The 57671-nt window shown below is 46.4% G+C and carries 39 protein-coding genes (2 of these 39 cut by a window edge); 26 read left to right on the top strand and 13 right to left on the bottom strand.

Annotation, left to right across the window (positions count from 1 at the left end):
• The 7 genes from KUA46_RS08375 to KUA46_RS08345 form a co-directional block, all read left to right on the top strand.
• Positions 1–137, top strand: partial view of a dihydroorotase gene (locus KUA46_RS08375; protein WP_218486846.1) — the end only. It extends 1198 nt beyond the left edge of the window; only the last 137 of its 1335 coding nucleotides appear in the window; the start codon falls outside the window, past its left edge; its stop codon occupies positions 135–137.
• 44 nt (positions 138–181) lie between these two features.
• Positions 182–1003, top strand: a complete 822-nt coding sequence (locus tag KUA46_RS08370; RefSeq protein ID WP_218486845.1) for a vitamin B12 dependent-methionine synthase activation domain-containing protein — start codon at positions 182–184, stop codon at positions 1001–1003.
• Positions 1000–2217 (top strand): metallophosphoesterase, encoded by a 1218-nt coding sequence (locus KUA46_RS08365; protein ID WP_218486844.1) that lies wholly within the window; start codon positions 1000–1002, stop codon positions 2215–2217. Before KUA46_RS08370 ends, KUA46_RS08365 begins: the two co-directional genes overlap by 4 nt.
• A gap of 60 nt (positions 2218–2277) precedes the next feature.
• Positions 2278–3036 carry a lysophospholipid acyltransferase family protein gene (locus KUA46_RS08360; RefSeq protein ID WP_022120840.1) on the top strand — a complete coding sequence of 253 codons (759 nt, stop codon included), beginning with the start codon at positions 2278–2280 and terminating at the stop codon, positions 3034–3036.
• Between the two features lie 94 nt (positions 3037–3130).
• On the top strand, positions 3131–3871 hold the full coding sequence (locus tag KUA46_RS08355; protein WP_006847253.1) for a polyprenol monophosphomannose synthase: 741 nt from the start codon (positions 3131–3133) through the stop codon (positions 3869–3871).
• A gap of 35 nt (positions 3872–3906) precedes the next feature.
• Positions 3907–7320, top strand: coding sequence for a transcription-repair coupling factor (gene mfd / locus KUA46_RS08350; protein WP_218486843.1), 3414 nt, complete (start codon positions 3907–3909; stop codon positions 7318–7320).
• Between the two features lie 507 nt (positions 7321–7827).
• On the top strand, positions 7828–9189 hold the full coding sequence (locus tag KUA46_RS08345) for a TrpB-like pyridoxal phosphate-dependent enzyme (RefSeq protein WP_006847255.1): 1362 nt from the start codon (positions 7828–7830) through the stop codon (positions 9187–9189).
• A 166-nt stretch (positions 9190–9355) separates the two neighbouring features.
• Here the strand turns inward: KUA46_RS08345 and KUA46_RS08340 are convergent, their stop codons facing one another.
• The 3 genes from KUA46_RS08340 to KUA46_RS08330 all read right to left on the bottom strand — a co-directional run bounded on the left by KUA46_RS08340 (position 9356) and on the right by KUA46_RS08330 (position 16304).
• Positions 9356–9910: a glutathione peroxidase gene (locus KUA46_RS08340; protein WP_119227886.1), complete on the bottom strand. Its 555-nt coding sequence runs from the start codon at positions 9908–9910 to the stop codon at positions 9356–9358.
• 962 nt (positions 9911–10872) lie between these two features.
• Positions 10873–14874, bottom strand: coding sequence for a hybrid sensor histidine kinase/response regulator transcription factor (locus KUA46_RS08335; protein WP_218486842.1), 4002 nt, complete (start codon positions 14872–14874; stop codon positions 10873–10875).
• A gap of 221 nt (positions 14875–15095) precedes the next feature.
• A complete protein-coding gene (locus KUA46_RS08330; protein ID WP_218486877.1) occupies positions 15096–16304 on the bottom strand; it encodes a hypothetical protein in 1209 nt (402 codons plus the stop codon).
• 385 nt (positions 16305–16689) lie between these two features.
• Between KUA46_RS08330 and KUA46_RS08325 the strand changes: the two genes are divergently transcribed.
• Positions 16690–17403 (top strand): hypothetical protein, encoded by a 714-nt coding sequence (locus tag KUA46_RS08325; RefSeq protein WP_218486841.1) that lies wholly within the window; start codon positions 16690–16692, stop codon positions 17401–17403.
• Positions 17404–17472: 69 nt separating this feature from the next.
• Here the strand turns inward: KUA46_RS08325 and KUA46_RS08320 are convergent, their stop codons facing one another.
• The 5 genes from KUA46_RS08320 to KUA46_RS08300 all read right to left on the bottom strand — a co-directional run bounded on the left by KUA46_RS08320 (position 17473) and on the right by KUA46_RS08300 (position 24661).
• A complete protein-coding gene (locus tag KUA46_RS08320; protein WP_218486840.1) occupies positions 17473–18540 on the bottom strand; it encodes a DNA/RNA non-specific endonuclease in 1068 nt (355 codons plus the stop codon).
• 186 nt (positions 18541–18726) lie between these two features.
• Positions 18727–18978, bottom strand: coding sequence for a type B 50S ribosomal protein L31 (locus KUA46_RS08315; protein ID WP_006847266.1), 252 nt, complete (start codon positions 18976–18978; stop codon positions 18727–18729).
• A 353-nt stretch (positions 18979–19331) separates the two neighbouring features.
• A complete protein-coding gene (locus tag KUA46_RS08310) occupies positions 19332–20759 on the bottom strand; it encodes a hypothetical protein (RefSeq protein ID WP_218486839.1) in 1428 nt (475 codons plus the stop codon).
• Between the two features lie 44 nt (positions 20760–20803).
• Entirely contained in the window at positions 20804–22024 is a 1221-nt protein-coding gene (locus KUA46_RS08305) for a DUF5689 domain-containing protein (protein ID WP_218486838.1), read from the bottom strand.
• Positions 22025–22060: 36 nt separating this feature from the next.
• Positions 22061–24661 carry a TonB-dependent receptor gene (locus KUA46_RS08300; RefSeq protein WP_218486837.1) on the bottom strand — a complete coding sequence of 867 codons (2601 nt, stop codon included), beginning with the start codon at positions 24659–24661 and terminating at the stop codon, positions 22061–22063.
• 335 nt (positions 24662–24996) lie between these two features.
• On the opposite strand from KUA46_RS08300, the gene KUA46_RS08295 reads away from it, so the two are divergent.
• Genes KUA46_RS08295 through udk form a run of 3 tightly spaced genes read left to right on the top strand, consistent with a single transcriptional unit; the run spans position 24997 to position 27278 of the window.
• Positions 24997–26067, top strand: coding sequence for an endonuclease/exonuclease/phosphatase family protein (locus KUA46_RS08295; RefSeq protein ID WP_218486873.1), 1071 nt, complete (start codon positions 24997–24999; stop codon positions 26065–26067).
• A 3-nt stretch (positions 26068–26070) separates the two neighbouring features.
• Positions 26071–26640, top strand: a complete 570-nt coding sequence (locus tag KUA46_RS08290) for a uracil-DNA glycosylase family protein (RefSeq protein ID WP_218486836.1) — start codon at positions 26071–26073, stop codon at positions 26638–26640.
• 14 nt (positions 26641–26654) lie between these two features.
• On the top strand, positions 26655–27278 hold the full coding sequence (udk, locus tag KUA46_RS08285; RefSeq protein ID WP_117691549.1) for a uridine kinase: 624 nt from the start codon (positions 26655–26657) through the stop codon (positions 27276–27278).
• Between the two features lie 699 nt (positions 27279–27977).
• On the opposite strand, the gene KUA46_RS08280 is transcribed toward udk, so the two are convergent.
• Positions 27978–29252, bottom strand: a complete 1275-nt coding sequence (locus KUA46_RS08280) for a hypothetical protein (protein ID WP_218486835.1) — start codon at positions 29250–29252, stop codon at positions 27978–27980.
• A gap of 224 nt (positions 29253–29476) precedes the next feature.
• On the opposite strand from KUA46_RS08280, the gene KUA46_RS08275 reads away from it, so the two are divergent.
• The 5 genes from KUA46_RS08275 to ltrA (KUA46_RS08255) all read left to right on the top strand — a co-directional run bounded on the left by KUA46_RS08275 (position 29477) and on the right by ltrA (KUA46_RS08255) (position 37683).
• Positions 29477–30325: a hypothetical protein gene (locus KUA46_RS08275; RefSeq protein ID WP_256625010.1), complete on the top strand. Its 849-nt coding sequence runs from the start codon at positions 29477–29479 to the stop codon at positions 30323–30325.
• Between the two features lie 116 nt (positions 30326–30441).
• Positions 30442–32217: a biotin/lipoyl-binding protein gene (locus tag KUA46_RS08270; RefSeq protein ID WP_218486833.1), complete on the top strand. Its 1776-nt coding sequence runs from the start codon at positions 30442–30444 to the stop codon at positions 32215–32217.
• Positions 32218–32338: 121 nt separating this feature from the next.
• Positions 32339–32875, top strand: coding sequence for an HDIG domain-containing metalloprotein (locus KUA46_RS08265; RefSeq protein ID WP_006847274.1), 537 nt, complete (start codon positions 32339–32341; stop codon positions 32873–32875).
• 16 nt (positions 32876–32891) lie between these two features.
• Positions 32892–35756, top strand: a complete 2865-nt coding sequence (locus KUA46_RS08260; protein WP_217745825.1) for a putative LPS assembly protein LptD — start codon at positions 32892–32894, stop codon at positions 35754–35756.
• A gap of 520 nt (positions 35757–36276) precedes the next feature.
• Complete coding sequence (gene ltrA, locus KUA46_RS08255; protein WP_153136868.1) at positions 36277–37683, top strand: group II intron reverse transcriptase/maturase; 1407 nt, start codon at positions 36277–36279, stop codon at positions 37681–37683.
• A gap of 102 nt (positions 37684–37785) precedes the next feature.
• On the opposite strand, the gene KUA46_RS08250 is transcribed toward ltrA (KUA46_RS08255), so the two are convergent.
• The 3 genes from KUA46_RS08250 to KUA46_RS08240 form a co-directional block, all read right to left on the bottom strand.
• On the bottom strand, positions 37786–39522 hold the full coding sequence (locus tag KUA46_RS08250) for an AAA family ATPase (RefSeq protein ID WP_153086355.1): 1737 nt from the start codon (positions 39520–39522) through the stop codon (positions 37786–37788).
• 274 nt (positions 39523–39796) lie between these two features.
• Positions 39797–42346, bottom strand: coding sequence for a transglycosylase domain-containing protein (locus tag KUA46_RS08245; protein WP_218486832.1), 2550 nt, complete (start codon positions 42344–42346; stop codon positions 39797–39799).
• Between the two features lie 27 nt (positions 42347–42373).
• A complete protein-coding gene (locus KUA46_RS08240; RefSeq protein ID WP_117727552.1) occupies positions 42374–43024 on the bottom strand; it encodes a DUF308 domain-containing protein in 651 nt (216 codons plus the stop codon).
• Positions 43025–43306: 282 nt separating this feature from the next.
• On the opposite strand from KUA46_RS08240, the gene KUA46_RS08235 reads away from it, so the two are divergent.
• Together KUA46_RS08235 and KUA46_RS08230 are read left to right on the top strand one after the other, a co-directional pair.
• Complete coding sequence (locus KUA46_RS08235) at positions 43307–43813, top strand: histidine phosphatase family protein (RefSeq protein ID WP_118064606.1); 507 nt, start codon at positions 43307–43309, stop codon at positions 43811–43813.
• Positions 43814–43899: 86 nt separating this feature from the next.
• Complete coding sequence (locus KUA46_RS08230) at positions 43900–44655, top strand: SDR family oxidoreductase (RefSeq protein WP_217745828.1); 756 nt, start codon at positions 43900–43902, stop codon at positions 44653–44655.
• A gap of 98 nt (positions 44656–44753) precedes the next feature.
• Here the strand turns inward: KUA46_RS08230 and KUA46_RS08225 are convergent, their stop codons facing one another.
• A complete protein-coding gene (locus KUA46_RS08225; protein WP_217745829.1) occupies positions 44754–46400 on the bottom strand; it encodes a DUF6377 domain-containing protein in 1647 nt (548 codons plus the stop codon).
• Between the two features lie 926 nt (positions 46401–47326).
• Here KUA46_RS08225 and ltrA (KUA46_RS08220) point away from each other — a divergent pair.
• From ltrA (KUA46_RS08220) to KUA46_RS08185, 8 genes are all read left to right on the top strand, one after another.
• Positions 47327–48733 carry a group II intron reverse transcriptase/maturase gene (gene ltrA / locus KUA46_RS08220; protein ID WP_153136868.1) on the top strand — a complete coding sequence of 469 codons (1407 nt, stop codon included), beginning with the start codon at positions 47327–47329 and terminating at the stop codon, positions 48731–48733.
• Between the two features lie 305 nt (positions 48734–49038).
• Complete coding sequence (gene rfbD / locus KUA46_RS08215; RefSeq protein WP_022121966.1) at positions 49039–49911, top strand: dTDP-4-dehydrorhamnose reductase; 873 nt, start codon at positions 49039–49041, stop codon at positions 49909–49911.
• 26 nt (positions 49912–49937) lie between these two features.
• Positions 49938–51071 (top strand): dTDP-glucose 4,6-dehydratase, encoded by a 1134-nt coding sequence (locus tag KUA46_RS08210; RefSeq protein ID WP_218486831.1) that lies wholly within the window; start codon positions 49938–49940, stop codon positions 51069–51071.
• 278 nt (positions 51072–51349) lie between these two features.
• Positions 51350–52303 (top strand): PCMD domain-containing protein, encoded by a 954-nt coding sequence (locus KUA46_RS08205; protein WP_420377685.1) that lies wholly within the window; start codon positions 51350–51352, stop codon positions 52301–52303.
• Between the two features lie 18 nt (positions 52304–52321).
• Positions 52322–53497, top strand: coding sequence for a BamA/TamA family outer membrane protein (locus KUA46_RS08200; protein ID WP_218486830.1), 1176 nt, complete (start codon positions 52322–52324; stop codon positions 53495–53497).
• 58 nt (positions 53498–53555) lie between these two features.
• On the top strand, positions 53556–55298 hold the full coding sequence (locus KUA46_RS08195) for a phosphoethanolamine transferase (RefSeq protein WP_218486829.1): 1743 nt from the start codon (positions 53556–53558) through the stop codon (positions 55296–55298).
• A gap of 150 nt (positions 55299–55448) precedes the next feature.
• The gene (locus KUA46_RS08190; protein ID WP_118155096.1) at positions 55449–56978 is read left to right on the top strand and encodes a carbon-nitrogen hydrolase family protein; all 1530 of its coding nucleotides are present in this window, start codon (positions 55449–55451) and stop codon (positions 56976–56978) included.
• Positions 56979–57051: 73 nt separating this feature from the next.
• Positions 57052–57671: the 5' portion of an o-succinylbenzoate synthase gene (locus KUA46_RS08185; protein WP_218486828.1), read on the top strand. The gene runs 508 nt beyond the window's last position; 620 of the gene's 1128 nt are visible here — the first part of the coding sequence; its start codon is at positions 57052–57054; its stop codon lies beyond the right edge, outside the window.

Raw genomic sequence — 57671 nt, 5'->3', positions numbered from 1 at the left:
AATGGAGCCCTGTAGAGGGTGACGAGTTTGCATGGAAAGTGGAACAGACTTTCTGTAACGGTCGTCTTATCTACGACAAAGGCGTGTTTGATGCCGCCAGCAGAGGAGAGGAACTGGAGTTCAGAAACAATTCCTGAAAATGGAAATCTTACGGGGATTATAAAATAAAATATCGTATCGGATGCGAAGAATAGTATACAGTATAAGCGAAATTGAGCCATATATCAACTGGCTATACTTTTATCATGCCTGGGGATTGAGCGGCAAACCTCGTGGGGAAAAGGAAAAAATGAAGGCTGAGGCGCTCGATATGCTCCATTCATGGGAAGGCGAATATCATACCTATGCCGTCTTCGGACTCTTCGAGGCGAACAGCGAGGGGGATGATATCTGGCTGGAAGGGCAGAAAGTCCGCTTCCCGATGCTCCGTCAGCAGCATCCGGCGGCTCAGGGAGAACCCAATCTCTGTCTGGCTGATTTCATCCGTCCTCTGGGCAGTGGAATAACAGACCGGCTGGGTATCTTCTGTACGACGGTAGATGGCAGTCTGGAAAAGAAATATCGCTCGGACGACTACCTCAACATGATGGCACAGACACTCTGCGACCGGTTGGCTGAAGCCACGGCAGAGAAGTTGCACGAAGAGGTGAGACGCAGCATCTGGGGCTATGCTCCCGACGAGCAGCTGAGCATCGAAGACCAGCATCAGGAGCGCTATCAGGGCATCCGTCCGGCTATAGGATATCCTTCGCTGCCCGATACCAGTGCCAACTTCATCATCGACCAGCTCATCGATATGAGTCAGGTGGGCATCCGGCTTACCACAAGCGGAATGATGACGCCTCATGCCAGTGTTTCGGGGCTGATGTTTGCACATCCCAAGTCGCGGTATTTCGAACTGGGACGGATAGGAGACGACCAGCTTCGCGACTATGCACAGCGCAGAGGAGTGCCCGTGCAGGCAATGAAAACGTATCTTCAATCAAGTTTGATCAAGAAATGATAGCAAGAATATTGATACCCGTAGTGGTATTCACCCTGTTGCCGTATCTGTGGATATATAAAAGGTATGGCAAGTTACGGCTGAAGAGTCTCTGGCAGCGGGTGCTCTTCTGGTTGCCGGCTTTCGTGGTTATCGCCTACAGCGCATATATCACGATACTGCCCAACTTCCTGCCACGCAATCCGGTGCTCATCGACATCTGGTTTGTGATGATGGCAGTATGTGCGGTTCCGCAGTTTGTCTTCAGCCTGTTCAGTGTCTTCGGTTGGTGCTGTATGAGGCTTCTCCACGGCCATCGCAACTGGGGCAAGCTCCTCGGACTGGTAGTGGGAGCGGTGGCGTTCTTCTGCTTCATCTACGGATTTACCGAAGGCTTTCCTAAGATGCAAGTCAAGCGAATCACCATCTATGTACCCAATCTGCCGAAGTCTTTCGAGGGCTATCGCATCGTTCAGTTCAGCGATATCCATCTCGGGTCATACTATGGCTGGCGTGGTCATCTGCCTCAGCGCGATATCGACAGCATTAATGCCGAGAAGCCTGATCTGATTTGCTTTACGGGTGATTTACAGAATGTTACGCCCGATGAATTGCCTGAGTATCAGGCGCTGCTCAGCAGTCTGAAAGCCAGAGATGGCGTGATGAGTGTGCTGGGCAATCACGATTACACCTATTATATGGATGTAGATGAAGAGCAGGAGATAGCTGCGCTCGAGAAGCGGATGCAGGACTTCCAGCGGAGTTGCGGATGGCGCCTGCTGATGAATGAACATGTGGCGGTGCATAGAGGCGCTGACAGTATCTATGTAGCTGGTACAGAGAACTATGACAAGCCAAAGCGCACCAACGTAAGGAAGGCGCTGTATGGCATCAGACCGGGCTCTTTCGTGCTGATGCTGCAGCATATGCCGAAGCAGTGGCGCGAGACCTGGCCTTCTACTATTAATAAGGAGAAGGATGAGGATGGCGATGTGATAGGACCTGACAGGAAGGATTCGCTGGTCGTAGCACCGCAGCTTACATTGAGCGGGCATACGCATGCGGGGCAGATCAGTATTCTGGGCCTGCGTCCGTCGATGTTTACTCCTTATGATTACGGCCTCTTCGAGGAGGAGGGTTGCCAGCTCTATACCACATCGGGTCTGGGCGGTACCGTTCCAATCCGCATAGGGGCTACGGCAGAAATCGTGGTCATCACACTCAAAAGAAAATGAGGAGTGTTGAGTGTTGAATGTTAAATGTTGAGTGTTAAATTATTCATTCTTAAATAAAAAATGAAGTACTTATATCGTCTGTATCAACTTGTAATATGCTTGCCTATCCTGTTGGTAGCTAGCGTTTTAACCAGTTTAACTACTGTTTTGGGATGTATGCTGGGCAATGGCCATTTCTGGGGTTATTATCCCGGCAAGTATTGGTCCTGGCTTTGGGTCCGCATCCTCCTCCTGCCTGTAAAGGTAGAGGGACGTGAGCATCTCAAGAAGAACCAGAGTTATGTTTTCGTGGCCAATCATCAGGGCGCTTTCGATATCTTCCTGATATACGGTTTTCTGGGCAGAAACTTCAAGTGGATGATGAAGAAGGGCTTGCGCAAAGTGCCTCTCATCGGTATCGCCTGTGAGTATGCGCACCACATCTTTGTAGACAAGAGCGGACCTTCTAAGATCCGTGCTTCTTATGACCGTGCTCGCGAGGTGCTTAAAGAGGGCATGTCGCTGGTGGTATTCCCTGAGGGTGCCCGTTCGTTTACGGGGCACATGGGCGTGTTCCGCCGCGGTGCTTTCATGCTTGCCGATGAACTGCAGTTGCCGGTATGTCCGCTTACCATCAATGGCAGTTTTGATGTGAAGCCTCGCATGAAGGACATCTACTGGGCTTTCTGGCATCCTCTGAAGCTCACCATTCATGAGCCTATCGAGCCGATAGGCAAGGGAGCTGACAATATCAAGAACCAGATGAACAAGAGCTATGAGGCAATCATGAGCGGGCTTGACAAGAAATATCAGGGTTTTGTAGAGAATCCGGACCAATAATTTCGGGTTTTTGCTTGTTATTTCAAAAATAAGTTGTAATTTTGCATCTGTATTACATTATATAGAATCAGAATCATTAAAATTAGAAGAAGTTATGAGTGATAGCATAGTAATCATTCCTACATATAATGAGAAGGAAAACATCGAGAAAATCATCCGTGCTGTCTTCGGTCTCGAAAAGCAGTTTGATATCCTCGTTATCGATGACGGAAGTCCTGACGGTACTGCTGCCATTGTTAAAGGCTTGATGGCTAATGAGTTTGCCGGTCGTCTGCATATCCTGGAGCGTTCGGGTAAGCTCGGTTTGGGTACAGCCTATATCATGGGCTTCAAATGGTCATTGAAGCAGGGCTATGACTTCATCTTCGAGATGGATGCCGACTTCAGTCATGATCCTAATGATTTGCCTCGTCTCTATGCGGCAACTCACGATGAGGGGTATGATGTGGCTGTAGGCTCAAGATATATTTCGGGTGTGAACGTGGTCAACTGGCCTATCGGACGCGTATTGATGAGCTATTTCGCTTCTAAATACGTACGTATCGTAACCGGATTTAAAGTGAATGATACCACAGCTGGATTCGTCTGCTACCGACGTAAGGTATTGGAAACCATAGATTTGGATGCTATCCGCTTCAAGGGCTATGCTTTCCAGATAGAGATGAAATATACGGCTCATCGAATAGGTTTCAAGATCAAGGAGGTACCTGTCATCTTTGTTAACCGTCGTGAAGGTGTGAGCAAGATGAGTGGTGGCATCTTTGGTGAGGCTTTCTTTGGTGTGATGCGACTGCGCCTGGATGGCTGGTTCAAGAAATATCCGAAGAAGGATTAATACTCAGTAATCAGTAATCACTAATCAGTACTTGGATGGAAATCCAAAAGATAGAAAAAACATACGGGCGTTCGCCACAGGCGGATGCCCTCTTTGATTTGATGGGGAAGAAGTCGGTTCATTCCATTTTTCTCCAGGGTTTGCTGTGCTCTTCGGCTCCGATGTTCTTTGCTTCTCTGCAAGGGAAGATGAGGCGTTCGGTACTCTTCGTACTGGATGATGCCGATGAAGCAGGCTATTTTTTTCACGATCTCACTCAGATGATGGGGCAGGAGAAGGTCTTCTTCTTTCCTTCCAGCTATCGGCGTGCCGTGAAATACGGGCAGCGTGATGCTGCGAACGAAATCCTACGTACGGAGGTGCTGGCGCGCCTCTCTTCGGGAGGACATTTCCTGGTAGTCACTTATCCCGATGCACTGGCAGAACTCGTTGTGGCTAAGCAGAATCTTGATGAACGGATTCTGAAACTGACTGTAGGCCAGCAGATTGCTCAGACCGATGTGGTTCATACCCTGCGCGATTTCGAACTCAAAGAAACCGATTATGTTTATGAACCGGGCCAGTTTGCCGTGCGTGGAAGCATCCTTGATGTCTATTCCTACAGCTGCGAATATCCGTTCCGTATCGACTTCTTCGGCGATGAGATTGACACCATCCGTACCTTTGATGTTGAGACCCAGCTCTCGCAGGCGAAGCGCACAGAGATAGAAATCGTGCCCGAACTCGCCCATATCGAGAGCAACAAGCAGTGTTTCCTCAATTTCCTCTCCGAAAGTACGCCAGTCGTTGCGAAAGACCTTTCTTTCGTTTGCGACCGCATCGGTCAAATCTATACCGAAGGCTTCTCATCGCAAAGCCTTACCGAGCAGCTGGAGGGAGCTACTGAGGTAGAGGCTGAGCGCATCAGACATGACATGAAGACCGAGCTCAACCTCGTTTCTCCGCTCGATTTCAAGAAGGCAGTAGCGGCTCATCTCCGTATCGAATTCGGCAAGGTCGCTCCGTCAGAGAGTTCGGCTGTGATACCTTTTAATATCGCTCCACAGCCTCTTTTCCATAAGAATTTCAATTTGCTTTGTCAGACTCTGGAGGATTTCCTGCTCCAGGGTTACACCTTATATATATTGGCAGATAGCCAGAAGCAGCAACAGCGCCTGAAGGATATCTTTGAAAGCGAAGAGCTGAAGCGCTACGCCATCCGTTTTACACCGGTAGACAAGACGCTTCATGAAGGCTTTACTGACCATGACAAGAAGTGCTGTTTCTTTACCGATCATCAGATTTTTGACCGTTTTCATAAATATAACCTGCGCTCAGATAAAGCGAGAGCCGGCAAGATGGCACTCACCATGAAGGAACTGCAGGAGATGGAAGTGGGAGATTTTATCGTGCATGTAGACTTCGGTATCGGCAAGTTCGGCGGTCTGGTTAGGGTTCCTGCGGGCAACAGCTATCAGGAAATGATCCGCATCGTCTATACGAACAATGACAAGGTGGATGTTTCTATCCACTCGCTTTATAAAATCAGCAAATATCGCCGCAGCGATACCGGTACTCCGCCTCGCCTGTCTACACTGGGTACAGGTGCCTGGGATAAACTCAAGGACAAAGCTAAGAAGCGAATCAAGGACATTGCGCGCGACCTGATCAAACTCTATGCCCAGCGCCGACGGGAGAAGGGATTCGCCTTCAGTGCCGACAATTATCTGCAGCATACGCTGGAGGCTTCCTTCCTGTATGAAGATACGCCAGACCAGAATAAGGCTACTCAGGAGGTGAAGAAGGATATGGAGAGCGGCAGACCGATGGACCGTCTGGTTTGTGGCGATGTGGGCTTCGGCAAGACTGAGGTTGCCATCCGTGCAGCCTTCAAGGCAGCGTGCGACAGCAAGCAGGTCGCGGTGCTGGTGCCTACTACCGTTCTGGCTTTCCAGCACTATCAGACTTTCAAAAAGCGTCTGGAAGGCATGCCTGTAAGGGTAGACTATCTCAGTAGAGCCCGTACAACGAAGGAAACCAGAGAGGTGCTTGACGCCCTGAAAGAGGGTAAGATTGATATCCTCATAGGTACGCATAAGCTGATATCAAAGACCGTGAAATGGCATGACCTGGGACTGCTCGTCATCGATGAAGAGCAGAAGTTCGGTGTGTCTACCAAAGAGAAACTCCGTCAGCTTAAGGTAAATGTCGATACACTCACGATGAGTGCCACTCCGATTCCGCGAACCCTCCAGTTCTCTCTGATGGGCGCCCGGGATATGAGTATCATGCGCACTCCGCCACCTAACCGTTATCCGATTCATACCGAACTGGTAACGTTTAGTAGTGAAGTTATCTGCGATGCCATCAATTTCGAGATGAGCCGAAACGGACAGATTTATTTCGTATGCGATAGAATATCCAAGCTTCCGGAGCTCAAGATGCTCATCGAGAAGCATATCCCAGACTGTAGGGTAGCAATCGGTCACGGACAGATGAAGCCTGAGGATTTGGAGAAAATCATCATGGGCTTTATCAATTACGATTATGACGTACTGCTTTCTACCACTATTGTAGAGAACGGTATCGACATTTCCAATGCCAATACGATTATCGTGAGCGATGCTCATCACTTCGGATTGAGTGACCTGCATCAGATGCGTGGACGCGTAGGAAGAAGCAACAAGAAGGCTTTCTGCTATCTGATGGCGCCACCTAAGAGTGCACTTACTCCTGAGGCGCGTCGCCGTCTGGAGGCTCTGGAGACGTTCAGCGAACTGGGTAGCGGCTTCAATCTCGCCATGCAGGACCTGGATATCCGCGGTGCGGGTAATCTGCTGGGCTCTGAGCAGAGCGGTTTTATGGAAGATCTGGGTTATGAAACCTACCAGAAGATTCTCTCTCAGGCTGTCACAGAGTTGAAGAACGAGGAGTTCTGTGATCTTTATCAGGAGAAGATGGATGAAGGTGCCCAGCTTACGGGTGATGATTTCGTTGACGATTGTGGCATAGAGAGTGATCTGGAGATGTATTTTCCTCAGACCTATGTGCCGGGTGACAGTGAGCGCATGCTCCTTTATCGTGAACTGGACCGTCTGGAGAGCGATGAGGAAGTAGAAGCTTACCGCAAGCGTATGATAGACCGTTTTGGTCCTGTGCCTCATGAAGCAGACGAACTGATGCATGTGGTAGGTCTGCGTAGGGTAGGCAAGAAGCTAGGTTGCGAGAAGATTATTCTCAAGCAGGGCTATATGCAGATGCAGTTTGTGAGCAATGTAAACAGTCCGTTCTACAGAAGTCAGATGTTTAATCGCATACTAGCTTACGTTACCAGCCATATTCAAGATTGTGTTCTGAAGGAAAAATTCAACAAGCGAATGCTTCGCATCAATGATGTGAAGACTGTAGGGCAGGCTGTAAATCTGTTGAATCAGATATCGCAGATAGATTTAGGTAATGAAAAGAAATAATCTGTGTCTACAGTCTATGGGTAAAATCCTGTATCAATTGTGGAAGTAGACAATAAAACAGACTGTTGATTTATACTGAAAGGTTAGAAATCTGACAACGTTACATGATGATATGTCAACTTTACATGATGATATGTTTCAGTTTAGTGAATAAAAAAAACATTGGAATCTCAATATCCCTATTGAACTCCAATGTTTTATTTTTTTGTATAAGTAAAAGATGATGATAAGCGTTTCACAACGCATTTTGAATTTTTCTGTTGCAAAGATACTACTTTTCATTATAATATAGGGGGTAATATTTGGTATTTTATGGGGTAATATTTGATTTAATTTATAAAAATGACACTGAAAATACACTTATATAACAAATAATACCTGTAGAATGAACTATTTTATTGGATAAAAATAAAAAAATAGTGGAAAAACACATGAAAAAGTTCTTTATTTCATTTTTTATTTGTACCTTTGTTCAGGCATACAACAATTTTAAATATATATATAAACATGAGACAGAAAAAGTACATCTTAAGCGAGCAGGAACTTCCTACTCAGTGGTACAACATTCAGGCAGATATGCCTAACAAGCCATTGCCACCGTTGAACCCTCAGACACACCAGCCAATGAATGCTGATGATTTGTCACACGTATTTAATAAGGAGTGCTCAAAGCAGGAACTTGATACAGAGCACGCCTGGATTGATATTCCGGAAGATGTGCTGGAGAAGTACACCTTCTACCGTTCAACCCCTCTTGTACGTGCTTACGCCCTTGAGGAGGCACTCGGTACTCCGGCGCATATCTATTTCAAGAATGAGAGTATCAATCCGTTAGGCTCTCATAAAATCAATTCTGCCATTCCTCAGTGCTACTACTGTAAGCAGGAGGGTGATACCAATGTCACTACAGAGACTGGTGCAGGCCAGTGGGGTGCAGCCCTCTCTTATGCAGCAAAACTCTACGGCCTGGAGGCAGCAGTTTATCAGGTAAAGATTACCATGCAGCAGAAACCATACCGTTCCAGCATCATGCGTACGTTTGGAGCCACTGTAGAGGGTTCTCCTTCCATGAGTACACGCGCAGGTAAGAACATTATCACACGTGATCCTCATCATCCTGGTTCGCTCGGTACTGCCATCAGTGAGGCTGTTGAGCTGGCTACAACCACACCGGGCTGTAAGTATACGCTGGGTTCTGTGCTCAATCATGTGGCACTTCACCAGACCATCATCGGTCTAGAGGCAGAGAAGCAGATGGCGATGGCAGGTGAGTATCCTGATCAGGTGATTGCTTGTTTCGGTGGTGGTAGTAACTTTGGTGGTATTGCCTTCCCATTCCTCCGTCACAACTTCACAGGCGAGCGCCATACAGAGTTTATAGCTGCAGAGCCGGAGAGCTGTCCTAAGCTGACTCGCGGTAAGTTCGAGTATGATTTCGGTGATGAGGCAGGTTACACTCCATTGCTGCCAATGTTTACTCTGGGTCATGATTTCAAGCCTGCCAACATTCATGCAGGTGGTCTCCGTTATCATGGTGCTGGTATGATTATCTCCCAACTTCTGAAGGATGGTTATCTGCATGGTGTAGATATCCCTCAGCTGGAGTCATTCAAGTCAGGTATGCTCTTCGCTCAGACCGAGGGTATCATTCCTGCTCCAGAGAGCTGTCATGCGATTGCAGCCACTATACGTGAGGCTCTGAAGGCTAAGGAAGAGGGCAAGGAGAAGGTTATCCTGTTCTGTCTCTCAGGTCATGGTCTTATCGATATGCCGTCTTACGATAGCTTTATCAATGGCGATTTGCACGATTATTCTGTGAGTGATGAAGAAATCCAGCAGTTCCTCAAGGATGTGCCAAAGGTTGACTAATTTTCAGTTAACAGTTAATAGTTTATAGTTTATAGCAAACAGTTGACAATTATTCTTTGAGATATATTGAAATAACAATATCACATTATAAAAGAAGCCAGGCTGCGAAAAGCAACCTGGCTTTTTATTTAGAGATTCTATTCTCAGTTCGAGACTTCTATCTTCATTAGAAGTTCAACCACTCTTCGATAGCCTTAGCGATGACATCGAAGCTTGTGGTAGGCTCGAAGCGGGCTACAACCTGACCCTTCTTGTTAACGAGGAACTTGGTGAAGTTCCACTTGATATCGGCACTCTCCTTGTAGTTAGGATCAGCCTCGCTCAACATCTTGTCGAGAACAGGGTAGAGAGGATGGTTCTCGTCCCAACCAGCAAAGCCCTTACATTCTTTCAGAAATTTGAAGAGAGGGGCAGCATCGTCTCCGTTTACCTTGATCTTCTTGTAGCGCTGGAACTCTGTGCCGTATGTAAGCTTGCAGAACTGATGAATGCTTTCATCTGTACCAGGGGCTTGCTGACCAAACTGGTTGCAAGGAAAATCAAGTATTTCGAAACCTTGAGAATGATAGGTCTCATAAAGTTTCTCCAGTTCCTCATACTGAGGGGTGAAACCACACTTTGTGGCGGTGTTAACGATGAGCAGCACTTCGTTGGCATACTCCTTGAGGGAAACATCCTTTCCCTTTCTGTCTTTAACAGAAAATTCGTAAACAGTTCTCATTTTTTTTATCTTTATGTATGTGTTATCTATATTTCCGATCTCAACTTATGTGATCTAGAGTGCAAAGATACTACTTTTCTCTTAGAATACTTCAAGAGTTTTTTTAAAAATTCTAAAAATCGAACAAAATCATAGATGAAGGAATAAGCATAACTGAACTTTCGCAAGTTTTGTCCCATACGCCCTGAAAGGGCAGAAGCCCCTAGCCCAGGGCATCGCCCTGGGTAATTGGACTCAAACCTGTCGCCCTGTAAGGGCAAAAGCTTTAAAACTCCAGATAAAACATAAAGCTTTTGCCCTTACAGGGCGTCTTGCTGATTGCCATCATACCCAGGGCGTTACCCTGGGCTAGGAGCTTTTGGGCCTTCAGCCCGTACTTGAACCACATGCGAAAGTTCTGTGCGTAATATATATAATGTAGATAGTATCGCAGTTAAGAGTATATAGATTCCGTTGATAATTGGGTTTGTGAATAGAAAGGTGTGTAGCTTATAAGACTACATAACGGCCTGCATGAAAGTTATAAAAATAAAAAATGCAGGATTTTCACAAACCCTGCATTTCTTTTTCTTTACCTCTTTTTCCTCAAAAAAACAAAGAAAAAGAGGTTTACGATTAATCTATCATTTAACTTTTCTAAGAACTTGTTGCAAAGATACTACATTTTCTTGTAACACCAAACTTTTTCTCAGTTTTTTTTCAGTAAAAAGGGAAAATTAATCAAATACCCCCCCATTTTTATACTTTTTTGCAATATTCGGTCAAAAAACAAAGCAAAATGGCTCAATTTTATGACTATTCTGCTTTTTTCCTTGCTTGAACGTTTTGCTGTGTACGATAACAAAGAAGGCTGTGCCCGACAACAACTGAAGATATGTCCTGTAATATGTATTACTTTTTTGTCAATACAGATAAAAGCAGCCATCAGTAATGATGACTGCTTTCATCTGTAATGATGCGGGCTATCCCTGCGTTCTGTTTCGGTATTCAGTAGGCACGATACCCGTTTCTTTCTTGAATACCTTCGAGAAATACTTAGGGTCGGTGAAACCTACTGCAAAGGCGATGCTGCTCAGTGTATCGTCTGTCTTGCGCAACATCTCGCATGCCTTCTTGATACGTATATGGCGAACGAAGTCTACCGGTGTCATTCCGGTCGTTGCTTTCACCTTATTATATAGTACGCTTCGGCTCATACCGATTTCGTTCGAGATATCATCTATCTTGAGTTCCGGGTTGCCTGCATTTTCAACAATAAACCTGAAGGCACGCATCATGGTTCTGTCCTGCATCTGTGCCGCCATAAATGCCAGCTCGCTGTTTGGGTCAACCGCTTCGTTTTCGGCATTTGTTTCTTCCTGGTTAAGAGCAGGCTGAGGAACAACTGTAGGCAGTATTCGCAAGGCTGCTATGGCATCTTTATCGCCAGCTTCCTTCAGCTTTCTGATGATATCCACCTGAATGTTGCGGCGCTGGGTGAGGATAGCCTCTATTCGGCCGAGCAGATAAGGGGTAGAGAATGGCTTGGTGATATAGGCATCAACACCTTCATCAAAGCCTCGCTGCTGATCTTCTACGCTTGCCTTGGCTGAGAGAATCATCACAGGGATGTTGTTGAGGGTGGTATCCTGCTTGATCTCGTGAATCATCGACAAACCATCCATCACAGGCATGGTAACGTCCGTGAGGATAAAGTCTGGTATCTCCTTGCGGGCCATCACCAAACCTGCCTTTCCATTCTCTGAGAGCAGCACGTTATAGGTAGGCGAGAGAATACTGTAGAGGAACTTGCGCAGGTCGGCATTGTCTTCAACTACCAGTACAGTCTGGTCTTTGAGTTTCGTTTCTTCCTGTGCTTCTTTCTGTTCCTTGCCCATTCCTTCCAGTCGTTCAGCCTCTTCATCCTTATCTTCTTTCTGTTTATTTACTTCTTCCAGATAGTCGGATGCATTGCGGTCGTCAATCTGTCCGTTCTCTTTCTCCCTTTCTGTCAGGTCGTAATCTTCCTCGGTCAGACCGCTGTTCGTATAGAAGTCTGCCTTGTTGCCGTATCTCTGAGCCTTGTCCAGCATTACCAGCATTTCGTTGGCATTGTTTATTACCATTCTCAGCAGTTCCTTGCCCTTTCGGGTGATACCCGGTTCGGTATCCAAAACGGTTTTTACCGGGGCTCCGATGAGCGTTAGAGGGGTTCTCAGACGGTTGGCTGCATCGTTGTAGAACTCATTCTTCATCACGCTCATCTCGTGGGTTACGTTCTCGCGCTGGCGCTGGTTGTAGGTATAGAAGATTGCGCCTACGATACCGAAGAGCAGGAGCAGCATGAGAAGCTTGCCCCAGATGCTTTCCCAGAAGGTAGGGCGCACTTCGATAGGCAATTCTGCCACATACTTGCTCCATACACCGTGAGAGTTGGTGGCTCTCACCTTGAGTACGTAATCGCCATGACTGATACGGTTAAAGCCGATGCTATGGCTGCTTCCGTTTGATATCCACACGCCTGGAGCTGTATAACCATCTATGCGATAGAGATATTTGGTCTGATACTTACGCTGATAGTCGAGCGATGCGAAGTTGATGGTCAGATTTCGCTTGTTGGCAGGAATCACCACTTTATCCTTGTGCAGGATAGGTTCCGACTCCTTCTCTCCGCTATAATGGAGGGAACTGAAGATGACTTTAGGCTGGTAGTTGCTCTTCTTCAGCGTAGCCGGATTGAAGGTAATCAGTCCCATCGGGGTACCTACCGAGATGTTGTTGCTTGCCGGATCGTGGTAAGGACGGCTTTGCGAGAACGACATGTTGAAGTCGAAGTCGTTAGGTCCGAACACATTGCACTGGCCCGTTTTCGGGTTTACGCAGTCGATACTCGATTCTCTGATTACCCAGATTCTTCCCTGGTTGTCTTCTACCATGCCCTGTACGATGCCTTCGTTAATATCGATGGCATGGAAGTATTTCATCTTCAGGTTGTCTTGCAGGAGCGATTTGCTCACAATCTCTTCCATCAAACCGCCCTGTTGCGAGATATACATCTTGCCGCTGGTGTGCTCCATGATATTGTTCATATCGTTTGCAGCCAGACTAGTTGTATCGTTCGGTATGTAGTAGGTCTTGTGGTAATTGATCTTTCTTGCGTTTGTAAAGGCATCACTGAAGGTGAAGAGACCATCTGTAGTTCCTACGAGAATGGTTCCCGTAGTGGTGCAGCAGATGCGGCGTATGCGGTCGTAGTGCTGTTTCTCCCAAGGCAGTCCGTTTCGTTTACTGATGAAGCTGATACTGCCGTCTGCTGCCTCGTTAACAAGTGCCAGCCCACCTCCGTAGGTACCTATCCAGATGCGTCCGGTACGGTCGGCTACAATGTCTTGTATCTTGTCGAACGGCAGCGATGACGGGTTGTTGGCATCATAAACAAAGTGTCTTACCTGCATTTTATCTATCAGATAGACACCATTTCCGTTGGTTCCTATCCATGCTCTTCCCTTGATATCGAAGTGGATAGACATGATGCCCTTCTCGTCGAAGTTTACTTGCTGTGGCACAATCTGTCCGCTTGGCGACAGGTATCCGATGCTTTGGTAGGATGCGTTGAGCACCTGGATTACTCCGTTGTGATAACCAGCCCAGATATGTCCGTCTGGCGATGCATTCACCGAGAACACTTCGTCTTCGCCCACATCCAGCTTGTTGATAATGTAAGGGTGATATTTGAAGACTACCTGTGTCAGGTCGTGAGAGCCTGTCAGCCAGAGGATTCCCTGGTCTGAGAGTACATATTTCGTAATCTTCGGTATGCGGTAGTTGCCCGATGAATTGCTTCTCAGCAGATAAGGCACCAGTTTTCCTGCCTTGCGGTCAAAATAACTGAAGGTTCCTCCTCTTGGCACTACCCAGAGGGTCTTGTGTTCATCTTGTGTGATAAAATTGCTTTCGCAGGTTGTGCGGTCCATCGGGTCGTCCTGGTCGGCAAAGAGCCACTGTTTCTGTCCGGTCTTCGGATTGACGAGGGTTACTCCCATGCCGTCAGTGAATGCCCATACCATACCGAAAGCATCGGTATAAATCTTCTTTACCTCTGCCAGAGGCTGACTCGGGCTCTGTACGTTGATGATATCAAACTTGAAGGTGCGCGGGTTGTAGATGACCACACCCAGATTGGTTGCCAGCAGGAGCTGGTAACCTGTATTTTTCAGTTCGTTGATACGGGTTACGCCTTCTGGCATTGGTATCATGGTGAGTCGGTTCTGCAGGTCATATTTTGCCAGTTTACCGTCTTCAGTTGCCAGGAACTCATCTTCTCCCACCCCTCTGAGCCATTTGAAAGGCAGTTTGCTTGGAAATTTCGAGTTGTATATGCATGCGCCTTTGTCGGTAAGCACCCATTCTCTTCCGTGTATATCATGATGGATGTACCATACATTTCCGCTTCTGAGTCCCTTTTTTCCTACTTTGATGAGTTCTATGTTCCGCTCATCAAAGGTTTTTCCTACCGATCGGATGATGTATTTTCCGTCTTCTGAAGTAAACCATGTAGCTCCGTTTTTCATTGGGTATACCTGGCTCACGCGCAGGTCGATGTTGAACTCTTCGTTGAATTTCTGTCCTACAGCAAAGAACCGGCAGAAGTGGGTATCGTATACGTAGAGCTTGCGGTCGTATGTGATACACCACACGTTGTTGCTATAGGATGGTTCTATTTTCAGTATACGGTTGGTTGACAGTACGTCAATATCATCGGGGTTGTCTCTGAAAGTATGAAACTTATAGCCGTCATAGAACGACAGTCCGTTCCATGTACTGAACCACATGAGGTTGTCTTTACCTTGTTTGAGGTCTGAGATGGTATTGGCAGCGAGTCCGTCTGTGATAGAGAATTTTCTCACATCGCAGTAGGGTACAGCTGCTGTCATGATGGTAGAGAGCAGTCCTAATAAGGTGATATATAATTTTCTTTTCATCATTTTTTATTCGTATACGTTTATTAATCGCAACAAAGGTAGTGAAAATAAATGAGATATCGTAGTTTCAGGTGTATTTTTTTTGTTATTGCATTAAATTATTCCACTTTTCATGTTATAGGGGTAATATTTGGTTGATTTGCTGTATGTTATGCCTAACAAAAAAAACTCCCCCGATAAATGAATATCGGGGGAGCAGTAGGGATATGTTGTTTTGAATTTGATTACTTCTGAATCATCTTCTTTCCGTTCTTGATGACTACACCCTTGTAAGCCTTGGTTACCTTCTGGCCTGCGAGGTTGTAAACAGGAGCGTTCTTTGCAGCTTCATCTGTTGTAATGTTAGTGATGCCGGTAGATTCAAACTTTTCTACAGCCTTGATAGGGAGAACTTCAGGGATGTTTTTGAATATTACACCGAAAATACCGGTTAAGGTATATTTCTCTCCTTCTGTTAATTTTGAAACACCACCAATACCGCTAAACTTATCGTAAATCATAATCTTGTTTTCACCATCATTAGCATAGTAGTTGAATTTACCTGCAGTATACTCTTCTTTGCTGAATGTGAACTCCTTAATCTTGATAAGGTCGTTGGTGTATTTGCCATCAAGGATGTCCTTTACAGTTGCAATAACAGGTTCAGCAGCTTCGTTGCTCTCTGTGATTTTGAGATTTTCGCCGTTTGTTTCCTTGCTTGCTGACAGATAAGGAATTCCTGCGTCATAAGCCAAATTTACCTTAACAGTACCGCTAATGATGCTGTTTACAGGCATATCGATTCCTAAAGTTCTCATTTCGATAGCAGTATCACCTTCACGTACGTAAGTATTTACGGTTCCCTTGTAGCTGTTTACGTATAATACCTTTGCGTTTGTGAGTTTGAGGTTGATGTAATCCTTAGCTTCTTTATTGTTAGCCAAGAGTTCCTTTACACTTGCTGCATCGGTGTACTCTATCTTGGTACCAGCGAGCGTAACTTTGATAGACTTGATTTGGGTGTTGCCAGCAATTGTATATACAACTTTGTTTGCATCACCAGTCCAAGAACCTTTATTATTAGTACCTACGTCAGCATTGTTATTATCATTCCATCTTTTATTTATAATGTCGATAGAAGCAATCTTCTTGTCAGCAGGTGCTTGAATCGTAAGCGTTCCACTGTACATTCTGAGACGTGGTGAACTACTCCAGATTCGGTTATCATTCGAACCAGAAGTTTTTGCAGAAACTGTTACAGAAATACCATTAGTTGTACATGTCATGGCTTTGGTGATATCTCCATCTTTAGAATCTGAAGAAGATGTACCTGTCAGTTCTGGGAAGAGTGTTTTGTAATCATTGTCAAAGTCAAAAGTTACTTCCTGTGCAAACGTAACGCTAGCTACGAATGCCAGAACCAATGTTAATGAATAGCGTAAAAATTTGTTCATAACTTAATAATTTTAAAGGTTAAACGATTAATTAACAGTTGAAACTCATTTGTTGAGTTGATTCTTAGAAATTACTTTGTCCTAAAAGTATGATCTTAGAATTATTACTGATGCAAAGATACACAAAATATCGAAACAATGTGTTAAGATTGTGTTAAATATTTGATACAGAGAAAGATACACCATTAAAATAGAAATTAATACCATTAAAAAATAGCTTTTTTCTAAAGAATAGGGATTTCCCCCTCAGTTTGTATCCTTTTCCCCTTTGTGGTAGCCGCAAAAACTACTACCTTTGCATCGAGTTCAAGAAAGAATGCTGTTCTTCAAGAGCTCAAAAGTATAGAAGATATAAGAATATAAATAACTTAACTGATAAATTGATATGAAAAAGTTTAAGCAGATATGGATGTGGATGGCGATAGCTGTTGCATCTTTCTCATTCACCTCGTGTGATGATGACGATTACTGGTATGATGATTATTATTGGTATGATGACTATAATCATGGTGGCTGGGGATGGAACCAGGACTACTGGAATAATGGTTCTAACAGCTCTCAGAACAATTACCTGCTGTCGGAGGCTCAGACCCTTATTGGCGACTGGAGAGGCTCTGTGCTGCTCTCTGAACTTGCTGAGGACGGCCAGTCTCGCAATAACTACAGTTTCATTGCCGAGATGACGTTCTATCAGGCGGGTGATAAGGTAAACTCGCTCAGTGGTAATGGTGTAGAAGTGGATTATGCCGATGATGGAAGCTATGAATCCCAAACTCTGAAGTTTACCTGGTACATCGATAAGAATGGTGATATTTATATCCGTTATAATTCTGGTGCTACCTATGTGATGGATGCAGGTGCTAAGCAGTATGGTTTCTATCTGGGTGATGAAAAGGGCCAGGATGTGTTCTATGGTTATATGATAGGAACAGGTAAGGCTAAGGGTGATGTGATGCAAATCGATCTGGAGCGTTACGATCCGAGTGGAGCCCGTAAGAAGACCCGTTCTGCTGCAACCGATTCCGTAGCTCCTAGCTTCGGTAAGGCTACCGGTAGGGCATTCATGCCACATGCAATCAAGAAGTTGCCGAGAAGATGATGATATAAACCAAGAAATCCGCTCTCTCATTGATTTGAGAGAGCGGATTCTTTGTTTGTATATAGCCTTTTATTTAAAGCCCCAAAGTTTCTTGAGAGCTTCTGCATCTACGTTTTCCACTTCCTTCTCGGTTTTATCAGGGAGATTACAGAAGAAGTCGATGCCGGTTTTATCTTCCAGCGTCTTGATGTTTACGACATAGTTGCCGAGCTGGTCGCCTTTTTCAAATGCCTTGTTCTCGTGAGGGAACCAATAGCCGAAAGCGCTGTATGTATACTGGTTGGTGCTCTTGTTTAGCTCCTTTTTCAGTACAGCTACAAAGAAATACTTTGGTATTGGGATATAGCCTGGCTTCTGGGTTTCGCTAGAAGCACCCTTCTTCTTCCAGCCCAGGAGATTACTCTCGCTGCCTACCGGGTCGATAGTACCGCCCTTCACGATAAACAGGGTATCAGAATCAATCTTTGGAGCCTTGGTACGAAGATCTTCCTCCATTTTATACCATGTTCCACGCTCGTTGAAATTGGCATATTGAGGCTGCATGTTGGTCATGAAGAAAGTCTGCTTCTGCTGGGTAAGGTTCAGCTTGCGGTCAGCAGAAGGGCAGATATGACCATGGTCAAAGCCTTGATCTGTAGGAGTAGGGTCTTCTGTAAAATCTGTAATTCCCCATTGTTCTTTCAGATCTGTATCCCATGGATACTTGCGCTCGCCTTGACCAGGTTTCCATCTGTCAACGTTAGAAGCCGTGTTTCCTGTATGGAAAGTATAGCAGCTCCATCTCTGGCTCTTCATGTTGTCATCCCATTCTGTAGAATAGTTCAACATACCTGTTGTATTATCCATGTGCACGATGGCATAGCTGGTACCATTATTCTTGAGCTTTGGGAACTCCAGACCGCCGATAGCGTTTCTTACCACTTGTGGCATGTTGGCAGTAGCCACATTCTTGTTTGTATTGTTTTTATCGGTTGATTCACCACCGGTATTGCCGCCTGTGCTTCCACCACCCGTATTACCGCCACCGGTTGTACCGCCGTTTTCAGGAAAATAGAACTGCAGGGTATCGTCAGTGCCGCAGGCAGAGAACGTCATCGCAGCAACGAGTGCGAAGATAAAAAACTTAGTATGCTTCATAATTCTCGATAATGTTTATTAAGTTAAAGATTTTGTGCTTTCTATATATAGAAATATGTAGAAAATCGATTGTATGAGGAATTGTAGTGAGAGAAAAAAAGTGCATTCCTACGTATATGCAACTACGCTGGAATGCACTCAGTATCTTTGCGATAATAAATATATCCTTATAAAAAAGGTATATTATTACTTCTTCAATTTGCCGTAACGGTTCATGAAGCGGTCTACGCGACCCGCTGTATCAACGAGCTTGCTCTTACCTGTGTAGAATGGGTGAGAAGTGCTAGAGATTTCAATCTTAACAACTGGATAAGTCTCGCCTTCGAACTCAACAGTGTCGTTAGTCTTGCATGTAGACTGAGAGAGGAACATATCGCCGTTAGACATATCCTTGAATACTACAGGACGATAATTCTCTGGATGAATACCTTTTTTCATTTTTCTTTTTTATTTTTATTGGGTTATTAAAATTAGACGTCATGGGGATGCTTGTTGCATCATTTCGTGTCCCTTATCGGGGCATGCCCATTATAGCCTGTTATCAATTTCAGGCTGCAAAGTTACGCTTTTTTCCTGAAACCACCAAATATTTCCTCTTCTTTTTAAGAAATATTTTGGAAATGAGCATAATACGTAGGTTCTCAAGTTATGACAGGCGATGTGTTCTGTTAGGCGTTTCTCCTGCCAACTATGTTTTCGATGGATAAGAAAAAAAATCCCCATCGCCTCTGTTTGTGTAGAGGACGATGGGGATCAGTATTTTTTCTAATACATAATATCTACTAGGGGAATTACTTCAGTGTGATGATGATCTTCTCGATGTAGAGAGCACCTGCCTTATTGTTGAAGAGAGTAAAATACTTGACGTTCTGTGCGCTCAAGTCGAATGTCTCTGTATAAGTCTTGTAATCACCTGAAACCTCATTGGTAGATTTACCTTCGATAGCTGTATCCTTACCATTTGCAGCCTTTGCTGCATAGAGGGTGTAGCTTGGGGCATAGGTAGAAGTTGCTTTTGTTGAGAACAGGATTGTTACGGTCTTGATGTCCTTTGCAAAGGCTGTAGAATTAAACAGGAAGCCTTGTTTGCTAGCATCAGATGCATTACCTTGCATTTGGATACCCTTACCATTTGTTCCGTCAGAAATGCAAATTTTAGCACCTTTAAAGGTGGTGTCGCCAATCTTCCAAGTGTACCAGGTTGATTCGTTTGTAACATTCTGACTATTATAATACTTATCTACAAGTTCTACATCACCGCTCTTGCCACTCAAGATAGATGCGTCTGTCATTTCGATGTTGCCGCTGGCTGGTGTATCAGGTGTTGGGTCTGGCTTAACCTCACCGCCGCCTGTACCTTCACCTTCAATCTTAACGATAGAGCTGGTCTTGTCAACCTCCATGATATCATTTCCGTTCTTGTCGGTGAACTTCATGATCTTACCCAGGATAGTAACCTTCTGACCCACCTTCAAATCTTCCTTAGAAGCGAAGTCTGCACCTTTCAGTCCCTTACCAGAGTAAACCTGCATGTCCTTGCTCTTGCCATCGTCTGAGATGTAATAGGTGATGCTCTTGTATTGGTCATTATAGAAAGCAACATCTGAGATGATACCTGTCAGGTAAACCTGTGTAGTAGGCGCTGTGCCAGCCTTGATGGCTGCGATAGCTTCTGCCACTTTGTATGGGTCACTGAGAGAACCCTTACCAGTTGCTGGAGTATCAGGAGTTGTAGTTCCTGTGTTCTCGATAGAGATGATGGTGCTGTTCTTGTCGATTTCATTGACAATAGTGCCATCATTCTTCGTGAATGCCTTGACGATTCCTTTTACTACTACGGTCTGACCAACTTTCAAGTCATCCTTGGAAGAGAAGTTTGCACCATCCTTGCCTTTGCCAGAGTATACTTCGATAACATCTGAAGAGCCCTCGTCTGCGATGTTATATGACAAACTGCTATAGGTTTCGTTGAAGAAAGTTACGGCTGTAATCTTACCCTTTACGCATACAGCTGTAGAAGGTGCTGTACCTGCCTTGATGAGGGCGATAGCTTCTGCTACAGTATATGGATTGCTTTCAGAACCCTTTTGGTTAGGATCTGTGTTTCCTGGACCAGCAGGCTGAGTAGGCTGTGTATAAGGCTCAGGAACATCCTCGCAGCTGCTGAATGTGAAGGCAGCCATTGCCGCCATCAAAACTGAAAATATATACTTTTTCATATTATTGTCTTTTTAAATATTGTTACTATTTTGATAATCAGTAATTACTTGATAGAGATGAGATTGCCACCCTTAATCTCTTTGGTGCCGTTATAATCAAGCAGGGTGCCTGATACAACCACCTTCTTGCCTGGTACAAGGATACCCTTGGTTTCCTCTGTCCACTTTGCACCATCGATGTTGAAGCAACGGAATACCTCGAGCGTCTTGCCTTCTGTATCCTTACCGTCGTCAGAGATAACGAATGTACCGTTACCATACTGGCCTGTATCTACATCTTTCACCTTTACGATGATACCGGTAGCATAAACCTTAGCATCGCCTGCTGTACCGGCATTGATCTTCTCCAGTGCCTGAGCCACAGTGTAAGGCTTCTCCAATGTACCGCCTGTTTCTGATGCCTTCAGGTCATCCGTGCTGCGAAGTACAATCTGCCAGGTGTTGCCGAATCGGGTGAAGATACCGGTGATATCGAATACGCCCTGTGGAACCACCTCGTTGGCAAACTTAGAATAACCCGAGTTGCGCACTACCAGGTTGTTTTTGTTGATTCTCTTGCCCGTTTCGGCATCGATCAGTTCCAGACTCGTATTGGTATCATCTGGCGCCCATACGTTTTTGCCGTTAGCTGAAGCAAACTTCACCTTCTTCAGGGTCATCAGCTTGCCCACGTTAGCATCCATATAGGCTGGATCAGTAAGCTTTGTCAGGTCAAACTCCTCTGGCACTACCGTGCTTGCATCAGCCTCGCCAGGGTTCAGAATCTTGAAGTGCTCGTTCCAGATGGCACGCTCTATCTTTCCCATACCCAGACTTCCATCTGAGAGCTTGGTATTCACACCGCCAATCTGAGGCAACTTCTTGTAACTTCCGATATAGAGACCCTTCAGATTTACGAGAATCTCCTGACCAACAGGAAGATAACCCGACAGACCACTTCCGTTGATGGCAATGATGATAGCGCCGGATGCATCCTGTACGCTCACCTGGTTGTAGATATTGCCACTGACATCATTGCCCGTCACTACCGCCTTGATCATCATGTCCTTCTCAATCAGCTTGTAGCCATTGTCGCTGTTGATAATCGTAGCAAACTGGGTCTTCAAATCTGCTATGCTGATCACATTCTTCTCCCTCAGGCTGTTGTTGCCCCATGGAGATGCAGGCACCTTCTCGGTCAGGTCTGGGTCAGCATAACCGTCGCCCATACACGACCCCAGGGTTAGTGCCAGGAATGCCAATGCTATGAATTTTATCTTTTTCATTGTTCTTTCTTTTTATTGTTATCGAGAAACTGCTCTTTAGAATCTGTAAGATACCTGGAACATGCCGTTGGTACCCCAGGTGTAATACTTTTTAGGATTCTTAGAGAACTGGTAGAGGCGTGGATTCTTCACGTTGCCGTTAGCATCCAGTGTATAGCTTGAACGTGAGTTCTGCTCATATCCGCCTGTTACGATGGTCTGGTTGTTCAGCAGGTTGGTAATCATGAGGTTGAAGTTGAGAGAACCCTTCTTCAGTCTCACGCTCTTGCCTATGCTCAGGTCAACCATCCATCCTCCGTGACCCTTCTCCTGGGCTACAGCATCCTCAGTCCAGCTCATACCGTCGAGTGTAGTAGGAGCAAAGATTTCTGGGTATGCCTTGTAGGCAGCCTGGCGGTTGGTCAGCACCTTCTCATATCTGTAGCTTGGAGAATAAGAGAGGTAGATGCGGTCGTAGTAGTTGGCATTGAGGTTGACGAACCATCCGTTTACGTGGGCATCGAGACCGATGCTTCCCACTGTGAGCGGTGTGCCACTCTCGCGCATATTCATCACGTAAGCCTTGTCCTGGTAAACCTCAGCACTCTTTGAGAGCATGTATACGGCGTTTACATTGTTGATGTTTTTCGCCTCGCTCATAGCGCCCAGGGTCTTCAGGTCGAGCCATGATGTGAGCTTGAACTTAGCGCCCACCTCTACACCATAGTATTCCTTCTTCAGTCCGGTCATGCTCACGTAGGTGAATGAATTCTCATCATCGTTGTAGAAGTTCTGCCATTCCGTAACGTTCTCCAGTCGGCTGTAGTAACCGCTCACGTTGGCACTCAGCCATGCGTTGCGATACAGGTAGCTGAATTCAGAGCTGAAGATGCGCTCGTTCTTGAGGTTAGTCACGAAGTCGTTGCTGATTTCAGGCGAGATGAAGGCTGTGCTTGCCATCGGCGCACGCAGCTCGTATCCGGCTCCGATGCTGAAGGCATGACCTCTGCCCATATCCACGTTCAGGCTTCCCTTTACGCCACCGTCCAGGAAGTTGGCTGTGCCGCTCTTGCCCTGGCTGTTGTTCGGTGCCATACCGTTGCGCATGTAGCCGCGGCGGTTCATTCCGGTATATCCGATACGTCCGCTCAGCATCGCCTTCATGTTGTAGAATTCGGCTGTATAGGTGCTCCATGCGTTTGCCTTGTTCACGTCGATGCGATAGTCGTAACCGAACTTGTCACCCTCGTAAACCAGCTTGCCTGTGTTGTTAGGACCGGCTGTGTTCAGGTCGTACTGCACACGTGGGTCGGTCTTAGGATAATCGCCCAGGGCATAGGTGTTGATGTTGTGGAAGATGGCACCGCCCAGCATGTCTTCCAGTGTCTGATAGTGCTGGTTGGTACTCTTTCCGAGCATGATACCCGTAGCCAGGTTCGATTTCTTGGTCAGCTTGGTGTTCAGAACGGATGACAGGCTCAGGGTCAGGTTGTCGTTGTGCTTAGCCTGAACATAGTAGAGCAGATCCTGTCCGTTCTTGGCAGCCTGCTGGTTGGCATAGTACAGACGGTCCCAGTTAATCTGGCGGTTCTGCTTGCTTGCCTGCCAGTAGTTTACGGCATTGTTCCAGTTTTCCCAGGTATACATGTTGTTGCCGTTCTTGTAGTCGCCCCATACATAGTAGTTGGCAGATGGCATGTTCTTCCAGTAGTCTGGCTGTGGATTCTCTGCGTTGTTGTAGTTGAGCTTGGTGCTCTTGTACATAGAGTATTTTCCGAACACCGATGTGGTGAGCTTCATCTGGTCGTTGATTTCCCAGTCCCATGTAGCGATAGCCGAAGGAGCAAAGTCGTTCACTACGCGTGAGTTTCTCTTGTGTCCGTTCTGGTATCCCCAGTATGGGTTATACTGGTAGTCGTTTGCCAGCCAGTAAGCCTCGTCGGTAGATGCTCCCTGGGTGCTTCTTTCTGTCGGGTTACCCCATGTAGAGAAGCTCAGCGAGTGACCGTTCATCCACTTCTTCTGTACACCGAAGAAATAGGAGAGGGCGTTGTAGAAGGTTCCCTCTACGTATCCCCGGTTAGCCCAGCGGTAGGTGAGACCGGCTGTGATGGCCCATCCCTTTTCGTTGAATCCGCTGGAGTAGGAGTAGAGTCCGCGCAGGGTATAGTTGCGGTTGGCAACACCTACGCTCGCATACTGTCCTTCCTGCATGCTTCCGGCACGGAAATCATAGTTGTTGGAGCCTGCCATGCCCGTCATCGAATAGCCGTTGGCTTCGAAAGGCAGGGCGAAGTCTACGTTTCTGGAGAATCGGTTCAAACCGCCGATGTTGGAGAAACGGAACTGTCCGGTCTCCATATCGTTCATGGAAGCACCGTTGATATAGACATCGTTGTACTTCTGGTTGAAGGCACGGTAGCGGAAACGTGCTGGCGAGAACAGGTAACCTGCCTGGCTCGCGTATACGTTGCTGGTAGAATTGAGGATGGTGACATTGGATGACATGTCATCGTCCTCGCCCAACTGTGCCTCGGAGAAGGTGAAAGCATTCTCGTCAAGTCCCTGTGCTACGTTCTGGTCAGTCTTTTCGTTCTGAGCCATAGCCAATGAACACGAGAAGAGCGCTAACATTGCTAAGTTTACTTTCTTCTGCATAGTTTATATGTATTAAGTATTAATAAACCGGCAACAGCAGTCTCTTTGAGCAGTGATGATATATGTCCCGCTAGGTCTTGTTTAGGCGATAAGGGGACTTACCGTGGTCCCTGGTCTTGTGTCTTCTGTTCCGATTCAATGTGTTTAATGCTGCAAAGTAACAAAAAGTTTTTTGAAAAATGAATTTATTTATGTTAAAAATGCATGAAATCTGAAAAAATATTCGTTTTTATGGAGATATTTCCGGTTTTTTTAGGTATCTTTGCTGCCTATTACCTCACCGCGTTAAGGTGAACATATATATAATAAGGTGAACATTAATGATTACTATTAGTATGAGGAAACATTTGCTCTTGCTGGCTGCCCTCCTCATGATTGGGCTGGGCGCTACAGCACAGAAAAAGAAGTCGCAGACTTCAGGCAACAGGCAGTTTCAAGTGTATGCTGTAGGTTTCTACAATCAGGAGAACCTCTTCGATACCTGCCATGATGCCGGTAAGAATGATTACGAGTATCTCCCTGCTAAGGGATGGAATGGTATGAAATATACCAATAAACTCAAGAATATGTCGCGTGCACTTGCCGACATGGGTACCGATGTGCTGCCTAACGTGGGCTGTGCCTTCATCGGTCTGTCTGAGGTTGAGAATGCCAACGTGCTGAAAGATCTCACCGCACAGCCGCCTCTCAAGGCAAGAAACATGCAGTTCTGCCATATCGAGGGTCCCGATAAGCGAGGCATCGACTGTGCGCTGCTCTATAATCCGGCACTCTTCACGGTGAAGAACACCCGATTGGTGCCTTACGTACAGGAACTTGCCAAGGATTCTGCCTACAAGACCCGTGGTTTCCTCACCGTACGTGGTGAGCTGGCGGGCGAGGATGTGGCGGTTATCGTATGCCACTGGCCAAGCCGTTTCTCCGGTCCGTTCTATCGCGAGAGCGGAGCGCGCCAGACTAAGGTGGTAAAAGACAGTCTGCTCCGTCTGAACCCTGAGATGAAGGTGTTTGTGATGGGCGATATGAACGATGATCCTACCGACGCCAGCATGCACAAGGTGCTGAAGGCGAAAGCTGAAATCAGCGAGGTAGGTGCCGATGATATGTATAACCCATGGTATAACATCCTGGCCAAGGAGGGCAAGGGAACCCTGTTCTACAGCGGTTCATGGAATCTCTTCGACCAGATAGTCATCACGCCTAATCTCCTGAACAAGGATAGTAAGCACAAGGACTACAGTTCTCTGAAGTTCTGGAAGAACCACATCTTCCGCCGCGATTACCTCATCCAGCAGGAGGGCCAGTACAAGGGTGCTCCTTTGCGTACCAAGGCAGGCGGCAGATGGCTTAACGGCTACAGCGATCACCTGCCGGTAGTGATGTATCTGGTGAAGGAAAAAAAGTAGAAAATGGTTGAGAATCATCCTTTTGAGCCGTGGCTGCCCGATAATGCGCGGCTGCTGATGCTCGGCACGTTTCCGCCTGCAGAAAAGCGGTGGTGCATGCCCTGGTATTATCCCAACTTCCAGAATGATATGTGGAGGATATTCGGGATTATCTACTTCCAGGATAAGCTCCATTTCGTGGATGTAGAGAAGAAGACCTACCGCCTCGATGCTATTAAGGAATTTCTCAGTGAGAAGGGCGTCGCCATCTATGATACCGCACAGCAGGTGATACGCACCAAGAATACGGCATCCGATAAGGACCTGCAGATCGTGCAACCTGCCGATCTCGACGGCATGCTCCGCCTGCTGCCCCATTGCAGGGCGGTGCTCACAGCCGGTCAGCTTGCCACGAAGGTATTTTCAGAACACTTCGGTATCAAGGAAAAGCCTGAGATGGGAGGCTATGCAGAATTCCAGTTCAAGGGACGCAGACTCCGTCTGTACCGCATGCCCTCCAGTTCCCGTGCCTATCCCATGGCGGTGGAGAAGAAGGCTGAATTCTACCGCAAGATGTTTGATGAAATCTTATAGAAAGAAGAAAGAATATGAAAGATAAAGTGACCGTTATTGGCATTGCGGGAGGCACAGGCTCCGGCAAGACCACTGTGGTGAAGAAACTCGTAGAAGTGCTGCCGCCTCATTATGTGGCTGTGGTGCCCCTCGATTCATATTATAACGATACCTCGCAGATGACCGAGGAAGAACGTCATCAGATCAACTTCGACCACCCGTCGGCATTCGATTGGAAGCTTTTGCACCAGCAGCTCGCTGATCTGCGTGCTGGCAAGGCGATAGAGCAACCCACCTATAGTTATATCAAATGCAACCGTGAACCGGAAACGGTTCACGTTGACCCCAAACCGGTTGTGATCATCGAAGGCATCATGACGCTGGTGGACAAGAAGTTGAGAGACCTGATGGACCTGAAGGTGTTCGTGGATACCGATGCTGATGAGCGCCTGATACGCAACATTCAGCGTGATACCATCGACAGGGGTCGCACCGTATCGATGGTGGTAGACCGATACCTCAAGGTCCTGAAGCCGATGCACGAGCAGTTTATCGAACCCACCAAGCGCTATGCTGACATCATCATTCCGCAGGGTGGCGAAAACCTCAAGGGCATCGGTATCCTCTGCAAGTATGTAGAGGGACTGATAGAGAAATAAAAATATTTTTGCTCAAGCATTGCATTTCTTTAATGCAAAACAAAGTTTAATTAGGAAACAGGGCGGCCTTCTTCGTGAAAAGAGGTCCGCCCGCTTTGTTTTTATCCCAGTCGGGCTATTCAAGTAGTTCAGTTTGCTAACTCAAGTAGTTCTGTCAGCGAATTCAGCCGTCTCAGTTAGCTGATTCAGCCGTCTCAATAAGCCTACGGATACGTCTGCGCTAGCCGACGCAGTAATATCCGTACCCCGACGCAGTAATATCCGTACCCCGACGCAGTAATATCCGTACCCCGACGCAGTAATATCCGTACCCCGACGCAGTAATATCTGCATCCCGATGCAGTAATATCTGCATCCCGACGCAGTAATATCTGCATCCCGACGCAGTAATATCTGTATCCCGACGCAGTAATATCTGTAACCCGACGCAGTAATATCCGTGAGTCAGCGCAGCACAACGTGTGGTCCGTTTTCGCCAGGTCCCATAACCATATTCTGCAAAGATCTTCTTGCTTTTTGCAAGAAGATAAGCTGAAAAACGTGATAGATGAAGGCTATTAGTGATGGATAGCGTGATGGATATTGTAAATATTTTATCCATCCATCACGCTTTCCTAAATAGATAATTCCCTTATTATCAGGTAATTAATATTTTGAGAAGAGAAAAAGTGAGGGATGTGAGGGATAAAACTTAAAAGATTATTCCTCTTCCTCCTTCTCAAAAGCCTCTACGAAAGGCTGGTGGAAACCCTGGAAGATGCGGAGATACTCGGCTCGCACCTCATCACTCTCCTCAAAAAGATTCAACTCGCCACGCTTGTGAGCCTTCAGCATACTGCTGTAACGGCGAATCTTACGCTTGTAGTTCCTTGCCATCAATGCATCTGCCTGAACAGGATTCTGACTGACATACGAAAAGGCACAAAGCTGCTTCATGAACATGTCGAACACCGGATTGTCATGACTCCAGTCGTCCTCACTCAGCCAGAACCACTGGAAATGATACTTCTGCTCCAGTGCCATCAGATGCTGCCCCAGCTCGTCAATCTCCATGCCCTTCTGCATCTGCTCCTCAGCAAAAGCTACCAGAGATGCCGCATCTACATTCAACTCAACCTCGTGAGACAGCGTGGTGCCCTCAATCTGAATGCGCCAACGGTAATTCCTATTCTTGATGAGCGCAGAATTCGTGTTCATCAGCAACTCAGAAAGCTTGCCCTCGGTAGGAATCTGATCTACTACCGAGAGACGGTCGCGCTGGTTGCGAACCACCAGCTGATGGTCCTCATGGCGCAATACACACATGTAAACCAGCCTGTTGCTGTCGAGCTGAAGGGTGAAACGGTCGTTGTTGTCATCGCCCACAAATTCGTAGGTGTAGTCATCCACCTTATCCTGCGGAATGCTCAGCTCGCCATGCACCTTGTTGCCCTCGGCATCGTAGAGCGAGAAACCGATGTAAGGAATCTGAAGGCGGAGGACAACCGGATTGCCGCCGTCCTCAGGAATCAGGGTAACAGCCAGTCCGTCATCGCCGAAATCATCCTTGCGGCATACGAATCCGTCATCCGTCTTCTCAGCCTTCTCCACCTTCACCTCGCCGTGGCGCCACCAGAAATCGAAGGTGATGGTCTGGTCGTCCTCAGCGGCTACACGGATGAAATCCTCGATGTCCTGACCCAGGTAAATCACCTTGGCAGGCTCAATCTCCTCATCGTCATCGCCCAGCGCTCGCACCCACATCTCGCCCGGAACAGGATCATCTTCCCATTCGGCATCAGCAGGGGCTGCAGTAGATTTGAAAACGAGGAAAACCATTCTTTCTTCTTCCCTCGTGCCATCTTCGCGGCACGTGAAGCACTTTGCCTCCTTAGGGATGAAGAATGGGGTTAACAGGTACGGGTTTTTGCATAATGCGGTATACTCTACCTCGGTCCATGCCGGGAGAGCGTGTGTATTAGTCTTGTCTGTCATATTTTCTTGTTGCATATAATTCTTGAGTTGGTTCTATTCCTATTCATCATCCGGCGTGTGTGGCAGGACGAGGGGGATGTTGATCCCAAAAAACGGTTGCAAAGGTAATGCAAAATCGAGACACTACAAAATATATCACCTATTTTTTTAATTATTTTACGATTCAATATTTGGTGCTTCCAAAAAATAGTTGTAGTTTTGCATCTGAAATAATGAATAGAAAGATGAAAGTCAAGACAATACTCACACTGGCGCTAGCCGCCACAACCCTCGCAGCATGTCACAGGGGAAAGAAACCACCACGTATGGACAATTCGAAACTCGCCATCAGCCTCTCGAAACCGGCTAAGGGCGACAGGGCTATCTACGGACTTGCCTGCCTGGGCTGCTCGGATACCGCGCTGGTGCTGCTGCCCAACGGAGGCGGCGACCCCGTAAGATACAACATTCTGGATGCCACTCGCAACCATCAGGTGTTTGGAGATATAGAGGTGGGCGACTGGGTTTGCGTGATGCCATGCGGGGAGAAGGATGAGAAGAACCGTGCCGACATGGTGATAGATCTGGACCAGCTGAAGGCCACCTGGACCTATCCGGTGATGCCGAAGCTGCGCGATGTATCGCATCTGAGTAAGCGCCAGCAGGCGAGAATCCTTGCCAATATGCCTGACAGCATCGTAGAAACCTATATGGTGCCGCGCCAGTATGGATTCACCCTGAAGCGCATGAGCGAGGCGATGGCCGTGGGCAGGGTGATGGTAAACAAGGATGTGGATGACGACAGTCCGGTAGAATATCCTGCCGTACCTCAGTATACGGAATGGCATGCCTACAACGGCAAACTGATTCTGGTGCAGGGCCAGCGCGAGCTGGATGGCGTGGTGATGAATGAGAAGACGAAGCGCGATACCTTCACCTTTGTATATATGAAGGGCGACAGTCTGGCTCTCTCTGATCGTGAGGGCCGCATCCAGGGTTTCCACCGCTCGCTCAATGCGATGAAGGCCAACGCCAAGGCCCATGCTGCAGCCGAGAAGCTGAACAGCAAGATGAAGAAGGAAATATTGAAGTAAATTACATAATAAATATAAAAAAAGAGGCGAATAGGACGATTTCTCGATTTTTTTGTCTAATTTTGCACCTTGGAATTAAATTCATACATCGAATATAAAGAAAAAGAACAAGAATAATGAAGAAGAAAATTCAGTTCAGTCTCGTTTATCGAGACATGTGGCAGAGCTCTGGTAAGTTCCAGCCACGCAAGGATCAGTTGGCTAAAATTGCCCCAGTTATCATCGAAATGGGATGCTTTAGCCGTGTAGAGACTAACGGCGGTGCCTTCGAACAGGTTAACCTCCTGGCAGGTGAAAACCCTAACGATGCCGTACGCGCATTCTGCAAACCTTTCAACGAGGTGGGTATCAAGACTCACATGCTCGACCGCGGATTGAACGCTCTTCGTATGTATCCTGTGCCTGACGACGTGCGCGCCCTTATGTATAAGGTAAAGGCTAAGCAGGGTACCAACATCACACGTATCTTCGACGGACTGAACGATGTGCGCAACATCATTCCTTCTATCAAGTGGGCTAAGGAGGGTGGCATGACTCCACAGTGTGCACTCTGTATCACCAACTCTCCTGTTCATACCCTGGAATATTACATGAACATCGCCGACCAGCTCATCGCTGCCGGTGCAGAGGAAATCTGTTTGAAGGATATGGCAGGTATCGGCCAGCCAGCATTCCTCGGCAAACTCACCAAGATGATTAAGGACAAGTATCCACAGATCATCATCCAGTATCACGGCCACTCTGGTCCTGGTCTCTCTATGGCTTCTATCCTCGAGGTCTGCAACAATGGTGCCGACATCATCGATACAGCCATCGAGCCATTGTCATGGGGTAAGGTTCACCCAGACGTAATCTCAGTTATCAGCATGCTGAAGAACGAGGGCTTCGAAGTGCCTGAAATCAACATGAGCGCTTATATGAAGGCTCGTGCTATGACTCAGGAGTTCATCGACGAGTGGCTCGGCTACTTCATCAACCCAGGTAACAAGATCATGTCTTCATTGTTGCTCGGTTGCGGTCTCCCTGGCGGTATGATGGGTTCTATGATGGCAGACCTCGGCGGTATGCGTCAGACCATCAACAACATCCGCAAGAAGAAGGGTGAGGAAGAGTTGTCTATGGACGACCTGCTCATCAAGCTCTTCGACGAGGTAGAGTATGTATGGCCACGCGTAGGTTATCCTCCATTGGTAACCCCATTCAGCCAGTATGTAAAGAACATCTCACTGATGAACCTCCTCACCATGGAGCAGGGCAAGGGTCGCTTCGTAATGATGGACGACTCTATGTGGGGTATGATTCTCGGTAAGAGCGGTAAGATTCCTGGAACTATCGACCCAGAACTCGTAGAGCTCGCCAAGAAGCAGGGCCGCGAGTTTACAGATGTTGATGCACACACATTGCTCACCAACGCTCTCGACGACTTCAAGAAGGAGATGGACGAGAACGGTTGGGATTACGGTCAGGACGACGAGGAACTCTTCGAGCTCGCTATGCACCCAGAGCAGTATCGCAACTACAAGAGCGGACAGGCAAAGAAAAACTTCCTGGCCGACCTTCAGAAGGCAAAGGATGCCAAGCTCGGTACGACCCTTACTCCTGCACAGCTTGCAGAGTTCAAGCACGCCAAGGCAGATGCCATCGTGGCACCAGTAGCCGGCCAGCTCTTCTGGGAATTCCAGGGCGCGGGCGAGTGCCAGCCAGCTGTAGAGCCATACATCGGCAAGGAATATAAGGAAGGTGATGCCTTCTGCTATATCCAGGCTCCTTGGGGCGAGTTTGAAACCATCCCAGCTGCATTGGGCGGCAAGCTCGTAGAAATCAATGCCAAGCAGGGCAGCAAGGTGCGCAAGGGCGATGTTATCGCTTACATCGAGCGCGAGGCTGAATAATGTTAAATGTTGAATGTTGAATGTTGAGTTGTCCCTTTCTGCAAAACAGCAAGGACACTTACGGCGCAAGCCCCATAATTCAACATTCAACACTCAACATTCAACATTTAATATAAAAACGATGAATTATCAAGCTATTATTGATAAGTATTATCCTGAGGATAATGAGCTTCGGCATATCCTCATTACACATAGCCAATCTGTAGCGCGAAAAGCGCTACAGATTGTTTCGTATCATCCCGAATTGCAACTCGATGCCCAGTTTATCGAAGAAGCAGCTATGCTCCACGACCTCGGCATCTTCATGACCGATGCCCCAGGCATACAGTGTTTCGGCTCGCAGCCCTACATCTGCCATGGACGACTGGGAGCAGAAATCCTGCGCAAGGAAGGATATGAGCGACATGCCCGCGTATGTGAGCGCCATACCGGTGCAGGCATCACAGAGGCACAGATTATAGCACAGAACCTGCCCCTGCCACATCAGGATTTCCTGCCGGAAACCATGGAGGAGAAGGTGATTTGCTACGCTGATAAATTCTTCAGCAAAACTCACCTCGACCGGGAAAAAACAATTGAGAAAGCAGAAAAAAGTCTCATGAAGTTCGGAGAGGAAGGAGTAAAACGCTTCCAGCAATGGGAACGCATGTTTGAATAGAATTCTAATTTATTGAATGAGAAAACAATCGACGATAGCTATGCTGCTGCTCGCTGCCATCTCGTGTATGATGGTGGCTAATCCGGGTATGCCCGATTCGAAAAAGAAAAAGAAGAAAACGGAGAAGACGGAAACCGTGGACAGCGTGGGTGACAGTGTGTTCGTAGACTCGCTGGGCAACGAAATAAAGCCCAAGCTGAAACAGGCTGACGACACTACGCAGATGGACTCGCTGCAGAAAGCTATATGGAAACATAATAAAGTGGTGGATGACAGTATCCGCCTCGACAGTATCGCCAGAAAGAAACAGGGTGGAGTAGACGCACCGGTTAACTATCAGGCGGACGACTCTCTCGTATACGATGCCAAGAACAAGGTGGCATATCTCTACGGAAACTCCAACGTGAAGTATACCAATATGGACCTCAGTTCCGACCGCATCTCCATGGATATGGACAAGAGCAACGTGAAGGCGATGGGTACACCCGACAGTACAGCGGAGGGAGGCATCAAGGGCAAACCTGTCTTCAAGATGGGTAGCGATACCTATGATACCGACACCATCAAATTCAACTTCAAGAGCAAGAAGGCCCTTATTAATAATGTATATACAGAACAGCAAGACGGATTCCTGACCGGTATGAAGTCGAAACGCGACTCATCGGGAGTCATCTATCTGCAGCACGGAAGGTATACCACCTGCGATGATCCGCATCCCGACTTCTACATCTCGCTCTCCCGAGCCAAGGTAAGGCCGGGCAAGGATGTGGTATTCGGACCAGCCTATCTCGTGGTGTGCGATGTGCCTATGCCGCTTGCCATCCCTTACGGCTTCTTCCCGTTCACCAAGAGTTACAGCAGCGGTTTCATCATGCCAACCTACGGCGATGAAACGGCACGAGGATTCTATCTCAGAGATGGCGGATATTATTTCGCCATGAACGATAAATGGGACCTGAAGCTGCTGGGTGAGATTTATACCAAGGGATCGTGGGGACTCTCGGCAGCCAGCAACTACCGAAAGAGATACAAATACTCGGGTTCCTTCTTCTTCAGTTACCAGGATACGAAGAACGGCGACAAGGGAATGCCAGACTTTACCGAGCAGGAGAGCTTCAAACTGCAATGGAGCCACCGCCAGGACAGCAAGGCAAACCCATACAGTTCGCTTTCGGCAAGTGTGAACTTCGCCACATCGAGCTACGAGCGCAATAACCTCAACTCGCTCTACAATCCGCAGACGATGACGCAGAGTACGAGAACCTCTTCCGTAAGCTGGAGCACCAACTTCTCGAGCATCGGAATGTCGCTCAGCTCTACCGCCAACCTCTCGCAGAATATGCGCGACTCGTCGATAGCCATGACGCTGCCCGACCTCAACATCAGCATCTCCCGCTTCTATCCGTTCAGAAGAAAGAAGATGGTGGGCGATGAGAAATGGTACGAGAAGATAGCCATGAGCTATACGGGACACATCTCTAACAGTATCAATACCAAAGAGGATAAGCTGATGCACAGTTCACTCATCAAGGACTGGCGCAACGGATGGCAGCATCAGATACCGGTGAGCGCTACATTCACGCTCTTCAAATATCTCAACGTGAACCCATCGTTCAATTTCACCGACCGTATGTATACCAACAAGGTGGAGAGATCATGGGATGAAGCCAGCCAAACGGAGAAATGTGATACCATCTACGGTTTCAACAACGTGTATAACTGGAACATGAGCGTAGGTCTCTCTACCAAACTCTATGGTTTCTACATACCAAACCGCAAGCTCTTCGGAGATAAGATACAGGCTGTGCGCCACGTGTTTACGCCTACGGTGAGTTTCAGTTATGCCCCAGACTTCGGAGCTTCACGCTACGGCTACTGGGACACCTACCAGAAGACCGATGCCGACGGAAACGTATCGCTGGTGAGCTACTCGAAGTATGCCAATGCCCTCTACGGTGCGCCGGGCAAGGGTAAGAGCGGTAATATCTCGTTTACCCTGGGCAACAACATCGAGATGAAGGTGAAGAGCGATAAGGACTCTACCGGATACAAGAAACTCAGTATCATCGATGCGTTCGACATCAACATGAGTTACAATACCGCAGCCAAGGTTCGTCCTTGGAGCGATATGAACATCAACCTGCGACTGAAGTGGTGGAAGAACTATACCTTCAACATGAACGCTGTGTTTGCCACCTATGCCTACGAGCTGGACGACCAGAACAATGTTTATGTGGGTACCCATACGGAGTGGGGCAAGGGCAGGTTCGGACGATTCCAGGGTATGTCGCAGAACTTCTCGTTCACACTGAACCCGGAGAAGCTGAAGAAACTCTTTGGCGGGGGCGATGATGAGGACGACAAGAAGGACAGCCAGCGCAATGATGATGACGATGAAGGTCTGGATACCGACATCGAGAGCAACGTAGACGACAGCATGGAGAAGGGTAAGACGGCAGCCAAGAAGGGCGGCAAGGCTGAAACGGATTCAGATGGTTATATGGCGTTTAAGATGCCATGGTCGCTGACCTTCGGTTATGGTGTAACGATGCGCGAGGATACGCGAAGAGAGAAGTTCAATGAGAAGACGATGCGCTATGCATACAAGTTTACCCAGACTCTGAACATGAGTGGTAACGTAAGAATCAGTGATGGCTGGAACATCAGTTTCTCATCCGGTTATGATTTTGACAACCACAAGATCAGTATGACCACCGCCAGTCTGGCCCGTGATCTTCACTGTTTCAACATGAGCTGTTCTGTGGTTCTCGCTCCATATACGAGCTACAACTTCACCTTCCGTTGTAACGCAGCCACCCTGACAGATGCGCTGAAATACGACAAGCGCAGCGGTTATTCGAACGCTGTACAATGGTACTAGATGATAGTTTATAGTTGAAAGTTTATAGTTAATAGAGCTTTTCAGCTTATAGGTAATAAAAAAAACAGGCAAGTGATTTTGCCTGTTTTTTTTTGTTGTACGCTCGGCATGAGCATTGTCTAACGGGTGAAAGTCCCGAGTAAGCCCTAATAGCGGGAATTACATAGCCAAGAGCAAGGGTGTTCATCGTAAGGTGAAATCTGAAGGAAGCTGGCGGCAAACATCTGACCTAACGAACAGAAACTTCATATAAGGCATTTGACCATGGATAAGATTGCAACACAAATCAAAGTCCCATAGCTATTCGGAATGGTCGGTGTAAATGAAGTAGGTATAAGATGGAAAGACAATGCCCTTATCCGAGGAGGTCTCACGGACGCTTCAAATAGTTGTTTTTACGAAAGAAGCGGAGTAAAGCTTGCCGTGAGAAGTCAGCAGACGCCATAGTAGTGCAATACTCGATAATGTTGCATAAAGGGCAGAACCTATATATTAAACGATAGTAATTGAAACATACCTTATGAAGGAAAGAATGCAGAAAACATTATCCCAAGTTAATGGCTGTCCCCAAAGAGATAGGTCGGAAACCGAATGGTATGGGGGAGTGCAGACCTTTATGTGGATGTGTGAAGACAACATCGTGGAAGTACCATTCGACAAGGAACACCTTTTCGAGCAAATCCTTAGTCCTGCAAATCTCAGCCGAGCCTACAAAGCAGTGATGAGAAACAAGGGCTGTGGTGGTATCGACAAGATGTCATGTGAGCAGCTGCTCCCATGGCTCTTGACCAATAAGGACGTGCTCATCCGTTCCTTGATGGACGGTTCTTACCGTCCGAACCCAGTGAAAAGGGTAGAAATACCCAAAGACAATGGCAAGAAGCGCCTGTTAGGAATACCTACAGTAGTAGACCGTCTGGTGCAACAAGCCATCAACCAAGTACTGACTCCCATCTATGAGAACCAATTCTCCAAGACGAGCTACGGCTTCCGCCCGAGAAAAGGATGCCATGACGCACTGCGAGGAGCGCAAAGGATAATCAACGAAGGCTACATATATGTAGTAGACCTTGACCTTGAACGCTTCTTCGACACGGTGAGTCATAGCAAACTCATAGAAATCCTCAGCCGTACGATAAAAGACGGCAGAGTTGTCAGTCTTATACACAAATATCTCCGAAGTGGTGTAATGAACAAAGGCTTGTTCGAAGCGAGCGAGGAAGGGACTCCCCAAGGAGGACCGCTAAGTCCGTTGTTGAGTAACATCATGCTCAACGAACAGGATAAAGAACTTGAACGCAGAGGGCTTCCCTTTGTACGCTATGCAGATGACTCGATGATATTCTGCAAGTCCAAGAGGGCTGCAATGCGAGTGAAGGAGTCTATAACCCGATTTATAGAGAATACTCTATATCTCAAAGTCAACAAGGAAAAGACCGTAGTGTCGTATGTGCGCGGAGTGAAATACCTCGGCTACTCCTTTTATGTGAAGAAAGGCAAATGCCAACTCACGGTACATCCAAAGTCCAAAGCTAAGATGAAGTCAAGGTTGAAAGAACTGACAAGTCGCAGCAATGGTTGGGGATATGCCAAGAGAAAGCAAAAACTGAAAGAATACATAAGAGGATGGGTTGGTTATTATCATCTTGCCGATATGAAAAGTCTTTTACGTAAAACAGACAAATGGTTAAGACGTAGAATCCGCATGTGTATATGGAAAGCTTGGAAGAAACCCAAGACAAAAGTGGCAAACCTCATTAAATGTGGTATCAATAAATACCAAGCATACGAATGGGGTAATACTCGCAAGGGCTATTGGCGCATAGCTGACAGTCCTGTATTAACGAGGGCGATAAACAACAATAATCTGCGCTCTGCAGGGTATGCTACTTTAATGGATGCGTATCTCGAATGGTATCCAAAATAGGAACCGCCGTATGCCGAACGGCACGTACGGTGGTGTGAGAGGTCGGAAAACGAAAGTAGGAAGAAAACTGCTTCGTTTTCCTCCTACTCGATTTTTACCCTTTTACTTTTTTACCTTTAAAAGCCTTTTTTTCGCCTCCGGGTGCTCAGGATAAAGGGTGAGGGCCTTGCGGTAATTCATGATGGCAGCCTCTTTCATGCCCTCTTTTTCGCACTCCTTCCCCATAATCACATACTCCGTGGCAAGGCGCTTGAGGAACTTCTGCTGCTTCTCCTTCTCTTCATCCTTCTTTCTTATTTCTTCACGCAACCGCTCGTTCTCTGCCTGAAGCTCGTTCACCCTGTTCAGCTTTTTGCGGATGAAACGCTTGGCAAGCGGCTGCTCGATGTCATAACGGCTGTGGATGGCAAGGAAGAAGTTGTCGAGAGCCGACTGCATATCGCCCCTGTCAAAGGCCTTGACGGCATCATGATACTGCTTGTCGGCCTTACTCTGGGTAAGCGCTGTGTTGATGGTGCTCTGGTCGTTGTAATGACGGGCAAACTGCTTGACATCATTGCGCACGAAAACATCACTCTGACGCAACGGCTCCTGAAGACTGATGCCCTCGAGACTGGTGCAGCGGGACAAGGCAACATACGTCTGTCCGCCCGCAAAGACACCACCCGTGAAATCAATCTTCACCTGGTTGAAGGTGAGGCCCTGGCTCTTATGAACCGTTATCGCCCAAGCCAGACGGATGGGGTACTGCTCGTATCTGCCAATCTCTTCCTCCTCAATCTTTTTCTCAACCTCATTGAAATGGTATCTCATGTTGCTCCATGCCGCAGGCTCCACCATCACATCCTTGCCTTCCTCGGTGCGCACATAAATCTTGGCATCCTCATCCTCATCAAAACCGATGATGGTGCCCAGCGTGCCATTCACCCACTGATGCTCGATATCATTCTTGATGAAGATAACCTGAGCCCCCGTCTTGAGGTAAAGCTCGATAGGGGTAGGGAGACTGCTCTCCGGAAACTCGCCCTGTATGTGGCCACGGAAGAGGCAAGGCTCTCCCGGAAGACACTGGAGCTGGCTGTCGTTGATGTAATCTACCGTATCGCGGCGTGTAGAGAGGGTGATGGCAAGTTTGGAATCGCTCTCATCGAGCTGGGCTCCCACGCGCTGGTTGAGGCGCTGTAGATCCTGCATGGGCACCTGAGACGTGCGGATGTGGTCGAGGATGCTGATGAAAACGGGATCGCTCTGGCGGTATACCTTCTTGAGTTCGATGCTCACGAGCTTGAAGTATTCGAACACCTTGGCATCGAAGAAGAAACTGCTGCGGTAGAAGGGACTGAGCAGACGGCGGTCGTCCTCTCTTACCACAGGCTCCAGCTGGAAGATATCGCCCACCAGAAGCAGCTGCTTGCCCCCGAAAGGCTCTCGCATGTTGCGGCAATATACCCGCAATATCTTGTCCAGAAAATCGATGATATCGGCACGAACCATACTGATCTCATCGATGATGATGAGCTCTACCTCGCGGATAATCTTTATCTTCTCTGAATTATACTTCAGGGTGTTGCGGATGTTGCGGACGGAATACATGCTGTCGTTGGGCAGCAGCGGGTGGAAAGGAAGCTTGAAAAAGCTGTGGAGCGTGCTTCCGCCGGCGTTGATGGCCGCAATGCCTGTTGGGGCAAGAATGATATGTTTCTTCTTGGTATTGGCGGCTATATAACGTAAAAAAGTAGATTTACCCGTCCCCGCCTTTCCGGTAAGGAAAAGCGAACGACGGGTAAACTGTATGATTTGGAGTGCATTCTGCAACTCCGGGTTGTCGAGATCAATCATTGTATTTAACTGAACTTTAGCATGTGGTTCAAGTACGGGCTGAAGGCCCAAAAGCTCCTAGCCCAGGGCATCGCCCTGGGTATAATGGCAATCAGCAAGGCGCCCTGTAAGGGCAAAAGCTTTGTATATTGCCAGGTATTTGAAAGCTTTTGCCCTTACAGGGCGACAGGTTTGCGTCCATAAACACCCAGGGCGATGCCCTGGGCTAGGAGCTTCTGCCCTTTCAGGGCGTGTGGGGCTTACTTGCGAAACTTGAGTAAACTATTAACTAAATTTAAAGATCATCGAAGTTGACAGGCTGCTCCGTTGGCTTGGCCTTCTTCTTCTCTTTCTTTTCTTCTGTGGTGGCAGTACCGGTGGCAGATTCGCTTTCAGCCTTCTTGGCAGGAACCTCGCGGATGATAGGGTTGCCTTCGTCATCGAGAACAATCTCTTCCTGGAAGGCGGTACTGTCTACCTTGGTGGTATCTACCTTTGGCTTTGGTGCATAGCTTGCACAGATGTACATATCGCTGGTGATATCGCTGTCCTGTGGCTTGTCAAACTTGCCGTGATACTGCTGGAAGGCTGGGTCGCCAAAGACACTCTGGAGGAAGTAACCGCACACAGGAAGAGCGGTTCTCGAACCCTGACCCAAGGCTCCGGTGCGGAAGTGGAGACAGCGGTATTCGCCTCCTACCCAGGCACCAACTACGAGCTTAGGACTCACACACATGAACCAGGCATCGGAGTGGTTATTGGTGGTACCTGTCTTTCCACCGAACTCTGTATCACGGTAGTTGCCTACATAGCCCCAGAGACTCTGGGATGTACCTCCCGGCTCCTTCATACCGCCCTGTAAGAGCTGCTGCATGAGGAAGGCACTCTTGTAAGGTATTACCTGCTCGGAATCGGTAGGACCCTCGTAAACCACCTTACCGTCGTGGTCTACAATCTTGGTAACCAATACCGGGTCGTGGTGCTTGCCATTGTTGGCAATGGTGCTGTAGGCGCATGCCATCTCCAGGAGGTTGACATCGCTGGAACCGAGGGCGAGAGAAGGGGTGTCATCCTGCGGACTGTTGATACCCATCTTCTTGGCTGTCTCGATGATGCGCTTGATGCCCATCTCCTGTCCTAATCTTACAGCCACAGAGTTGATACTCTTGGCAAAGGCACTCTTCAATGGGATGCTGTCGCCCGAGAACGAACCGTTGGCATTGGATGGACGCCAGATGGTCATTTCGTGCTTCTTCTTATCGTATACCTCCATAGAGATATATTCGTCGCGACGCTTGTCACAAGGGGTTAAACCCTGATTCATCGCCTCGGTATAAACAAAGAGCTTGAAGGTAGAACCAGGCTGGCGCTCGGCTGTTACCTTGTCATACTTCCAGTGGTCGAAGTCGATATCGCCCACCCATGCCTTTACTGCTCCGGTCTGTGGCTCCATGGCAACAAAGGCGCAGTGCATGAAGGTGGTCATATACTTGATGGAGTCTTCTGATGTCATGTTCATCGTGATGCTGCCCTTGTCATAATCGAATACCTTAACCGGGTGAACCCACTCCTTATAGTAATAGTTTACTGAGTCGGGATTGTTAGGGAAGCGGGCTACCAATGCCTTGTAGAATGGCTGGCGCTCGGCGATGCCCTGGATGAAGTTTGGTATCACGTTGTGGTTCTCATCCTGCCAAGGATCCTGACCCATCCAGTTGCCTTTGCCTGCCTGGGTACGGCGGATGCTCCAGTGGTTGTTGAAGTTCTGCTGTACCTGTTTCATCTGCTTGCGGGCTGCATCTTCTGCATACTTCTGCATGCGGGTATCGATGGTGGTATAAATCTTCAAACCGCTGGTATAGAGGTCGTAACCTTCGTCTTTACACCAGTCTTTCAGGTAGTTGGCTACTGCTTCACGGAAGTATTTAGCCTGTCCGTCGTAGTTTTCTTCTACCTTGAAATCGAGCTTGATAGGCTCATCTTTCAGTTCATTGTATCTGTCTTTTGAGAGATCGCCATGTGTCACCATATTATATAATACGGTGTTGCGGCGTGCAAGACTGTTCTCCGGGTTGGTGCGTGGGTTGTAGTAGGTGGTAGCTTTGAGCATGCCTACGAGCACGGCAGCCTGACCGGTGGTCAACTCCTTAGGGGTGGTGTTGAAGTAGGTCTTCGCAGCGGTTTTGATACCATAGGAATTGCTACCGAAATCTACTGTGTTGGCATACATGGTGATGATTTCCTTCTTGCTGAACACCGTTTCGAGTTTTACCGCGATGATCCACTCCTTGCTCTTGATGATGAGCAGGCGGAGTACAGGAATCTTGCCCAGCAAACCGGTAGAATATTGCGAACGTACACGGAACATGTTCTTCGCCAGCTGCTGTGTGATGGTAGAAGCACCGCGCCCGTTATGATGGAGGAGTGCATCCTTGGCAGCAGCAAACACACCGATAGGGTCGATACCGATATGCTTGTAGAATCGTTCATCCTCGGTATCTACCAGTGCCTTGAAGAAATCAGGTGTTACCTCATCATATTCTACCGGAGTACGGTTTTCGTTGAAATACTTGCCGATGAGCTTTCCATCAGCCGAATAGATTTCAGAGGCCTCAGAGGTCTGTGGATCCAGAATGCCTGAGAAATAGCCAGGCGACTTGCCGAAGAGCCATAAGAAGTTGATATCTACTGCGCCCAGATACAAGATGAAGGCGACTATACAACTTGCCAAGCCAATGAGGGTCTTGGTATACCACGCTCTGCCCTGATACAATCCCTTGTACCAAGGCCAGAATGCGCGAAACTTTTGCCATAACCAGGCAAAGAGAGACTTAATTTTATTCATATATGATGATATAATGATTTCGTTGTTTTACTCTTCGTTCTTCACTTCCTCTACATCCACATAAATCTCCTTTGAATCCTGTTTCTGCTGCTGGTTCTTCAGCCAGATTCTCTTGTTGTTGGAGACTTTAAAGGCGTTGAGAAGCTCTACTACTCCATAGATGAGCATACCCCAACCGATGATGAAAAGAGGAGCAGAGGCGATGGCTGAAGGCTTGATGATGGCGAGCAGACCCAGCAGAAGAAGAGCTGAAGGGAAGAGCCAGAAGAGAATGCCTACGCGTCCCATCTTAGCTGCTGAAGCCAGGTTGACAAACTGGGTCAGAGCGCCCAAAATCAGGATGAACGCCAGGATGAACATCAGCCAGGCGATAAACACCTGAGGCATCAGGGCAAGCAGCAATCCCAGGATAAGACTGCCTACACTCACAAGCGGGAATTTAGGTATCATACCCATGATAGGCTTACCATTGGAATCAGACAGAATCTGGCCCTGCATCTTCTCTGCATTGCGCTTGGCTGCCCAATAACTGGCAAGGGAGATGACACCTGAAAGGAAAAACAAAACACCGATGGCGATGGTTATCCAGGTGACGGTCTGCTCACGATATTGGATGAGCAGGACTCCTACGATGATGGCGCATACTGCGCGGAATATTGAACTGTGTATTACCTTCATACTAAAACTGATTTTGTTATTTCGGGGCAAAGTTACGAAAGAAATCCGAAACTAGCAAGAAGTTTTTTATATAAACTTAAATTATTGCTATATTTAACGCTAATTATTGCTATATTTAACGCAAATTATTTGTTGGTCTCGATAGAAAGCCGTAATTTTGTAAGCAAAATCAGAATCATGATGTCTTGGAAAGAGACTTAGTGAAAGTAAAAACTATATCTGGAGTATAGACTTAGGAAAAGTAAAAACTCATTTTTGATATAGACGGAAAAAGTAAAGACAATGACAAAATTATATTTGGTGCGCCATGGTGAAACGGTGGATAACAAGGCGCAAATTATGCAGGGACAAACACCGGGAAAACTCAATATGAAAGGTATTGAGCAGGCTGAGGAAGTGGCCAGGAAAATGGCGGGTACGCCTATCGATGTTTTCGTATCGAGCGATCTCTATCGCAGTATACAGACCTGTGAAATTATCGCCGGCTCGCATCCCGTTGTCACCACTCCCTTGCTCAGAGAGCGTGATTGGGGCGATTTTACGGGTAAATTCATCCCTGACCTGCCGAAGGACCCAAAGGATTGGCCGGACAACATAGAGACGCTGGAAAAGATGAAATCAAGAGCCCAAAATTTCCTTACCTGGCTCAAGGTTACTTATCCTGACCAGACCGTTCTTGCTGTGGGGCATGGCATCATCAACAAGGCTATCCAGAGTGTTTATTATAAACGTCCGATGAACCAGATAGAGAAAATGGCGAATGCTGAGGTCAGAGTCCTTATTCTTTAAGGGAAGAGTGAAAAATTCAATTGCTTCGCTAATCATAAAGTTCAAAGTATCAAAAGTTCTAAGTATAATTCAAAGTATCAAAGAATATGAATAAAATTGCTTTTATTACAGGCGCAACAAGCGGTATTGGCGAAGGTTGTGCACGTCGTTTTGCCCGTGGCGGCTATAACCTGATTCTTACAGGTAGAAACACGGGAAAGTTGGAAATCCTGAAGAAAGAACTCGAGGCTGAGGGCGTTGAGGTGCTTGCCTTGGCTTTCGATGTGCGTAACCGTGAAGCTGCCAAGAAAGCGGTGGATTACATCCCTGAGGAGTGGCGCAATGTAGATGTGCTTATCAATAATGCAGGACTCGCACGTGGACTGGAACCTGAATATGAGGGCGATTTTGAAGATTGGGACCAGATGATTGATACCAATATTAAAGGACTCTTAACCATGACTCGCCTGATAGTACCTGGTATGGTGGAGCGTAATCATGGTCATGTAATCAATATAGGTAGTGTGGCGGGTGATGCTGCTTATGCGGGAGGTAATGTATATTGTGCTACCAAAGCGGCTGTAAAGGCTATTACAGACGGCTTGCGCATTGATGTGGCACATACGAAAGTGCGTGTTACCAATGTGAAACCGGGTTTGGTTGAAACAAACTTCTCTAACATCCGTTTCCATGGTGACCAGAACCGCGCAGACAACGTTTACCGCGGCATAGAGCCTCTGAACGGCGATGACGTGGCTGATGTAGCCTTCTATGCTGCAAGTGCTCCAGAACATGTGCAAATAGCTGAGGTGCTGGTTCTTGCTACACATCAGGCTAACGGAACCGTGATACACAGAAACTAGTTAATAGTTTACAGTTAATAGTTTATAGTTTATAGAGGCTGCGCCGTTGAGCAAGATTGTCAAAGCGATTTATGCTATAAACTATAAACTATTAATTATTAACTATTAATGATGTGGCAAAGCTGATTGATATCTGATTCGAATGTATCTCGATTAATCGCCTTTGCCCGCATTCCAGACTTGTAGTTGTAGATGGTCTGGGTGGAGTAATGCAGCAGGGTAGCTATCTCCTGGCTGTCGGTTACACCCAGTCGCATCAGGGCAAAGATGCGAATCTCAGTAGTCAGGTCGTGCGTAGTAGGAACTTCCATTTGACATTCTGGCAGCAGGAGCTTGTTCAGCTCAGTAACGAAATCCGGATACAACTCCAGGAATGCCTTATCGAACCGGTTGTAGAACATCTGTGATTCCTCTTCTTCCAATTTATGGGTGTTGAGACTCTTCAGCAAATCGGCGGTCTGGTTTGCCTTGATCTTACGGCTTACCAGTTTGCGGTAATCTGATAACTTGCTGATATAAGCCGCACTGATGTCCATAAAGAGGCGCATGTAGGTCTCTCGCTTGATATTGGTCTCTATCAGCTGCTGGTTCAGTTCGGTGAGCTGTGCATTCATCTCTTTCTGCTTCTCGTTCTGTTCTTCAATCTCAGCCTTGTTTTTCTTCAGCTTGTTCTTCTGTCGGTTGTTGACGAATGAGAGGATGAGGATGATGACCAGCGCTATACTTACACCAATGAACCCCCAAAGAAAGCGGGTACGAGAGCGCTCGGCAGCCTGCTGGTTGGCTGAAGCGATGACTGGAAGAATGTTGGAAATCTCCATCATGCGCAGTTGGTTGTTGAAGAACTGTGCATCTTCCATCGTGTGCTGGATATATTTGGCAGCTCTCTTACTGTTGCTCGCATCCTTTTTAAAGATGTAGTAGGCTAGCTTTTGAAGCGCAATAGTTTCTTTGAGCTGGCACAATCCATCGCTCACGGATGCCTCTACGAGATATTCCTCGTAAAGGTCGAATTTGCCGGTATTTTTGTAATATCTGGCTATACCATAAGCCGACATGGCATGTATGCGGGATTTGGCTGGCGACATCTTCAGTGCCTTCAGATAATAGTTGAGCGATTCCTTGCTGGTAGGGTTGTGGAGATAGGCGTATTCGCCCATGAGATACTGATAGAAGACGTTATGCTTATTGTTTTCGTTGAAACTCTGTATCAGAAGGGTCATATAATGTTTCTTCTGGGCACGGAATTCTTCGGCGTAATCTGAGTTCTTGGCGTATGATTCCCAGTAATTATAGATCCAGGCGAAAGTGAAGTAATAGTATAGCTTCAACTGGTATGGCATCTCATCAGGATTGAGCGATTGGAGTAAGCTTTCTGCTTTGCCATAAAATCCCCTTACCGAGAGTATGGACGCCCGGTTTATCTGGTTACGTAATATATAATAGGTGTTATGACATTTTTCTGCCAATTCAAGCCCCTGTTTCATATATGCGTATGCTGAGTCGTAGCGGTAAGCACTATAGGCATGATATATGCTGTCAAGAAACAGTAGTCGGGTTTGGTCGTCTTCAGCTTCATAAGCTTGCCGCTTCAGATGTTTCAATTCCTTTTCCTTGATTCCCTGATAATATTGGTCGTTTTCAATCATCTTGTCAATACGATCCAATAAAGTCTTCTCGTCCGTTTTGCCTTGAGCAGCCAATGGCATAGTAAGCAAAAGAAGTAAATATATAAGTAGTTTCATCTTTAATGCTTCTTTATAATTATAACAAAATAGTCTTTTAAATGTTATTTTCGTCCTTTTGTCCGTTTTGTGGTGCAAAGATGCAAATTTCCTTTCATATAATACCATTTACTTTAGATAAAAATAGTTAATATATTAAAGCCTCTGATTCTTAATGAGTTATCTGATTCTTTAGTAGGCTGATTTTTTACCAAAATGCTACTTGGGTATACAACTTTGAAAAAAATGATATAACTTTGCAAACGAAATCAGAAAACAGTAGTTTTAATGGTTTAATTACCACTTCAAGTCTTCTAAAAGTATTTAATGATAAAGAAAATTCCTTTTGTTGATTTAGTATGTTGATTTAAATAGGAAAACAGGTTTAGTTTATATTAGGGAAAAAGGATTGGTAATAGACTAGGCTACTTGATGATTCAAGTTTGCCCTTAAAGGCAAAGCTTATCTATTATGTTTTAGGGAAAACCGCCATGCTTTTGTGAAAAAGTGTGGCGGTCTTTGTTGTACGCTCGGCATGAGCATTGTCTAACGGGTGAAAGTCCCGAGTAAGCCCTAATAGCGGGAATTACATAGCCAAGAGCAAGGGTGTTCATCGTAAGGTGAAATCTGAAGGAAGCTGGCGGCAAACATCTGACCTAACGAACAGAAACTTCATATAAGGCATTTGACCATGGATAAGATTGCAACACAAATCAAAGTCCCATAGCTATTCGGAATGGTCGGTGTAAATGAAGTAGGTATAAGATGGAAAGACAATGCCCTTATCCGAGGAGGTCTCACGGACGCTTCAAATAGTTGTTTTTACGAAAGAAGCGGAGTAAAGCTTGCCGTGAGAAGTCAGCAGACGCCATAGTAGTGCAATACTCGATAATGTTGCATAAAGGGCAGAACCTATATATTAAACGATAGTAATTGAAACATACCTTATGAAGGAAAGAATGCAGAAAACATTATCCCAAGTTAATGGCTGTCCCCAAAGAGATAGGTCGGAAACCGAATGGTATGGGGGAGTGCAGACCTTTATGTGGATGTGTGAAGACAACATCGTGGAAGTACCATTCGACAAGGAACACCTTTTCGAGCAAATCCTTAGTCCTGCAAATCTCAGCCGAGCCTACAAAGCAGTGATGAGAAACAAGGGCTGTGGTGGTATCGACAAGATGTCATGTGAGCAGCTGCTCCCATGGCTCTTGACCAATAAGGACGTGCTCATCCGTTCCTTGATGGACGGTTCTTACCGTCCGAACCCAGTGAAAAGGGTAGAAATACCCAAAGACAATGGCAAGAAGCGCCTGTTAGGAATACCTACAGTAGTAGACCGTCTGGTGCAACAAGCCATCAACCAAGTACTGACTCCCATCTATGAGAACCAATTCTCCAAGACGAGCTACGGCTTCCGCCCGAGAAAAGGATGCCATGACGCACTGCGAGGAGCGCAAAGGATAATCAACGAAGGCTACATATATGTAGTAGACCTTGACCTTGAACGCTTCTTCGACACGGTGAGTCATAGCAAACTCATAGAAATCCTCAGCCGTACGATAAAAGACGGCAGAGTTGTCAGTCTTATACACAAATATCTCCGAAGTGGTGTAATGAACAAAGGCTTGTTCGAAGCGAGCGAGGAAGGGACTCCCCAAGGAGGACCGCTAAGTCCGTTGTTGAGTAACATCATGCTCAACGAACAGGATAAAGAACTTGAACGCAGAGGGCTTCCCTTTGTACGCTATGCAGATGACTCGATGATATTCTGCAAGTCCAAGAGGGCTGCAATGCGAGTGAAGGAGTCTATAACCCGATTTATAGAGAATACTCTATATCTCAAAGTCAACAAGGAAAAGACCGTAGTGTCGTATGTGCGCGGAGTGAAATACCTCGGCTACTCCTTTTATGTGAAGAAAGGCAAATGCCAACTCACGGTACATCCAAAGTCCAAAGCTAAGATGAAGTCAAGGTTGAAAGAACTGACAAGTCGCAGCAATGGTTGGGGATATGCCAAGAGAAAGCAAAAACTGAAAGAATACATAAGAGGATGGGTTGGTTATTATCATCTTGCCGATATGAAAAGTCTTTTACGTAAAACAGACAAATGGTTAAGACGTAGAATCCGCATGTGTATATGGAAAGCTTGGAAGAAACCCAAGACAAAAGTGGCAAACCTCATTAAATGTGGTATCAATAAATACCAAGCATACGAATGGGGTAATACTCGCAAGGGCTATTGGCGCATAGCTGACAGTCCTGTATTAACGAGGGCGATAAACAACAATAATCTGCGCTCTGCAGGGTATGCTACTTTAATGGATGCGTATCTCGAATGGTATCCAAAATAGGAACCGCCGTATGCCGAACGGCACGTACGGTGGTGTGAGAGGTCGGAAAACGAAAGTAGGAAGAAAACTGCTTCGTTTTCCTCCTACTCGATTAATATATGTTAGTTTCTTCTCTTTTCTTTTTCTTTTCTTTGGTCAACTCAAATTATTTTTTTACCTTTGCCACATATTTATATATAGATGAATGGATTTATATATATAGGTAGTAGGAAATAGATTTCGAGAGAAAATATCAGTTTTCTTCATGTGTAGAGGGAAATGGTAAGTAGACTTTAAAATATTATATTGAATAAAATATTAAAACAATGAATATATTAGTAACAGGCGCTAATGGTCAATTGGGACATGAAATGCAAATCTGTGCCCAAAAAAGCAATCACAAGTTTGTCTTCACCGATGTGGCTGAAGGCTATGAAAAACTGGATATCACCAATCTTGACGCTATCCGAGAAAAGGTGAGGGAGAATGATATTCAGGTAATTGTTAACTGCGCTGCTTATACCAACGTAGATAAGGCTGAAACAGATTACGATCTGGCTAATCTGCTCAACAATACTGCTGCGGGAAATTTGGCACAGGCTATGAAGGAGGTAGATGGTACTTTGATTCATGTATCTACCGACTATGTTTTTCAGGGCGACAAGAATATACCTTGCCGTGAAGATTGGGAAACGAATCCTTTGGGGGTATATGGTAAAACGAAACTTGCAGGCGAAAAGAGTATTGAAGCTACTGGATGCAAGCATATCATCATCCGTACAGCATGGCTCTACTCGCAGTGGGGTAAGAACTTCGTGAAAACCATGCAGAGTCTCACGGCAAGCCACGACACCCTGAAGGTGGTCTTCGACCAGGTGGGTACTCCAACTTACGCTGGCGACCTGGCTGCTGTCATCTCACATATCATCGAAACTGACCAGTTGGATAAGACGGGCATCTACCACTTCTCTAATGAGGGTGTCTGCTCTTGGTTTGATTTCGCTAAGATTATCTGCGAACTGAGCGGAAATACTTGCGATATACAGCCTTGCTACAGCGAGGAGTTCCCAAGCCCAGTGAAGCGTCCTCACTTCTCTGTACTTGACAAGAGTAAGCTGAAGCAGACTTTCGGATTCAAGGTGCCATACTGGACTGACAGTTTGAAGAAGTGCATCGCTGAATTGGCAGCATCAAAATAATTATTAATTATAAATTATTAATTGAAATGAAGAATATCATTATCACGGGCGGTGCTGGTTTCATCGGCTCACACGTAGTAAGACTTTTCGTGAACAAATATCCTGAGTATCACATCATCAACCTCGACAAGTTGACTTACGCTGGTAATCTGGCTAACCTCAAGGACATCGAGGGCAAGCCTAACTATACTTTCGTAAAGGGTGATATCTGTGATTTCGACCTGATGTTGAAACTGATGCAGGACTACAAGGTGGATGGCATCATCCATCTCGCTGCCGAGAGCCATGTAGATAGAAGTATCAAGGATCCATTCACTTTCGCTCAGACCAACGTGATGGGAACCCTATCTCTGCTCCAGGCGGCAAAGATTTACTGGGAGAGTCTTCCTGAAGGATATGAGGGTAAGCGCTTCTACCACATCTCTACTGATGAGGTTTACGGTGCCTTGCAGATGACTCATCCTGAGGGCATTCCTGCTCCTTTCACCACCAAGGCATCCAGCGGTAAGAACCACGAGGCTTACGGCGAGGAGTTCTTCCTGGAGACTACCAAGTACAATCCTCACTCTCCATATTCTGCATCCAAGGCAAGCTCAGACCACTTCGTCCGTGCTTTCCACGATACATACGGTATGCCTACCATCGTGACCAACTGCTCTAACAACTACGGTCCATACCAGTTCCCTGAGAAGTTGATTCCTTTGTTCATCAACAATATCCGTCATCGCAAGCCATTGCCAGTATATGGTAAGGGTGAGAACGTGCGCGACTGGTTGTATGTAGTAGATCATGCCCGTGCCATCGATATGATTTTCCACAAGGGTAAGATAGCCGAGACCTATAACATCGGCGGTTTCAACGAGTGGAAGAATATCGATATCATCAAGGTGGTTATCAAGACCGTTGACCGTCTGCTTGGCAGAAAGGAAGGCGAGGATATGGACCTCATCACTTATGTAACCGACAGAAAGGGTCACGATATGCGTTATGCCATCGACTCTAGAAAGTTGCAGAAGGAACTCGGCTGGGAGCCATCTCTGCAGTTTGAAGAGGGTATCGAGGAGACCGTGAAATGGTATCTTGATAACCAGGAATGGATGGACAATGTAACCTCTGGTGATTATCAGAAGTATTACGATAATATGTATTCAAACCGATAATAGCTTTTGGAGTAATCGGAACATGTTTCTATTGTAACCGGTGTATGTCTCTATTGTAACCGGTGCAAGAGATTCTGTTTTGCATATTGAATCAGGAGTCCTGTATTTGTTTATAACAGCAAATGCAGGACTTTTTTGTTTTATGGCAATTAAAATGCAGTAAATATATTATTATTTCTTAATTTTTTATGCTTTATGTCGAAGAAAACTGAAAACTAGAAAATATTTTTCTATCTTTGCAGCCTTAATGATATATAAAAGAAACAGATATGAAGAAAATAATGTTATCAGGCATCGTCATGGCGGTTGCTACCTTGTCGTGCCTTCCCGTTAAGGGACAGGAAAGGGTGGTTCCTTTTAAATATGGTAATATGGACCACTGGGTAATCAGGAATATCAAAGAATCAGGCATTATCGGAGGAAATCGGAAAACTGTTTATGCCGTTGGACCTAATATGACTATCAATGGTAATATTCCTTATACCAATAAGGGTGGTTCGCCTTGGGGTTCCTCTAATGTCCTGGCACATGTATCGGGCATCTATAAGACGAATAACTCTGTGTTTCGTGATAAACATGGTAGTGGATATTGTGCCAAACTGGTAACCCATATTGAGAAAGTAAAAGTGCTGGGACTCATCAATATCAAGGTCTTGGCTGCCGGTTCTCTCTTTCTGGGTAATGTTCGTGAACCGATAACAAGTACCAAGGATGGTCCTAAAGCCATCAACTGGGGTATACCATTCACCGCACGTCCTAAGGCTTTGCGCTTTGATTATAAGACATCTCTCCCTCATGCAGCCAATCGTATCAAGCAGAATGGATTTAGCGGAGCCTCTACGGTTGCAGGTCGAGATCATGCTATAGCTGTGCTCTATCTGCAGAAACGGCATGAAGATGCTAAGGGAAATATAACAGCTAAACGTGTGGGTACGATGGTAGTCAGATTCGGAAAGAGTACCGATAGATGGGTGGAAGATGCTACCTATACAATCCATTATGGCGATATCCGCCACATGGCAGGTTATCAGGCTGCTACTATGGGACTGCGATCCACTGACTATGCCCGTAACAGCAAAGGTAAGAGTGTGCCGGTAAAAGAAGTAGGATGGGCGAGTGCTAACGAAACACCTACTCATCTGATTCTTCAGTTCTCCTCATCCGATGGTGGAGCCTATATCGGAACTCCAGGCAATACCTTGTGGATTGATAATGTAGCATTGGTGTATTAAAATAATAAAATCGACAAAATGAAGCATATTCTGACAATACTTATTATGATGTTGGCATTGGGCAGCTATGCCTCTGAGCCTTATGTAACCGATAGTATCTCATCTGCAGAGAAGGTGGATACGATGGCTTTACATGCCGGGAAATCATGGGTGAACCGGATTCTTGACTACTTTAATGATTCCAACAAAAACAAGAAGCATAAGCGTTTCGATTTTAGTGTGATAGGTGGCCCTCATTATGCCTCTGATACCAAGTTTGGATTGGGATTGGTGGCAGCAGGACTATACCGTACTGATCCGAATGACAGTATTCTTCCTCCTTCTAATGTCTCGCTTTATGGTGATGTCAGTTCTGTAGGTTTCTATATGTTGGGTGTCCGTGGTAACCATATTGCTCCTAAAGGAAGATATCGCATCGATTATCACCTTTATTTCTATTCTTTTCCCTCTGAATTTTGGGGAATAGGTTATGAAATGGGCGATAACGATGCCAATAAGAGTGACATGAAGCGTTGGCAGGCTCAGGCTGAAGTTAGCTTCCTGTTTCGTGTAGCAGATAATTTCTATATCGGACCGATGGCGAGTTATGACTATGTAATAGGTAAACATATTGAGCGTCCGGAATTGCTGCAAGGCATGGATCAGCATACTTGGAATGTAGGAGCTGGCGTTTCTCTGGTATATGATAACAGAGATAATCTTACGAATCCACATCGTGGTATCTATCTGAATATCAATCAGATGTTCAGACCTGGATTTATGGGGAATGATTATGCTTTCAGTACGACGGCATTTCGTTTTGATGCCTATCAGCGACTGGGTAAGGGAACGGTTCTTGCCGAGGACATTGGGGCTAACCTCAACTTTGGTAATCCTTCGTGGGGAATGATGGCTGAATTGGGTGGTACTCATTCCATGCGTGGCTATTATGAAGGCCGTTATCGCGATAAACATTCTCTGGAAGCTACGGTTGAGTTGCGCCAACATGTATGGAAGCGTAATGGCATCGTAGTGTGGGTTGGAGCAGGAACCATCTTCCCGAAATTCTCGGCATTGCGCTCTAAACAGATTTTGCCGAATGCCGGTGTAGGATATCGCTGGGAATTTAAGAAGAATGTGAATGTACGTCTGGATTATGGATTCGGTAAGTCGGGGCAGTCTGGTTTTCTCTTCAATATCAATGAAGCGTTTTAGTAATAATGCTCTTTATGTAGTTTGATAATGCTCTTTAAAGTGTTAATGAAAAAGTAGAATGAACAGTTTTACGGATATATATAATAAGGTGGTGTTGCCTATATATAATAAGGTGTCATCGGGCGCATTCCTTTACGGGTATGCTGTGGTAGCATTGTTGTTGCCTAATATAGCTCTGTGCTATACCGAATGTCTGGCTCCTTGGGCTTGTGGTGCCAATGTGTTGCTACCTTTGGCACTCTACATGTGGTTCTTTTCGTTAACCAGATGCCCGGGTAAGATGATCTGGTGGGCTTTTCTTTTTGTTTTTTTCGCTGCCTTCCAACTGGTATTGCTTTATCTCTTCGGGACGGGAGTGATAGCGGTAGATATGTTTCTGAATCTTGTAACTACCAATCCTGGCGAGGTGAAGGAACTGCTTGGTAATCTGTTGCCTGCTGTGGTGGGTGTTTTTGTGGTTTATCTTCCTTTGCTGGTTCTGGCTATTGTCAATATCAGCAAGAAAGGGATGATAGTGGTTCGACTCCAGCATCGAGTGCGTCGTTGGGCTTTGGAGATAGCTGCTGTCGGTTTATTCTGTCTGCTGGCTTGCTATGTGGCTGTAGATGATTATCGCTTGCGCAACCAGCTTTATCCTGTTAACGTTTGCTATAATCTCTATCTTGCTTTCGAGCGTGATGCGGCTTCAGAGAATTACAGGGAGGCAAGCAGGAATTTCAGGTTTGATGCCAGGAACGAGCACGATGCTGAGGCTCCCGAGGTGTATGTGATGGTGGTGGGAGAGACGGCGAGAGCCCACAATTTCAGTCTCTATGGTTATCCGCGCGATACCAATCCTTTGCTTTCCAAGACTCCTGGAATCATAGCTTTTCCCGATGCTACAACCCAGAGTAATACTACGCATAAGAGTGTTCCTATGCTCCTGTCGGCTGCATCAGCAGAGGATTTCGAACGTCTCTTTCATGAGAAAGGTATCCTGGCTGCTTTCAGGGAGGCGGGATTTCATACCGTATTTATCAGCAATCAGCTGCCTAATCATTCTTTTATTGATTTCCTTGGCGAACAGGCTGATGAACATTACTTCCTGAAGGAAGGTGCTTCTGCAAAAGATAATCATTATGATAGTGATTTGTTGCAGAAGTTGGATGGGATATTGCCTGCGGCAGATGCTTCTTCATCCAAGCAATACCGTTATCGGAAACTCTTCGTGGTACTTCATACTTATGGTTCTCACTTTAATTACCAGGAGCGCTATCCCCGTAATTTCGCTTTCTTTAAACCTGACAGTAAGAGCGAAGCGAAGCCGGAGAACCGGCATGACCTGCTGAATGCATACGATAATACCATCCGGTATACCGATTATATCCTGCATGGTATCGTAGAACGTCTGCAGAAATGGGAGAAGACTCAGGCAAAGACGGATGGGGTATATAGCCAACCTACATCGGCGATGCTCTATACCAGCGACCATGGAGAGAATATCTTTGATGATGACCGTCACCTCTTTCTGCACGCCGCCCCGAAGGCATCTGATTATGAACTGCATGTTCCTTTCATCATCTGGACATCAGATGGTTATGGAAAACAATATCCGGGAATACTGAAAATGTTATCTGGTCATCGTACCCAACAGGTACAGACGAGTCTTTCGGCTTTTCATACGATGTTGGGGATAGGAGGCATCCTGACCCGTTATCGCCAGGATGAATATTCTGTGGCAAGTGAGAAGTATCATCCTGTGAAGTTGTTTTATCTGGATGATCATGATAAAGCGATTCCACAGGAAAATGCCAAATATTAGCATCTGATTTTAAGCGTAAACGCGCTCTTTGTGTAAAATACATGAAAAGAGTTTTCGTAAATGTCAATTATTTGCGAAAACTCTTTGCTGTATCTATAATTTGCTGTATCTTTGCACCCGGATTTAGATAATAATAAAAATACAGTTGTTATGGAACCAACTCGAAAAATCGAAAAGGTAGGCATGCGCAACCTCCGTATGGAGGATTATGATCAGCTTGCCAAGTCATTTAGGCGTATTTACGCAGACTCAGATGTATTCTGGACAAAAGAACAGATTAAGAAACTCATTACTATCTTCCCTGAGGGACAGGTGGTTATTATCGTTGATGATAAGATTGTGGGCTGTGCGCTCTCTATCATCGTCAATTATAATATGGTGAAGGGTGATCATACCTATGCTCAGGTTACGGGTAATGAAACTTTCAATACCCACGATCCTAAGGGAAACATTCTTTACGGCATCGAGGTATTTATCCACCCTGATTATCGTGGTTTGCGCCTGGCTCGCCGTATGTATGAGTATCGCAAGGAACTCTGCGAGAAGCTCAACTTGAAGGCTATCATGTTTGGCGGTCGTATACCAAACTATCACAAGTATGCCGATAAGATGCGCCCTAAGGAGTATATCGAGCATGTAAGAAACCGTGAAATCTATGACCCGGTTCTTACCTTCCAACTTTCCAATGATTTCCACGTGCGCCGCGTAATCCGCAACTATCTTCCTAGCGATGAGGAGAGCGAACACTGCGCCACCCTCTTGCAGTGGGATAACATCTATTATCAGCCACCTACGGATTCTTATGTAGACCGCAAGCCTACCGTAAGAATCGGATTGGTACAGTGGCAGATGCGCCCATACGCTTCGGTGGATGACCTCTTCGAACAGGTAGAGTTCTTCGTTGATTCTGTGAGCGATTACAAGAGCGATTTCATTCTCTTCCCTGAGTATTTCAATGCGCCTTTGATGGCTCGTTTCAACGACTTGGGTGAGGCACAGAGCATCCGAAAGATGGCGCAGTATACCGAAGAAATCCGTGACCGTTTCCGCGAGTTGGCCATCAGTTACAACATCAATATCATCACGGGTAGTATGCCTTATCTCAAGGATGATTCCCTCTATAATGTAGGCTTCCTCTGCCGCAGAGATGGTAGCGTGGATATGTATGAGAAGATTCATGTTACACCAGATGAGCAGAAGTGCTGGGGATTGAGTGGTGGTAGCCATATCCAGACCTTCGATACCGATTGCGGTAAGATTGGTATCGTCATCTGCTATGATGTGGAGTTCCCTGAGTTGTCAAGATTAATGGCTGAGGATGGCATGCAGATTCTCTTCGTTCCATTCATGACCGATACCCAGAATGCTTACTCCCGAGTAAGAGTATGTGCCCAGGCCCGTGCCATCGAGAACGAGTGCTATGTAGCCATTGCGGGTAGTGTGGGCAACCTGCCTCGTGTTCACAACATGGATATCCAGTATGCCCAGAGTGCCGTGTTCACCCCTTGCGACTTTGCTTTCCCTAACGATGGCAAGCGTTCAGAGGCAACACCTAATACCGAGATGATTCTCGTATCAGATGTTGACCTGAATCTCTTGAATGAGCTCCATACCTACGGTGCTGTAAGAAATCTTCGCGACCGCCGCAAGGATCTGTATGAATTGAAACAGAAGAAGTAAGTGAGGAAGGATAATTCAACACTCAACATTCAACACTCAACACTTAACATTCAACATTTAACATTTAAATAAAGTGTATAAGATAGAAATCTCGGAGCGCACGCTCCACTTCAAGCAGCCGGCAGGCACGTCTCGTGGGGTATATACCACGAGACACAGTTATTATCTCACTCTCACCTCGGATGAAATGCCGGGGATAGAGGGAGTGGGAGAGTGTGCTACGCTCCCTGATCTCAGTTGCGATGCCAAACCGGAATATGAGATGACCCTGCGACAGGTTTGTCAGATGGTGGAGCAGATGGGACGCATTCCTTACGATATGATTCGTGCTTACCCTAGCATCACCTTCGGTTTGGAAACAGCCTTCGCTTCGTTCTTCGATGCAGCGAAGAAGTTTTTGGAGATTGTTCCTGCTGAAGGAGCATCTTCTTCTTCAGAAATGTTGAAGCAGAAAGGGGTTTCTGTTCCAGCCGGAATGGAGAACCTGACAGATCTCTTCGATTCTCCTTTCGGAAGAGGTGAAGAAGGTATCACCATCAACGGTTTGGTGTGGATGGGAACCTATGAGGAGATGCTGGCCCGGTTGGAGGAGAAACTCCAGGCGGGTTTCCATTGCGTGAAACTGAAGATCGGTGCCATCGATTTCTTCAAGGAACTCGATCTCATCAAGCGCATCCGTGATGTGTATACCAA

Source organism: Segatella copri, assembly GCF_019249765.2.
Lineage (GTDB): Bacteria > Bacteroidota > Bacteroidia > Bacteroidales > Bacteroidaceae > Prevotella > Prevotella copri_K.
This window is presented reverse-complemented; position numbering and strand designations above follow the sequence as displayed.

Coding starts and splice junctions, on each gene's coding strand:
- ltrA (WP_153136868.1), top strand. CDS start 47,327: ATGAAGGAAAGAATGCAGAAAACATTATCCCAAGTTAATGGCTGTCCC.
- KUA46_RS08325 (WP_218486841.1), top strand. CDS start 16,690: ATGAAAAAGTTTAAGCAGATATGGATGTGGATGGCGATAGCTGTTGCA.
- KUA46_RS08195 (WP_218486829.1), top strand. CDS start 53,556: ATGAACAGTTTTACGGATATATATAATAAGGTGGTGTTGCCTATATAT.
- KUA46_RS08335 (WP_218486842.1), bottom strand. CDS start 14,874: ATGATGAAAAGAAAATTATATATCACCTTATTAGGACTGCTCTCTACC.
- rfbD (WP_022121966.1), top strand. CDS start 49,039: ATGAATATATTAGTAACAGGCGCTAATGGTCAATTGGGACATGAAATG.
- KUA46_RS08190 (WP_118155096.1), top strand. CDS start 55,449: ATGGAACCAACTCGAAAAATCGAAAAGGTAGGCATGCGCAACCTCCGT.
- KUA46_RS08340 (WP_119227886.1), bottom strand. CDS start 9,910: ATGAGAACTGTTTACGAATTTTCTGTTAAAGACAGAAAGGGAAAGGAT.
- KUA46_RS08365 (WP_218486844.1), top strand. CDS start 1,000: ATGATAGCAAGAATATTGATACCCGTAGTGGTATTCACCCTGTTGCCG.
- KUA46_RS08230 (WP_217745828.1), top strand. CDS start 43,900: ATGAATAAAATTGCTTTTATTACAGGCGCAACAAGCGGTATTGGCGAA.
- KUA46_RS08355 (WP_006847253.1), top strand. CDS start 3,131: ATGAGTGATAGCATAGTAATCATTCCTACATATAATGAGAAGGAAAAC.
- udk (WP_117691549.1), top strand. CDS start 26,655: ATGAAAGATAAAGTGACCGTTATTGGCATTGCGGGAGGCACAGGCTCC.
- KUA46_RS08310 (WP_218486839.1), bottom strand. CDS start 20,759: ATGAAAAAGTATATATTTTCAGTTTTGATGGCGGCAATGGCTGCCTTC.
- KUA46_RS08330 (WP_218486877.1), bottom strand. CDS start 16,304: ATGAACAAATTTTTACGCTATTCATTAACATTGGTTCTGGCATTCGTA.
- KUA46_RS08270 (WP_218486833.1), top strand. CDS start 30,442: ATGAAGAAGAAAATTCAGTTCAGTCTCGTTTATCGAGACATGTGGCAG.
- KUA46_RS08320 (WP_218486840.1), bottom strand. CDS start 18,540: ATGAAGCATACTAAGTTTTTTATCTTCGCACTCGTTGCTGCGATGACG.
- KUA46_RS08345 (WP_006847255.1), top strand. CDS start 7,828: ATGAGACAGAAAAAGTACATCTTAAGCGAGCAGGAACTTCCTACTCAG.
- KUA46_RS08245 (WP_218486832.1), bottom strand. CDS start 42,346: ATGAATAAAATTAAGTCTCTCTTTGCCTGGTTATGGCAAAAGTTTCGC.
- KUA46_RS08290 (WP_218486836.1), top strand. CDS start 26,071: ATGGTTGAGAATCATCCTTTTGAGCCGTGGCTGCCCGATAATGCGCGG.
- KUA46_RS08280 (WP_218486835.1), bottom strand. CDS start 29,252: ATGACAGACAAGACTAATACACACGCTCTCCCGGCATGGACCGAGGTA.
- KUA46_RS08235 (WP_118064606.1), top strand. CDS start 43,307: ATGACAAAATTATATTTGGTGCGCCATGGTGAAACGGTGGATAACAAG.
- KUA46_RS08250 (WP_153086355.1), bottom strand. CDS start 39,522: ATGATTGATCTCGACAACCCGGAGTTGCAGAATGCACTCCAAATCATA.
- KUA46_RS08370 (WP_218486845.1), top strand. CDS start 182: ATGCGAAGAATAGTATACAGTATAAGCGAAATTGAGCCATATATCAAC.
- KUA46_RS08315 (WP_006847266.1), bottom strand. CDS start 18,978: ATGAAAAAAGGTATTCATCCAGAGAATTATCGTCCTGTAGTATTCAAG.
- KUA46_RS08300 (WP_218486837.1), bottom strand. CDS start 24,661: ATGCAGAAGAAAGTAAACTTAGCAATGTTAGCGCTCTTCTCGTGTTCA.
- KUA46_RS08305 (WP_218486838.1), bottom strand. CDS start 22,024: ATGAAAAAGATAAAATTCATAGCATTGGCATTCCTGGCACTAACCCTG.
- KUA46_RS08200 (WP_218486830.1), top strand. CDS start 52,322: ATGAAGCATATTCTGACAATACTTATTATGATGTTGGCATTGGGCAGC.
- KUA46_RS08260 (WP_217745825.1), top strand. CDS start 32,892: ATGAGAAAACAATCGACGATAGCTATGCTGCTGCTCGCTGCCATCTCG.
- KUA46_RS08295 (WP_218486873.1), top strand. CDS start 24,997: ATGAGGAAACATTTGCTCTTGCTGGCTGCCCTCCTCATGATTGGGCTG.
- KUA46_RS08265 (WP_006847274.1), top strand. CDS start 32,339: ATGAATTATCAAGCTATTATTGATAAGTATTATCCTGAGGATAATGAG.
- KUA46_RS08360 (WP_022120840.1), top strand. CDS start 2,278: ATGAAGTACTTATATCGTCTGTATCAACTTGTAATATGCTTGCCTATC.
- ltrA (WP_153136868.1), top strand. CDS start 36,277: ATGAAGGAAAGAATGCAGAAAACATTATCCCAAGTTAATGGCTGTCCC.
- KUA46_RS08225 (WP_217745829.1), bottom strand. CDS start 46,400: ATGAAACTACTTATATATTTACTTCTTTTGCTTACTATGCCATTGGCT.
- mfd (WP_218486843.1), top strand. CDS start 3,907: ATGGAAATCCAAAAGATAGAAAAAACATACGGGCGTTCGCCACAGGCG.
- KUA46_RS08240 (WP_117727552.1), bottom strand. CDS start 43,024: ATGAAGGTAATACACAGTTCAATATTCCGCGCAGTATGCGCCATCATC.
- KUA46_RS08210 (WP_218486831.1), top strand. CDS start 49,938: ATGAAGAATATCATTATCACGGGCGGTGCTGGTTTCATCGGCTCACAC.
- KUA46_RS08275 (WP_256625010.1), top strand. CDS start 29,477: ATGAAAGTCAAGACAATACTCACACTGGCGCTAGCCGCCACAACCCTC.